Source organism: Bacillus sp. AFS077874, assembly GCF_002566505.1.
GTDB lineage: Bacteria > Bacillota > Bacilli > Bacillales > Bacillaceae_G > Gottfriedia.
Window position 1 is genome coordinate 62,822 of record NZ_NUYF01000004.1, and the last position, 57,671, is coordinate 120,492.

A 57,671-nucleotide genomic window follows, 5' to 3' on the forward strand; every position below is an offset into this window, starting at 1 on the left:
CGCACCAAATACTATACAGAATCTGCTGATATAGAAACGCACCAAATACAACATAAGTTCCCGCTGAATTAGATAAAATGTATTAATATTTTAAGTATAAAGTTATTATTATTTCTATTATTTTTGTATCAATGTACCATTAGAATAAAAGGTTCAAATTACTTATGCTAAACTCTGTTATTAATATAAAACGTTAATAAAATAATAAAGATTTATATAGTGTTAATATATAAAGATGTATCGTCTATTTTAACCATCTTACGTAAACTTTTAATTGTTTTAAGTAAAAAAACAGTTCATATTAATAGGGGTAGCTCGTTTATTCGATAATGGGTCATTTTGTTAGAAATGGTTTCAGCCAAATAGATTATTTGAGTTTAAATAAACTATTATTGTGAATTTTTTCACTTAAACTACCATGGAAATTAGTTTCTTCATAAATAGATAAATGACAATACTAAAGAAAACTCTGCTCAATCGTTAAAAAAAGAGTAGAGTTATCTAAAAAACCTAGTGATTACAGATGACTGGATAAAGTCAGTATCAGTATAGACACTTTCCATATATTTTCATTCGCTGTGGTGCAGCGCTTGCGCTGCATGGGTGGCTAAATGGCAGTTTAGTTGAATAAGAAAATGTTATAATTTTATTATTAAAAATTTAAGAAATGTAGGAATACAAATGAGAAATATAAATAGAATTAGTCGACTAATATTTGTGGGTACACTTACCATAACGCTTAGTGGCTGTGTTTCAAAAGAGGATGTTCAAAAACCAATTAATAATTATTTAAATACAAATTATGGTTTATCTGACAAATTTACAGTGATAGATACAGATGATAATTGGTTTGAAGGAGTAGACCATCAAACACATATTGAAATTAAAGCACCTTACCGTTCATATGCGTATTTACAAGTAGAACGCGATTCATTAAAAATTTTAGAAGATGAAAGTGATGACATCTTTTTAGAACTATTCAAAGGTGCATATATAGAGCAACATCCTGAAGTTATAAAGGAAATGAAACATCTGGTTAAACAATATGGCTTTACAAAAGTTCCTAATAAAGTAGTAATAGATTCAGGTTCAACAACATTTCCATATCCATACGAAAACATTGAACTAAATCTAGTCTATTCGGACGAAATGGTCGATGAGTTTAAAAAGACAAAAACAATAAACACAAATGAATTAATACCAACCTTTCAACCAACGGATCCAAGAAACACTAATTCAAGATATATGGGAGTAGTGAATTTTTTGTTTGAATATGATTTAAATAAAAATGGGCATAAAGTTTCTAAAGTGCCTAAAGCAAAAGAAATAGCGAAAGAATTTCAAAAAAGTGGAGTATTAACAGAAGGGATATATAACATCGAAATTTTAGTTGTAGATTATGGTGAAGAGTTTCCATCGAAAGATGAATTAGATACATATGCATTGTTTAAAGTAGACAAAAATAAAGACTACACAATAATTGCTACACCAAAATATGATGATTTGGATAAAGCAGACTATTACGGTGATTATTTGAAAAAAACACAAGGTAATTAGTATTCTTAAGTAACTAACGCACTGCGTTAGTTACTTAAGACCGAAAATCATCGGAATTTTGAAGAGATATTAGACGGGAGTTATCTTGAATGCTACGCCTGCTTTAATTATTGGATTACTAATGGTAGCCTATTCTCTTTTTATTGGTAAAGAAACAATGTGTTTTTGTAACAAGAAATAGAAATGATATTTGAAATATAAATATAAAATTTATATATATAGGGAGATATTTTTAAGTGGAACGATTAGACCGTATATTTCATGGAGATCACAGAAATCTGTTTTATTTCATTACTTGCGTGATTTTAATTAATATTGTTTCAATAATTTATAGGGTAGTAAGAGGAAAACCTATTTTAGTACAGAGTTGGAAACAATTCTTTATTACGATAGTAATTGCTGCGATTATAATATTTAAGACCATTTAGACAAATTAATTAATATATGGGATTTCCTTATACAACTAACTAATGCGTTAGTTACATAAAGAAAAAAGGAACTTCGTTTCATGCGAAGTTCCTTTTCTCTTATTCAATCGGTCGCTCAGCTGGATAATCGATTGAATTTGCAATTTCAACTAATACTTCAGGCGTTACAATATCGGCTACCCTTCGATCGATACTTAACTGATATTGCCAATTCTCTCTTTCGAAAACCAACAAATTAAACCCGTCGTAGCTACTTTTTCGATTCGTATGTTTCATCCTACCTAATTCGTACAAGGTCGCAGGTTTTCCGTTCTTTAATTGATAAGTACCCAGAACCGTTCTTCCATTGAAATTTATTTTGTGAACAATCGGTCGAATAACAATCATGTAATGATTTTTGGGTACTTTATCATTTTTTACCTCTACTTCAAAAAGATCATTCATTCCATCGCTCGTATGTTGAAATCTTCCGAAATAATGTGTAAAGCTAATAGGAGGAACCCTTAATGGTAACTTGAGTGGTTGTTTAAATTGATCTTCAAATTCAGCAGAAGCTGCTTCGATTGTTTTGAAACCACTTTCTGGATAAAACTCTTCTAGGGGTTTGGGTTTATCCGATGATGTAGCAAATTCTACTTTATTATTGAATGTAAAAATTAACGCAAAAATCATCACAAACCTAAGGGATTTGATTAAACTCATTGGTCTGCTCCTTCCAGTAAATTAGGAGTAGTATTTCCAACATGTTTCATAATAATTTTATACAGAACTAAAAAAGGCTTTTATGCAACTACGCATGCAATAGTTGAACAAAAAAATAAAGTTATTGGCGATGATGATGGACTCCTTTTTAAGTATTTGGTAGTTAGTTTGAAAAAAGATAATTAGATGGGATGGATAGGTAGCTGTTTCAGGAATTAACCATCTGGTCAGAAAATTAAAATGGACCCTGCAGAAGCTATAAGTGGAGAGAATAATGCACCAAGAAATGGCTGAGGCATCAACAATTGAACAGAAACAACTGTTGTTGTAATTTGGTTAGAACAAACGTAAAAAGGCAACATCCCAAAATTGGTGATGTTGCCTTTCTTTTTTAATGAGCAAAGCGATTATATTCTAGTAAAGTCCCTTGCAGCTATTAATACTTTTTACAGTTTACCTTTTAATTAAATTAGCAGGGATTTCTCCTTTTAACCCAGATACGAGATTAGATGCAGCTAACATCGCCATTTTAAAGCGAGTTTCGTAAGTGGCAGAGCCGATATGCGGTAAAGTAACAACATTCTTCATTGAAACTAGAGGATTATCCATATTAATTGGTTCTTTGACAAATACATCTAATCCTGCACCATAAATTTCACCTGTCTGGAGAGCATGAATTAAAGCCTCCTCATCCACCGTTTTCCCTCTTGAAGAATTGATAAAAATCGCTGACTTTTTCATGAACTTAAACTCTGTTTTACCCATCATCTTTTCAGTCTCAGGTGTAAGTGGGGTCATTAGACAGACAAAATCAGATTTCTTGAGCAGTTCTTCCATAGAACAGAAAGTGGATCCATATCTCTCTTCTGCATCTCTATTTCTCGAACGGTTGTGGTAAAGAATTTCCATATCAAACCCAAAGTGTGCCCTTTTGGCAACCGCAGAACCAATTTCTCCCATGCCAATAATTCCTAAAACTTTATGATGAACATCTACCCCAAACCACTGTTCTACTAGGCTCGATTTCCACTGCCCTTTTTTCACCCAACGATCTAATTCCGGTATCCTTCTAGCAGTAGACAGGATTAATCCCATAATGGTATCTGCGACTGTATCATTCAATACTTCAGGGGTATTGGTCGTCATGATTCCGCGTGCTGATAATGCTGCTAAATCAAGATTATCGTAGCCAACTGAGATATTACTTACAATTTTTAATTGGGGAGCCTTATCTAATAAATCCTTATTTACTTTCAACCCGGAACCTAATATCCCATTCGCATATTTTAACTCACGAAGGAAATCAAGTTGATTATTAGAATCCAATTTCTCAAAATAAACGATTTCGCAAGTTTCCTGGATAAAATTTAATACTTTTTGATCTACTTTTTTATAGATGATAACTTTCGGTTTCATGAGAATCCTCTTTCTGATTTAATTAATTCTAAATTCATTATAACCGCATTAAATAAAATATGCCGTTCAAAAGTTTTACCCTTCTTTTCCTTTTAGCTTAGTAAGTTACCCTGAGTTACCTAGCAGTCCAATGACTTCCCATTGTACTAGGGGCAAGTAATGCAACATCCAATATAACAATTAACATGACAGTCGCAACAACAGTTTGCAATACTGGTAATAAAATAATAAGCATTAAACCACTCATTAATCGGTTTATGCTATATGCTCTTCCTGCAGCGGCCCGAAGCGACATCGGGAAAAAAGTTATTATTGGTATCATTGCGTTCATTGCCTCCCCTTGCTGGGTTTTAGCTGAGGATATCTGCGGGGGAAAGGACATTAGTTCTGATGATTGATTTGGAAGGATTGAAAGATAATGCTGAGAAAAATAATCGAAAAAAACTATTGAAAAACGCTTTCAATCAGTCTATACTGTTTATAAATCGATTTACTAAATCGGTTTATTATTAGGCTAATCCTTTTCAAAATTTGTCTATTAAGCAAACCTATTTTTTTAACAGTTTACTAAACCGGTTTATTAATCGAGATACAGCACTATAATTACATCATAGAAAGGATCTTGGCAATGAAAAATGTGATCGTCCCATTGAATGCTTTTGATAGTGTGGAAGTTATAAAGAATGGACAAGAATCCTTTGTAAAGCTGATAGCGGAATCCGGAGCGTTTGGAATCGAGGTTCGCCGTGAATTGCTGCCGAAACCAGTCCAAGAAAGACAGCTTGAGCTTATTCGAGATGAAATTGAGGCATACAGACTTTTTACCGTCTATTCTGCTCCGATTGAATTATGGAATGAAAATCACCAGCTAAACAAAGAGGAATTGACCGAAGTTTTTCAGGAAGCAATCGCCCTTGGTGCTGACTGGATAAAGGTATCGCTTGGCCATTATCATCGGGAAGATTCCGAAATTGTCAAACTCAATAATTTTTTAAACCAACACCAAGGATTTCAATTACTGGTTGAAAATGATCAAACACTATATGGCGGAAACGTTGGCAGATTAAAAACCTTTTTTGAAAGCGCTAACGTTCTCAATGTTCCAGTCAAAATGACCTTTGATGCTGGGAACTGGTATTTCACTAGCCAAGATGCGGTGGAGGCTTTACACCAGCTTGCCCCTTATGTGATTTATCTTCATTTAAAAAATGTGGAAAAAAAAGGTGATGAGCTTATTACTGTGCCGCTCGAAAAGGAAGGGGAGCAGATTTGGAAAAATGTCATGCAGTATTTTCCTGGCGGCATGACGAAAGCGCTCGAGTTTCCAATTGAGCCTAAAGAGAAAACGAAAGATTACATTCATCTGCTCAACAAATTCATGTTAGAAAGTGAGGGTATATCCTGAACCAGTTTGATGTGATTACCTTTGGCGAAGCGATGGGGATGTTTATTGCCAATCAGACAGGCCCACTTCATACTATTGACCAATTTATGCTTGAGCTTGCGGGTGCAGAAACCAATGTGGCGATCGGACTGGCACGGCTTTGTCTTCGGGCTGACTGGGTCAGTAAAGTGGGCAATGATGCGTTTGGAAAATTCATTACCGAACGTCTTCATAATGAAAACGTTGACATCAGTCAAGTTCTGACCGACGACCATTATCCAACCGGTTTTCAATTAAAAGCGAAGGTGGCAGAAGGGGATCCTGAGATTCAATATTTCTTGAATGGGTCCGCGGCAAGCCAGCTGAAAATCGCAGACTTTCCTGAAGCCTATTTTCAGTCAGCTAAGCAAATGCATCTGACAGGAATTCCTTTTGCGATCTCCAAACAGGCAAGGTCATTTGCCAAACATGCTCTATCGTTTATGAAAAAGAACGGCAAAACCGTTTCCTTTGACCCAAACTTAAGACCGTCCCTATGGGTTTCAAAGGAGGAAATGGTCGGGGAAATCAACGCAGCAGCCTTTCAAGCCAACTATGTCCTTCCGGGAATTACTGAGGGTGAAATTTTAACAGGCTATACAGATCCGCGTGATATTGCTTCCTTTTATTTAGAAAAAGGCGTTGAGCTTGTTGTGATCAAGCTTGGTCCTGAGGGAGCGTTTTATAAAACCGCTCTAGAAGAAGGAACAGTCCCGGGTATTAAAGCGAAAAAGGTTGTGGATACGGTGGGAGCAGGTGACGGTTTTGCGGTTGGAGTGATTAGCGGTTTGCTCGAGAAGCTTGCACTGGAAGAGACGGTATTAAGAGGAAATGTCATTGGAGCATTGGCTGTTCAGACACCTGGGGACTCCGACGGTTATCCAACGAAACCCGAATTAATAGATTTTATAAAAAAACATGTAGAAACAGTCGTTTAATAAACAGATTTACTTGAATTAAAAGGAGAGTTAACCATGTTTTTCTCAAACATTCATGCAAATGAAAACATCGATAAAAAATATCCCAAACCGATTGCCAAGGCTATTCAATATTTAAAAAACAAACAAGATGAGTTTATCCATATGGAACCCGACATTTATCCAATTGAGGGGGAGGATATTTTTGTTCAGGTGTTCGACCGTAAGACAATGGTAAAGGAAGAGGCGAAGCCGGAAGTGCACCGCAAATATATCGAAGTGCACTATTCAGTGGAAGGAAAAGAACGGGTCGGATTTGCCGTCGATCTAGGGAATAACCCCGTAATAGAAACATTGTTAGAGACGAAAGATGCGATCTATTATGGAGAAGTTGAAAATGAACATGAAGTGATTTTTCAACCTGGCGATTATTTCGTTTTTTTTCCAGAAGACGTTCATCGGCCGATATGGGAATATGGTGGAAGTACAATGATACGGAGAGTTGTTATCAAGATTAAAGAATCTGTTATGTAACCGTTATCATTAAAAAGAGTGGACACATTTAAAGGAGGATAATTAAGATGAAAAGTGAACTTAGCAAGTTACACAATAGCCGGTGGAAACGTATTCTACCTCCATTGTTAATCGTTTGTATCATTGCTTATATGGATAGGGTTAATATCAGTTTTGCGATATCGGGCGGAATGGATAAAGCCTTGGGTATGACAGCCAGCATCGCTGGACTAGCATCAGGCATCTTCTTCTTTGGATATTTATTTTTACAGGTTCCAGCCGGACAAATTGCAGCGAAGCGGAGCGGAAAAAAGGTCATATCGATTATTGTTCCTATTTGGGCAGTCATTTCTATCTTAAGCGGTTTGTGTACCAATTCGACTCAACTGCTGATTCTTCGTTTCATCTTGGGAATCGTTGAAGGCGGAATGCTGCCGGTTGTTCTTACAATGGTTTCTAACTGGTTCCCGAACGAGGAACGAGGCCGTGCTAACGCATTGGTCTTGATGTTTGCTCCAATTGCGTCGATTATCACCGGACCAATTTCGGGTTACATTATTTCTTTCTCGAATTGGCGTTTCATGTTTATTTTGGAAGGAATCCTTTCTCTTATTGTTCTTATTCCATGGTTGATTTTAGTGAAGGATCGTCCGGAACAAGCACCTTGGATTAGTGATGAAGAGAAAAAATATATTTTGGATAGTTTAAAAGAGGAACAAAAAACACTGGCAGAGGAAAATAATATTAAACAGGCATCACTGAAAGATTTGCTCCCGAACACGGCTATGTGGAAATTAATCATCTTAAACTTCTGCTATCAATCAGGGGATTACGGCTTTTCGATGTGGCTGCCAACTACACTGAAGAAATTAACGAACAGCGGGATGGGCATGGTCGGCCTTCTTTCAAGCTTACCATGGATTGCCTGTATTGCCGGGATGCTGCTCTTCTCCAAACTTTCTGACCGAACTGGCCGCAGAAAAGAATTTGTGGCATTACCGCTTATTGGTTTTGCGTTATGCTTGTTACTGTCGACTACGATACATGCTAATGTGTGGATTTCTTACATTTTCTTAATCGGCGCTGGATTTTTTGCTAAAGCAGGAGGTGTGGTATTCTGGGCAATTCCATCCCGTATCTTTAGCAAAGAGGTGGCAGGCGGTGCCCGAGGTGCCATCAATGCTCTTGGAAATCTTGGTGGATTCTTCGGACCTTACATTGTTGGCTTCTTAATTCAGTATTTTAACTTTAATACAGGTATTTACACTTTAGTTGTCTTACTTTTTGTAGCCGCTTTCATCGCAGCTACATTACCAGCCATCGTTCAGGCAACTGTTAAAAAGGAACAAAGTAAGCTTAAGCAAACAGTATGAGACTTTTTATCAAAATACATTTATGAAAAGGATGATGGAAGATGACTCAATTGAACTGGGGGATTCTTGGACCTGGAATTATCGCAAAAGAATTTGCAAACGCTATTATAGATGTAAATGGCAAGATAGCAGCGGTAGGCGCCAGAAACCTTGAAAAAGCGCAAAGGTTTGCGAATGAATATAATATTGATCGTGTTTACGGCAGTTATGAAGACTTATTAAATGACGATGATCTTGATATTATTTATATTGCAACACCACATACTTTCCATTATGAATGGATCATGGAAAGCCTAAAACGAAACAAGCATGTTCTTTGTGAAAAGTCGATTACAGTAAATGGAGGGCAATTAAAGGAAATCGTTGACTTAGCCACTGAGAAGAATTTAATCGTTGCAGAAGCAATGACCATTTACCACATGCCAATCTATAAAAAGTTACGTAATATTTTAGACTCTGGACAATTAGGAAAGCTAAACATGATTCAAGTATCTCACGGTAGTTATAAAGAGCCCGACCCCTCAAATAGATTCTTTAATCCGGATTTAGCGGGTGGTGCCATGCTTGACATTGGTACGTATGCCCTATCGCTTTCAAGGTATTTTCTTTCTGGACAACCTAATGAAGTTTTAACGACAGTCAAAAAGTTTGAAACAGGTGTAGATGAGCAAGTAGGAATTTTACTTAAAAATGAAGCAAATGAGATGGCCGTTATATCCTTGACATTGAGGGCAATAATGCCAAAGAATGTGATTATTGCTGGAGAAAAAGGTTTTATTTTAGTAGAAGATTATCAAAGACCTACAAAAGCAACGATTACTTTTACAGAAGATGGTCATGTAGAAGTCATTGAAGAAGGTGAAGCAGAAAAAGCATTCCAATATGAAGTGGAAGCTATGAATAATTATGTTCTAAATAAAAATGAGAATCATACTTTGAAATTGTCTGTCGATGTCATGAATCTTATTGATGAGGTTCGCAAACAATCTGGTGTCTCTTACTCCTTTGAATGAACGGTAAAAAGAAGAATCGCCCAGGCCTCCTAATCTTCTAGCTGCTAGATAACGGAACTATGACTTTAAAAAAAACCCCAATTTTCCTATGCTAAGGAATGATTGGGGTTTTCATTTTTTGTTTAACTATACCTGTTAGCGAAATAAATCACAGTTCTAAAATTTTTGATAACAGTTTTTTTAGGTTCAACAATTGCATCAGCCTCGGGCGTAATCGGCAGTTCGTTTGAATTACTCTTCATTAGGGTGGACGCCTGTATAAAGGACAAATTGCTCCAATGCTTGGATAGCGAACACTGCTGCCTCTGTAATAACTTTCTTTCCCCTCATTCTTGCAAGACGGATCAATGGTGTTCCCCTCAAGCTCTACAACAGATGACCAAAAAGTAGGTTTTGTCCAAAGAACGAGTAAATATCTAGCTAAAGATTTACTAGTGCTGTGCGTATAGTTAAGTCTAAAAGTAGCTAGTACTTCCTTGAATCAGTTATGTAGAAAGATCGTTGGAATTCCTGAGAAAAATGAAAAAGTTCGTTTGTAACATCATTACACACAATAAACACCTTCCTTTCCACCTTATTACAGTAAGAATAGCGTTTTTTAAGTTATGGGGGTCATGATTTTCCTTAGCTTGATCGGCCATGTGCTGGGACCTAAATATGCTCTTCCTGCAGCAGCGGCCCAAACAGATATCGGAAAAATTTCTTCACTTAAAGTGATGATAAGCATTGGCAAAAATATTGCTGACAATTATTTAGATGAATCCGGCTAATATAATAAATGAAGGGGAATTTGCTCGATAAATTCAATTAATGGCACGGAAAGAAAAAGGGACACTTGTATCGACATTGTTTTCAGTGTGGAAGTCCTATCAAAATGTTATTGTTGGGTATCATTGCGTTCATTGCCTCCCCTTTGTGGATTTTAGCTGAGGATACCAGCAGGGAAAGGACATTAGTTCTGATTATTGATTTGGAAGAATCGAAAGACAATGCTGAGAAAAATAATCGAAAAAACTATTGAAAAACGCTTACAATCAGTTTATACTGTTTATAAACCGATTAACTAAACCGGTTTACTAAATCGGTTTATAAACAAAACTAATCTTTTTCAAAATTTGTCTATTAGGCAAATTTATTTTTTTAATAGTTTAATAAACCGATTTATTAATCGAAATACAGCACTACAATTACATCACAGAAAGGATCTTGGCAATGAAAAATGTGATTGTCCAATAAATGCTGGAAAACATTAATAAATCTTTTCCAGCAGAGATTGTAAATGCGCTAGAATTTCCAATTGCTCCAAAAGAAAAAACAAATAAATATATCCGTTCGATTTCGGACATAACCAGAGATAGGGAGGTTTTATAATGGAGAAACTAGATGTAATAACATTTGGTGAAGCAATGGCAATGTTTATTGCGGACAAACCTGGTTTTTTACATGAAATAGATCAATTTACGAGAGAATTGGCCGGTGCAGAAACCAATGTTGCTATCGGACTTACGAAACTTGGCCTTCGTTCTGGCTGGGCAAGTAAAGTAGGCAATGATGCATTTGGGAAATTTATTATCAATAGGCTTAAGTGTGAAAACGTTGACATAGAACATGTTTTAGTTGATGACCGTCATCCGACCGGATTTCAATTAAAATCAAAGGTAGTTGAAGGCGACCCTGAGGTCCAATATTTTCGAAAGGGTTCTGCCGCAAGCCATTTATCTGTCGATGATTTCAACGAAAAGTATTTTCAATTAGCAAATTTCCTTCATATGACGGGGATTCCATTAGCCATCTCGGAACAGGCAAGAGCTTTTGCGAACCATGCGTTATCATTTATGAAAAAGAATGGCCGCAAGGTTTCTTTTGACCCAAATTTGCGCCCATCTCTTTGGGCATCGCAGGAGGAAATGGTGGAACAAATCAATAAAACTGCGTTTCAAGCTGATTATGTCTTTCCAGGGATAGCCGAGGGTGAGCTGTTAACCGGTTATAAAAATCCAAGTGATATCGCTTCTTTTTACTTAGAAAAAGGTGTTGAGCTTGTGGTAATTAAGCTTGGAGAGGAAGGGGCTTTTTATAAAACATCATCAGAAAACGGAATCGTTCCAGGCTTTAAAGTAGAAAAAGTCGTGGATACGGTTGGAGCGGGCGATGGGTTTGCCGTTGGAGTCATCAGCGGATTGATTGAAAGTTTATCTATCTATGAGTCGGTATTAAGAGGAAATGCGATCGGTGCTTTAGCAGTTCAAACACCTGGGGACAACGATGGCTACCCGAGCAAACGAGAATTACTAGATTATATAAAAAATAACTTACAAGGAGTGGAGTAAAAATGAAACAAACGATTGCAAAGCAAAGATGGATACGCCTTATTCCAATTGCTTTCATCACTTATAGCCTCGCTTATCTTGATCGTGCCAATTATGGATTTGGTGCAGCATCTGGACTAGCGAAGGATCTTCACATCACACCTGGTATCTCTTCATTACTTGGTTCTTTGTTCTTCTTAGGATATTTCTTTTTCCAAGTGCCTGGTGCCACTTATGCAGAAAGAAAGAGTGCGAAAAAATTAATTTTTTGGTCACTGATTTTATGGGGTGGTTTAGCTTCTGCTACTGGATTGATTAGCAATATTAAATTGTTATTTGTGATTCGTTTTGCTTTGGGCGTCGTTGAAAGCGCTGTTATGCCATCGATGCTTGTGTTCTTAAGTCACTGGTTTACAAAAGCTGAGCGGTCTCGTGCTAATACCTTTTTAATTTTAGGAAATCCCGTAACAGTATTGTGGATGTCAATTGTATCAGGTTATCTTCTTAACTCCTTTGGCTGGAGATTAATGTTTGTTTTTGAAGGAATTCCAGCCATCATCTGGGCATTCATTTGGTGGAAAATCGTCGATGATAAACCGAAAAATGCAAAATGGTTAACTGAGCAGGAAAAATTTGAGTTTGAACAACAGTTGGAAAAAGAACAAAAAGGCTTAAAGGTGGTTAAGAATTATGGTGAAGCCTTTAAATCAAAACCTGTTATTTTACTAAGCATCCAATATTTTCTTTGGAGCATTGGGGTCTACGGGTTTGTAATGTGGCTTCCAACGATTATTAAGGCAGCACCTAATATGGATATTGTGGAAACAGGCTGGTTGTCGTCCGTGCCGTATGTTTTAGCAGTTGTTTTAATGCTGGTAGCTTCTTATTTCTCTGATAAAACATTAAAACGTAGCGCATTTGTTTGGCCATTCCTATTAATTGGCGCGGTTGCCTTTTATTTCTCGTATTCTATTGGAACAAATCATTTTTGGATTTCCTTTATCCTTTTAGTCATCGCAGGCGGTGCGATGTATGCTCCGTATGGTCCATTCTTTGCGATTATTCCGGAAATCCTCCCACGTAATGTTGCTGGCGGCGCAATGGCATTGATTAATAGTATGGGTGCATTAGGTTCGTTTGTTGGCTCTTATGTTGTAGGTTACTTGAATGGCGCGACTGGCGGATTTGGTGCTTCTTATATCTTTATGGCGGGATCGCTATTTCTTTCAGCAATCTTAACTGTTTTTGCGGTAAACGCTTCTAAAAAGCAAAGTAAGGACTCTGATATTAAAGTAATTGCATAAAATCATGAACAGCTTTAGAGGTCACTCTAAGCCTGTTGGCTATTAAAGGAGAGATTTTTATGAGTGTAGAGGAAATCAAAAGTAGAGCAGTGGTGGCTGTGATTCGAGGTGCGTCGCTCGATTCAATTGTTCCGATAGGTGAAGCATTGAAGGCAGGCGGAGTCACAGCGCTTGAAATTACGGTGGAAACTCCAAATGCGCTGGCCATTATTGAAAAAGCTTCCGATGTATTTGGGGATGAAATGTTGGTAGGGGCCGGAACCGTCCTTGATGCAGAGACTGCAAGAGCGGCGATTATGGCGGGATCGCGGTTTATTTTTTCACCGACGGTAAATATAGAGACGATTCGCATGACAAAGCGATATGGGGTCATCAGTGTTCCAGGCGCCTTTACGGCGACGGAAATTTTAAACGCTTTTGAGAATGGGGCTGATGTGATTAAAGTGTTCCCAGCGGGGAGTGTCGGTCCAGGTTATTTTAAATATATTGCCGGACCGCTGCCGCAGATTCCGCTCATGCCAACGGGTGGGATTAACTTAGTAAATGCAAAGGATTATATCTACGCTGGTGCCGTTGCAGTAGGTGTAGGCACCTCATTGGTAGATCCAAAGAAGACTTTAACAGATGCCTATTTATCAGAAGTCAAAGTAAATGCACGGAAACTGATGGAGGAGGTTCAGGCAGCCAGAATGCTAAGCGCATCTATCTCTTAACTGGAAAATTGGCAGATTTATCTTTATAATGAAGTCATTATGCATGTTGAAAGAGGAAGATAGTATGGAAAAAGTAACGATGGCAGATGTTGCAAGAGAAGCAGGCGTATCAAAAAGTACAGTTTCACAGTTTATAAATAAACGGTTTGAATATATGGGCGAAAAAACAAAGCTAAAGATTGAAGAGGCGATTGACAAGCTTGGCTATCATCCAAATTATATTGCTAAAAGTCTAAAGCAAAAGCGAACCTCCATGATTGGAATAATTGTGGCCAATATTATGCATGATTTTTCAAATGAGGTTAGCCGTTCTATCGAAGATTTTTGTAATGGACATGATTTACACGCCATCGTATGTAATGCAGATGATGATCCTGAGAAGGAAAAGCGATATATTGAAATGCTGCGGGCGAAGCAGGTGGATGGCCTGATTATTTTTCCTACCTGCCAAAATAATGAATTATATGAACGCATGATTAAGGAAGGCTACCCTGTTGTGTTTGTCGATCGAAAAGTAGAAAACCTGGATGTGTTTTCGGTGATTACGGACAATACCGAGTCTACTTATAAGGCGATCCACCATTTAATTGAGAAGGGACATCAAAATATCGCATTTGCAGTTCAGCAGCTTATGGTTAGTACGCGTAGAGATCGATTAAAAGGATATAAACAAGCCTTGTTGGAGGCTGGCTTAAACATTAACCCAGATTTTATTTTGGAAGCAGCAATCCCGGATATGAAAAGTAAATTAGAAAAACTTTTTTCATTAGAGGAAAAACCAACTGCTATTTTTGCTGCAAATGATCGTGTTTTTTTAGCAGTAATGGATTTTTTAAACGAAAAGGGACTCAAGCTAGGCAAAAATATAGATCTGATTGTTTTTGATAATATTCCTTTTGCTCATCTGTTGGAAACTCCTATTTCTTTCATTGTCCAGCCAGCCTCGGAAATGGGGAAAAAGGCCGCCGAATTGTTGTTTGATCAAATTAATAAGGTAGAGAAAAAGCCTAAAGAGTATGTGTTTCCTAGCAAGATGGTGTAGTCAGTGCCTAACACCATCTAAGCTTGGTTCAAACTAGTAGCTTTCTTAATTGAAATACAATGACGGCTGGAGTACAATCAAGATAAACCGATTTAGTAAATCGGTTTATCTAATATAAAATAAGGAGTTAAAACCATGAAAATACAATTAGCCTTGGATCGGCTGCAAATCGCCGATGCTATTAATTTGACGAGAATCGTCGAGGATTCAATCGATTGGGTGGAAGTTGGAACCTCTTTAATCAAGGAATTCGGGATGGCAAGTGTTAGAGAGTTGAAGCAAACTTTTCCACACAAAACCATTGTGGCTGACATGAAGACAATGGACAATGCCCGTTATGAATTTGAAATGGCTTTTGAAGCAGGAGCCGATATTGTGACCGTAATGGGTGTTTCTCCGTTAGTAACTATTAATGCCTGCATGGAAGTCGCAGCTCGCTACGAAAAGAAGGTCATGTTTGATTTATTGAATACAACAGAAGACCAAGTTAGGGAATTATTAAACTATCCTGACGCCATCTTTTGTGCTCATGTAAGCAAGGATGAGCAAGAGGAATCAGGTGCACGGAATAAGGGGATAATGAACAGTACTCTTTTTACTGGTACCTCGATTCAAATCGCTGCAGCGGGAGGGATTACGATTGATTCACTAGCCAAATTAAGAAAATCCCTAAATCCATCAGTAGTGATTGTCGGCTCAGCAATTACTAAAGCAACTAATCCGAAAGAGGCAGCAGCCAAATTGAAACAGGCAATTATGGAGGGAGAATAGAACATGTTAGTGATTCCAACTATTTTAAGTGAAGTAGAAACCGTCCTAAGTCAGGTGGAGGAGGAAGAGCTTCGCGAATTGGCTACCCAGTTGCAAAAAGCAAAGCGGATCTTTATCATTGGCGAGGGGCGCTCGGGGTTAATGGCCAAATCATTCGCGATGAGATTAATGCATTTGGGTGCAAATGTATATGTTGTAGGTGAAACCATTACTCCTTCGATAGCCGAAGGTGATATACTCGTAGCCGTTTCAGGTTCCGGTACCACGAAAAGTGTAGTCTGGACAGCTGAAAAAACACAATCATTGGGATGTTCGGTTATTGCCGTTACGACCAATCCGGAGTCTTCCCTTGCTGCTGGAGCCACCAAGATCCTGCATGTACCTGCAGCCACAAAGTATCGTCGCGAGAATGAACTGAAAACGATACAACCACTTGGCTCATTATTCGACCAATGTGTCCATATTCTTTTTGATACGATTTGTTTACTTTATAGTAATCTGAATGATGTGGACCACACTGCGGCATTTGGGCGACATAGTAACTTGGAATAGAACCATATAATCAAAAAAGTTAAAGAACTTGGAACCGCATATCTAAGATTTCCATGTTCTTTAATAGGAGTAATAAGAATCAACTCTACACAAATATGCCATTATTTTAAAATGTTTTGGCTGATGAAATCCTTTAAATAAAGTATTAAATGAAAAGAACTCATTAAGTATTTTATTGAAAGTCAAGCAAATGAGTAAAAATATTTATAATTATGAGTTTTTATTTAGTGACACACATTATAATACAAAAAAAGAAGGATAGAAAAGCAGTAGTAAAATCTGCTATTTCTATCCTATTTTTGTACTATAAATGACCTCTTTTACAACAACAATATTTTTAGGATCTTATAATACGAACGCATGCGTGTGCGGCCGAGCCTAGGTCGTATCATATAGCGGGTGGGATTCCCGTCGAGAAAGAACTAGCCATTCACTCGTAGCGAGTCTTGGAGGGTTAAAGGTAACTTTAATCTTTAAGCGTAGACAGTTAGGTTGCGGGCCGAAAGCCAAATGGTTGAAGGGATTGAGCTTCGAAATGTTAGTAAATCGAGAGGGCTGATGCCTTACGCATAGCAGAAAGTAACATTTTACCTTTCGTTAAGGCAAGAAGGGTAAAGCCTCTCAGGAGTCAGAGACCTTGGCACGTAACACATTGATATGATACGGCAACTCGGGAGACCCTACCAGTCTTTTCATTTAATAGAAGAGTATGGTGTACAAGCGATAACAAGTAAGGAAACCAAATGCCGATGTAGGGAGTCAGATAGCAGCGTAGTACCTATGAAGTTGGGTAATGCCGATAGAGGAAAGGCTGCTACCAAAGTATTACCCTTAATAGGGGCACATTTACTACATACAGAGGTAGAATAAATGGAAACAAAACTATTAAGGATAGCAGAATAGTAAAGTCTGATAGAAATTAGATGAGTTCTGTGAATGATAAGTTGGAGGAGCCGTGTGCGTTAATAGCGCAAGCACGGTTCTGGGAGGGTTGCGCCTTGCAAGTTCAAGGAATACATGCGACTTGAGATAGTCGTCTAGATAATGCTTAGCCAGCAGTCTTGTACCGAGTCTTGCGTAGTGCGCGGTAACGTTCACTGCGAAGCGTAGACAGGAAGATGGCAGGCCGGAATAAAGTGAAGAGGATAATTAATCCCGAAATTGAACGTGATGTGGAGTAGCCGACCTTTTCTCTCTACAGGGAAGGCAATAATGAAATAACCGTTAAAGGCAAGGTCATTCTCATTACTCCCGGGATTCGTACCTACGGCATGTCATCAATGGATTCCTTGGGAACAAGGGAGATCCAATAAACTTCTACAGTATGTAGATAAGAATTCAACAAGCCTATAAAGTAAGGAGAATTTGATGGTTTATTGGAAGTCTTACTAACTGATAGTACTCTGAGATAGGGAAAGCCTATTACATGGGGAAGCGGTTAGCAGAAGTTGAATCAATCTAAGGAAACATGAGCTTCATTCAATGGAAGATTTCGGTCCTTAAATCAAAGTAAGGAGAAACCAATCATGACAACAGGATTAGAAAGAATAGCAGTAAAAGCTCGACAGGATACAAAACTACAATTTACATCATTAGCACATCACATTACAAAAGAGCTGATATGGACTAGCTTAAACCATATGCCAAAGAACACTTCACCTGGTATCGATGGAATCACAAGAGATATGGCTATAATTGAGTTTGAAAAATGGGTTGAAGATATGATGAATTCAATTCATAGATTCGGTTATAAACCTCCAGCAGTAAGAAGAGTTTGGATACCAAAGCCGGGAAAAGTTGAAAAACGACCTATAGGAGTACCTTCGGTAGCAGATAGAGCGCTACAAAGAAGCACTGCAACGGTACTCTCAACAATTTATGAACAAGACTTTTTAAACTGTTCATTTGGGGGTAGGCCAAACAGAGGAGCGCATAATGCCTTAGCTACGCTCAATGAAACAATTTCAGGAAAGAAAGTTAGCTGGGTGCTAGAAGCTGACCTCAAGAACTTCTTTGGAACTTTAAACCATGATTGGGTGATTAAATTCGTACAACATCGAATTGGAGACCCTAGGATTATAAGTCTAATCAAAAGATGGTTAAAAGCTGGTGTAATGGAAGGTAAGGATACATATGTCAGTGAAACAGGGACACCGCAAGGTGGTTCGATAAGTGTACTGTTAAGCAATATTTACCTACACTACGTTTTGGATTTATGGTTTGAAAGAGCGATAAAACCAAGACTCAAAGGTGAGGCATATCTAATAAGGTATATTGACGATTTTGTAGTGTGTTTCCAATTTCGTTCAGATGCGTTAAGGTTTGGAGAAGTTCTTAAGAAAAGATTAACGAAATTCTCATTAGAACTTGAGCCTAATAAGACTAGATTAGTAGAGTTTGGACGATTTGCCAGTAAACATGCCAAACAAAAAGGAAGCAAATTGGAAACCATTTACTTCCTAGGTTTTACACATTATTGTACTAGAAACCGTAAAGGTAATTTTATGGTAGGTAGAAAAACTGAAAAGACTAGATTTAAGCGAAGCGTTAATAAAATACAGGAAACTCTCCGGATCATCAGGCATTGGTCAATAAAAGACCAAACTGAAAAGCTAAATCAAATTCTTAGAGGTCATTATAACTACTATGGAATAGCTGGTAATCTTTGGACAATAACTAAAATCTATAAAATAACAGAACGTTACTGGAGAAAAATGTTAAGTAGTAGAAGTCAAAAGAGTTATATAACTTGGGAGAAATTTAACCAGATTAAATCGATTTTTCCTTTAGAGCGACCTAAGCTTTCAATTCCATTTTCGGAATTGAAGATGTACGCAAAACTGTGAAGCAATTTCTGAAGAGCCCGGTGCGGGAAATCTGCACGCCGGGTTCTGTGGGGGTCTGGGTCGCTAATTGAGCGACCCTTCTACCCGGAGATGGAGTTCGCTTTACAGTAAGGTAAAAAGATTCCTTTCTACTCGACTAGTTACATAAAGTCTAGTTCAACAGTACTGATAAAAGCTGTTTATAACTAATTGAATCACTAATCAGCTTTTTTCATTTATACTAAAAGAATGTTGAGCAAAAAGGGGGGCATCTAGTGAAACTGTACACTTTTCAAAGGCCAGCTTGGTGGACTGCCTGTCGTCAAAATGGTTATTATGTAGCTGATACTTCGTTTATTTTCGATGAGTCGATGAAAACTCCGTATAACTGGATGCTCGAACAGTACAAGAAACGTATCCATCAAACGAGTGCATCTGCACTGATATGGGTATGGAAAGAAATTCCTGAAGGGTACCGTGACGGTGCCACAGACTGGGACATTGAAGAAGGTTATAAAGAAAATTATTTATTTGTCTTCGAGCATAGCGAAAAAGACGTGCTGTGGAGTTGTTATAATGCGTGGCATGTTCCACTGAACGATGGCAGATTAACATCAGCGGATGAAGAAACATACGAAGACACCCTCCCTAAACGATATGGTTGGGAACGAGTATTTGATTTTAATTGGTTAATAAAACATGAGTATAGTGATGGGGCAACAAAGCAAGGTGTCATTGACTACTTTACCGAGGACGAACTTTGTGCGGTCTATCGCTTTAACGAAACATTAAATACCTGGGATTTACTTCAAGGTAAATCCGTGAAACTCATTTGGGCTTAAAAGGTAAAAAACCTTATACAACTTAACCAGCTAATAGTTTAAGATCATGAGTTGCTTCGGTGACTCTTTTTTTGTTCCATTAAATTGCATTTTAGTTCAATGAGAAAGGTTAAAAAAATGGAGTATTTAAAAATGTTAAAATGTGTTTCTCTACGTCCGCTAAATTCATCAGATATCGTATAAAATCGAACCTTATTACAAATAATTAAATAATATTTCTATATTCTTAAGGGGTAAATTAATGAGTGATTTTATAAAAGAAATTCAAACCAAGTTTTCCAATCACGACGATTTTTTTATCGAAGAAGAGTTAGTAGATAATACAGTAATCTATCTTTTTGGATTTAATACACTAATAGATTTAACCAAGTCTAAATTATATGTTCAACAAATGGCAGCTTCGTCTATTTCAATAAAAGCACTTTTCATAAATCTTAGTGGGCAGATTAACGTTAATACAGAACTTATAATTAATGCCATATTAGAAGGTAATTTAGTAATCCTTTCACAAGATGGTGAACAGAATGCCATCGTTGACCCTATGGTCCAAAATCTGAGGAGTAGTATTGCAGAGCCCAAAAATGAAAGTCCTATTTATTCCTCTTTGGATGCCTTTGGAGAGGATATTAATACGAACGTTGGAATGATCAGAAAAAGGCTGAGCACTGAACGTCTGTGCCACTGTTCCTATCAAGTTGGAGTGTTGGAGAAGCGTAAACTGTCAATGCTCTATATTGAAGGAGGAGCCCCTAATGCTCTTATTGAAAAAGTCAACCAGCAGTTTAAAAAAATTAAATCAGATATTGAAACGATTGATGATCTTAACAAGGAATTTGGACAACGTAGATTGAGTCCTGTCAGTCATCTATTCGCTACGGAGCTTCCGATTCAAGCCATCCACTCCTTAAAAAAGAACAGAATTGTGATTTTTTTAGATAATTGTCCATTCGCGCTTGTTTTTCCTCATCTACTTTGGGATATGTTAATTAGTGTAAACGATCGCAATTTCCCTTATGTACTTTCTTCTTTGCTTAGAATTTTTAGAGTAATAGGTGCTATCGCCACGTTAATACTTCCTGCTTTATATGTTGCATTGGTGTCAGTTAATCCTGAAGTATTTAAAACGGATCTTGCACTGTTTGTCGCAAAAAGTAGGGAAGGCATTCCTTTATCGGCTTTTCTTGAGGCTATTGCGATGGTCGTTTTAGTGGATTTAATACTAGAAGCGATTGTGAGGCTCCCTAAGAGCGTTGGCCCAGCTATTACAATGGTAGGAGGAGTCATACTCGGACAGGCGATTGTTGAAGCAAAATTAGTAAGTAATTTGTTAGTTATTGTGATTACTGCTGTTGTAATTGCAAGCTCTGCAGTAATTGGAATGCAAAACTCTTTATACATCCGTTTACTAAAATACCCCATTTTAATATTAGCATCTATTTTTGGGATTTTAGGTGTATGTATTGGTTTCATTTTCACAGTAATATATTTGGCAAGTTTAACTTCCAACGATATTCCTTACATAACGTTTCATATTGAACAAAAAGGAGATACAAAGTGACAAATCGGATTCAAATTGGATTAGTTTTCATTATCATAAATTTTAGTTTTGGCTATTTGGTCTTTCCTAATCTTATTTATATGTTAGCGAAAACAGCTCATTGGGAAGTGGTTATTTGTCAGGGGTTTCTACAATTGATATTACTTTGGATTTACATAAAAGGTTTAAATTATTTTCCTGAAAGTGATGTCATTGATATATATTTGAAAATGGGGAAATGGGTTGCAATGCTTATTCTTACGCCTTTTGTAATCAGTCTGGTTGCGCTCGTTGCACTCAATATTCGGCTGCACACGGAAGTCATTATTTCTATTTTTTTGCCTCGGACCCCTTATTGGTCTATTATGATACTGTTTTTTTTCATTTCGATATATACAGCTATAAAAGGATTAGGTACAATTTTACGTTCCTCGATTATTATTTTCTTTATTGTTATTCCTTTAGTTTTATTTAACATTTTTACCTCTGTTGTAAATTTTGATATACATAATGTTACGCCAGGGTGGAATTCACCTCACAAGTTTTTGTTCAATATAAAATTTTTCTATCTTCTGGGATTTTCGTCTTTTTTATTTTTGGGGTTTATTTCTACAGACAAAAAATGGAGATTCCGTCAACTTTTTATTGCATGCGTTAGTGTGACGCTATTTTTTCTATCTGTAGTGTATGTACCGCTCTTTATATTTGGACAAGAAACGGTCGTTACGCTGACCAGTCCTTTTTATGAAGCAATGGATTCAGTAGACATAAGCTGGTTTTCGTTCAACAGACAGGCTGTATTCTTCGGTTTATCGTTAGTGTGTTTAGTGATATTGGCTAATGCTATTTTGCTTTGGATGGTCGGACAAATCCTGAGGAAATTGTTTAATTGCCGGATAGTGTATTCTTCTTATTGGATTATTGCTTTTTCAGTTATCGCATTTATTTTAGTTTTATTTGTTCCAAACAAATCTTTGATTGAAAAATACTTTCTGTGGAGTACATGTGCTCAAGCTTATTTTATAATTATTATTCCAATAACCATTTTTATCTATGGTTTCTTAACGAAACGAGGCGTTTTTGTCTATGAAAAATAATAAAAGATTTAAATTGTTTTTTGTATTCATGTCAGTAATTTTTCTCTGCGGCTGTTGGGATATTAAAGATATTAATAAGCGTTCCCTTCCTTTAGTCATGGGTATTTCTAAGGACGATGTTGAAGAGTATAAATTAGCATTGCAAATCCCTGTATTTGAAAATGAAAATCAAATATCGAAAGTCGTAACAGGAAAAGGCGAAACAGTCGCAAGTGCACTTGGACAAATTCGTACAAATTCTGAAGATGCCGTTGATTACTCACAAATTCGATTAATTGTTATTCAAAGTAATTTGGCACATAACCAACAGGAATTTAATGAGCTTATAAAGTTCTTAATGGTTTCTGAAGAAGTTCCATCAAGAGCGTTAGTGGCCATTTCAGATGAGAATGTTGAGGATATATTAGCAAACATAAACGAAAAATTAGGTGTTCAAGCTACCTCTATTTACGATTTTTTTAATAAAGGTACTGGCTGGGCACCGGAGATCTTTAGTATCCCTATTTGGGAATTGTATCGAAGCCAATTTTTAAATTCTAAAGATATCGCTATTCCGGTTGTTCGTTCTGGAAAAGATACTGTCTTAGTCTTTGAGGGTTCAGATATTTTGAAGAAAGGAAAAAAAATAGTTGAAAGAATCAGCCCGCAAGAGAGTCAATTAATTAACGTGTTTCAAAGTAAAAGTGAAAAAGGAAATATAGAGAGCTTGGGATTTGCTAGTATTATGGTAATTAACAGTTCCATCCAAAAAAAAGCATCGATGAGAAATAATGAACCGTCTGTGGCAAGCAACTTGAATTTAAGTATATATATTTTAGAAAGAGAAGAAGGTATTACAGATAAAAGAATTAAAAAAGAACTTGAAAAGCTTATTGAAGAGAGATTTTACCAAATACTTAAGAAAACCAAAGGAAAGCATACAGATATATTTGGATTTGGGCAACAATTTCAACATTTGGTTTCTTACCATGAATTAAAAGATTGGAGGAATGAATATTATCCCATATTAAAAGTGAATTTTAAGGTCCATGCTAATACGGAGTAATTGCTATGAATTTCGGATACTCTAAAAAATTTCGTTCTATTTATAAAAATACTTCCTTAGAATTTTATTTAGCGAAGTAACTTTCTAATAAAAATTTGAACATTTCAGCAGGGTTTGGTGGTGTTGAGCTAGGTTTTAAATTTAAATGGTAAAATAAGGTTCCCAGATTATAGTTGCCTCGATTTTTTCTCCTATAGCGGGAATTGTTTAGATAATATTATATTCTTCAATTTTTTTTCACAAGATCATCTATCTCAAGCTTTAATTTTGATAGATGCTCTTTATATTGGAGGCTCATCTTACCAGCATTTCAACATTTGATACTTTATCATTAATTTAACCTCTTAAAATGCACCATTTTATAGGTTGTCAGCGTAACTTGTGTACTATTTTCTGTAGAATTAGTCCATTAGTGGTGCATTATTTAGAAAGTCAGCGTAACTTGTATACTAATTTCTAAAGAATTGGTCCATTAGTGGTGCATTTAGAAAGAAAGTCAGCGTAACTTGTGTACCTAGTATAACATTGATATATCGACAGTTTTTTACTTTTCATGAGCTAATTTTTTAAAAAAACACAACGTTCTCTCAGTAGTGCTGTTGAAAAAACAGCGGAACCTGTGTATGAAAAATGCACCACGAACACGTTGGTATCAGCGAAACCTGTTTAGTATTTTTTTAGAGAGAATCCCTGAAACGATTGATAGGACAGGATTTCTTCCGTTTATATAAAAATTGTCTTTTATTAAAATTGGTTCATTTTCTGATATTTTGGTGCAAAATCTCAGCGGAACCTGTATAGAAAAAATCTTTTCAACTTTTTCTAAACCTCTTGTGGCTCTAAGCTTCAAGGGGTTTATTTTTTTTGGTGCATTTTGCTTAGAGAGCACCCTTTTTCAAAAAACGATTTCGATATACTTATTTCAACAAATTATCCTAGCATTCTTATCTATTTAAAGGAGGTGTACGAAATGGAAGTACATGAATTAGAAAACGAAATAAGAAGTGTCATTTCACCAGTTGAAATCATGCAATTCATGACCCATAACACCCTTTATCTATATAAGAAAAAGGGTTCTCGTGCACCATTTGATAGAGTTGTAGCTTACGAGAAAGCCCTGAAGAATGATCCGTACCGTAAAGGTTGTGTTTTCGTGTCACCTTCCAAAGAAGACCTTATTGAAGGGAAAGGATACGTTGTTACTTCTTATGAAGCGTTGCAAGACCGGTATCAACAACTATCACACTGGACACCGAACACGTACCGCGGTGGTACCTATTACGATTTCAAGAATCGAGTGATTAAGGGGCACACACGTGAAAATCTTAAGCAGATCAATGTCATTGGGTTTGATATCGACACAAAAAAAGTCGATTTGTATGCCCTTTATTTAGGATGTGAAGAATTAGGATTACCTCGTCCAAATCTCCTCCTGGAAACGCCAAGGGGATTTCAATCTTTTTTTGTCCTGGACACTCCTTTTTATATACATAAAAACAATAATTACAAGGCACTCCGAGTAGCAGAACGTTTATCAGAAAACATAAGGAAGGCGTTAAGTAAATTTGTTCCAATCGATACAGGGTGTGTACCGTTTGGATTTTATCGGTTACCAAGAGAGGATAATACGCTTGATTTTTATGCAGAGCCGGCAAATACTAATCAACTACTTTCATGGTCGCAACAGTTTGAAAAAGAAGAAAAAAGGACCTTCTTGCGTGTTGTTTACAATAAGTATACTTCAGCATTCGATCAAACGTCCTCAGACTGGTATCATGCTTTAATCCGTACAACAGATATTGAAAAAGGCCACCATGGTGCTAGTCGTAATAACGCTCTTTTGACGATGGCTATTGCGAATTATGCTAGTGAAAAATCGTTTGAAGAGGCGTATGATGAACTAGATCAATTTAACAGCAATTTAGCGCAGCCTTTATCAAAAAGTGAATTTGAGCGTACATTAAAAAGTGCATATTCTGGTAAGTATAAAGGAGCAAAACGTTCTTATGTTGAGGGGTTACTTGAATTATGGACAGATGGACAAGCTAAGTTTTCAGGAAGAGAAGGCTGGTATAAGTTTAAAAAACCCCGTGAGGAAAGAGTACGTTCTCATTATAACGAATGGGAAGTAGATATCCTTGCCTATTTAGAAGCTCAAACAAGTCCCGAAAAGCCATTTTTAGAGGGCTCTTTAAAGATGCTTGCAGAATCCTTTGGAATGGCAGTATCCTCCCTAAAGGAAGTTCTGAAGCACTCTAGTAAACTAAAAAAATATACAATTGGTCAAGGGCGTGGCGCGATCACGAAAGTGGCAAGCCAATCTATGCTCTTTAAAAGATTGTTGCTATTACGTAAAGAACACGTGAAAAATGCACAATTAACATTTGCTGAGCTTTTTCCTGAACTAAAACAGTTTAAACATTCACTGGCCATCTCGTCTGTAGAAGTTGATCTGCTTTGGGATGAACTGAATCTAATTTATCGTACCGGAGCATCTCCACCAACTCAAAATACCGGTTAGAATTAATAAGCCAGTCTGCCATTACATATCTATATTCTCCTTTGTTGGGTTTTGGCGAAGCGTAGTTAATTTGGTTTAAGTATTTAGGGGGTTCTTTGGTTAATTAAATATGAGAGATTCTTGATCTGGGTAAAATATTTATATATAGTTTCTTTTTGATAAGGTTCTACGTGGAGAGTATTTGCTGTTTTTATTTAAGCTGATGAAGCCTAGCTAATGAAAATAGTAGTGGTTCAGTAAATGAAATTTTTAGATATAAATGCGATTTTGGTGATAACTATGCATTTTCTTATGCATTCTTATTTTGATTGTTAGAAAAGAAATAGTGGAATACAATATCATGACTTTTATACTGGTATAAAGTGTTTGACAATATTAAAACGAAAAAAACAGAGAAATGTAAGTAATTTTTTTAAGATCTGTGGGAATTAATGTAGGGAGAATGGAAATTTATAGGAGGTTCTTCTTACTTAAAATTTCATTAAATAGGCATACTGAACGAATTTGCTTGATTGGAATTGCTAAACAGATGTACGTATTGTACACTGTTGAGAAGTTAGAATTTTCGCAATTTATATAGACTTTAATACGTAATCCATAAGAAAATCAATGGTTGTTTTCTTTATGGTAGTGTATTGAGGTCTTTTCCACTCATACAAAGGCAGGATTGGCTCCTGTTTATATTCGTAACCAGCAGAAGACCTCGCCTATACAACGTAAACATAGCCGAGGTCTTCTGCTACTCTATAAAGCAGGAGCCAATCCAAATATGAGTGGAAAAGTTTAAGAACTAAACTGAATAGAGGAGGAGGATCAAGTAAAAAAAAAGTGATGAAGTTCAAGGTCAAAATATTAGTTCGAGTGAAATGAAAAAGTTCAAGATCATGGGAAAGTTGATGTTCAAAGGTGAGAATGAAAAGTTCAAAAAAATTATGTAATAAAAATAAAATTCAACTAAATCGAATGTGTTAGTGAGATGTTAGGTGAAGAGATTTATGTATTAAAATGGATTCTTTTATGATAATTCATTCACGATTGATTAATGGTTTTGGTTTAAAAGAGTGTGAACTTTTTAATTAGCTATTTTAGTAGTTTATTAGGGGAATTGTTCTAGGTATTTATTAAACTCTTACTTATAGTTGTGATTGGATTTACGGTGTGATTTGTGTTTTTGCTTATAGTATTTGGTTAGCTAGTAAACGGGAGAGTAGTTCCTATATTTTAGGAAAAGGGGAATGTTTCCGATGTTGAAGTACACTTCATTAAAAGAAAAAGATATAGAGTATCTTACGTTTATTTTGAGAAACGGGATGGTTACAGCAAAGCAGATGATGTTGAAATTTCAAGAGCCAAATATTCACCGTGTTTATCGACGTTTACGAAAATTAGAGGGCAAGAATTATGTAAAGCATGAAATGATCGCTCATAAAGTTGGCGTTTATCTGGGGACAATTGATGCCCGAAATTTAACGAATGTCAGTGCAACAGTTCCAACAAAGGCCTCTATTTATACAATGCAGCATGATCTTCTTTTAACTGATTTGGTTCTCTATTATGAGTTTCAAGCTATGAAGCAGAGTATTGAATTTAAATATCGTACTGAAAGAGAAATCCGGTATTCGATGATTGGACAAGGGGATAACCAGAGTAAATTAAAAGCTTACAATGCAAATAGAGACAGAATACCAGATGCAGTTTTCTTTTTTAAGTCAGCTGACGGAAAAGTGACAACGACTTGGGTCGAACTGGAGCTAAATAAGAAAGAACGAAATCGATATGATGAAAAGTTTAAGCTTTTAGATGCGATGCTTTCAAGTGAACGTTCCGAGGACCAACCTTACGCGTATGATCAAGTAATTTATTTTGCAGATGACGTCAAAATACACAATGTCATCAATCAAGCGAAGCAAAAATTCATTAATGCAAATAAAATTTCCGTACGAAAAATTCCTTCGGCTATCTTAGAAGAGCGTTGGGAAGAGGTGATGCCAAGTGAATCCAATGGCGAAAAGCCAGGAGCAATCTCAACAAACTGAAACAGACCGATTGATTGGCGAAATGGTTTTCTATGGCATAATCGGAATGATAGGGTTACTATTCTTTTTACCTGTTATACTTGGAATGCTAATTTTTGCGATCATTCATCAATTCAAAAGGGCCTGGCTATCATATGTAGCGCTTTTGATAGGGTTTATACTTCTCCTATGGCAATTTCTATCAGGAAATATCCTAACGTATTTTGGTATCATTTCTGAAATGAATATTCCATATTTATCAACTGGACTTGAACGATTGTTTAATGAAGGCCATGTCATTCCTGCCAATGCTTCTTCTTATATTGTATTAGTCGCAATCGCGTTGTTATTTTCATTTGGTTACTTCATCTTTGCAACGTTTTTTTGGAAAAAGAAAGTGGAAACTAAATCTGGTGAAGTACTAAAGCAAAAGACAGCACAAAAGTATAAAGCGTTTCGCAAAAAAAGAGTAAAATTTTTGGACAAGCAGCAGCAAAAGTACCGGGAAAAACCTACAAAAGAAGTTTTTATAGGGTATACCGATTTTAAAGAACGTGTATCACTGAACTCCAACGAATTAAACTACCACATGCTTGCTACCGGAGGAACAGGTACGGGCAAAACAACGTTAATTGCTTCTTTAATGGAAGCAGCATTGCAGCAAGATAAACCAATTATCTTTGTTGATGGAAAAGGCGAACGAAAATCGATGCTTGAATTTAAATCCTTATGTGAAGCATATGGGAAAAACGTTTACCTATTTTCTGAAATGGACCACCTCACTTATAACCCCATCAAGAATGGAACTCCCACAGAAACAAGAGATAAATTAATGTCGCTTTTTTCCTTTTCTTCCGAAGGGGATGGAGCCTATTACACCGATATTGCTTCTCGTTATCTACAGTTGGTCGTTAAACTGATCGATGAAGCAGGTGAACCAAGAGAGATTAAAACGATTGCGAAATTAACCAATTTTAAGCAACTGAACGAATTCTTTAAAGAACATAGTACGCAAGAAGAAATCGAAGAAGAGTTCGAAGTTGAAGTGGATGAAGAGGTTGTAGGCGGAAAGATTGACCATCCGTCTCAAGATGATGATTTAATCGGTTTTATCACTCCTTCTGAACCAAAGGTCGAAATGGTCAAGAAGACAGTTATCGAGAAGCGTAGGCGTTCAATCACTAAACTTCAAGAAGGAATGAAGCGCATTAAAAATAGTTTGGACCAAGAATTTCCTGAAGAGATTGTGGAAAGTTGCTTAACTCGTCTGAAAATGCAATTAGGTGAGTTATTAGAATCTGATTTAGGTCATTTGTTTATTGAAAGTGAAAATGGAATAGACCTCCAAAAGATTACAGATAACAACGACGTTGTCATCTTCAGTATTTCTGGGAGTCGGTATGCTGATTATATTCGCAAAATTGGGAAAATGATTATCTTGGATGTGAATAGTTTGGTTGCTTACCGACAAATGAAAGGACGAAAATCAATCTTTGGTGTATACGACGAATTTTCAGCTTACGCGGATCGCAGAATTGTAGACATAGTCAATAAATCACGATCAGCAGGGTTTGAATGCATTATTTCGACTCAAACATTGTCTGATATTGATGCACTTGATCCGATTATGACCGAACAAATTATATCCAACTGTAACATACTCGCCACCGGGCGCGTCAATTCATCGAAAGATGCGGAGCGGATCGCAAAAGTGTTTGGAACGTATTCCGATCAAGAAATCACACAGCAAGTCCAAAAGAAATTTCCACATTTAAGATATGAAGCAGAAATGGGCACAGTTCGCAATGTCGAACGATTCAAAGCCAATCCAAGTGAAATTAAAAACTTGCAAATCGGAGAAATATTTATTAATCGAAAAATGGTAGAGGAAGAAGAGCAAGATACCTATTTCCGTCGAGTGTATGTACGAAACGCATTAGACTTAGGAGGGATTCAATGAATGTTCTCGACGCTTTTAAAAAGAATCTAGATCAGGGCAGAAAAAAGATTTTAAGAGATGAAAGACGTTTAAAATCCTCTCGATTGAATGGGAGGATGGCATTTACCATCCTATTTTGGTTAGCGCTAATAGGTGTTATTTTTTTCTCCTTTCAATCCTGGGCTCGGACTGGTTTTTTAAACAAGAAAGTAAATGGTTATCAGGATAAAGCCGCAGCGCAGATTGCCAGTTTACATGAAGTAGGTTTTGCGAATTCGCCAGCTGGTGATGCGTATGCCAGTCAATTTATTGAAGCATTTATCAATCTTCCCAATGATAAAAATGAGCGAGAAAAACGAGCAAAAACACTTCAAAGCTTCCTCGCTGAAGGGTTAACGGTTGGAAAGTTAGAGAATCTTTCTGAGTTTCAAGGAAAACGAGTTTTAAAGAGTGCGAGTCTTTATGATGTGAAGGATATAAAAAAAGATTCAGCTAGTTATGTGTATCGAATCAATTACGAGCTCTTCAACATCACATCAAAAAAAGACCTAGTAGAAGTGAAAAAGAAAAATGAAAAAGGAAAAGAGGAAGTAGTTAAAGAAGAAAAAGTGAAAACTGTAGAAAAATCATTAGGTAGAAAAGAGCAAATGATTATCGTTCGACTAGGTACAGACGGAGAGTCTTTCAACGTGATTGAACAACCATATTATCAAAAACTTCCTAGTCAAGCACGCCTGACTGCTATTCAAGACCACACGGATCAAGCGAAGAAGAATATGCAAATGGAAGATGAACTAAAACAATTCTCTACTCAATTTTTTACTTTTTATACGACGAATTCTATCCAGGAAATGTCATATTTAATGGAAAAACCTGAATCACTTAAAGATCTTTACGAATATAAAGGTTTGGAAGATTTAGTGGTTTATGATGGAGAGGTTAAGGGCCAATATATCGTGAAGACGATTGTGCTCTTTCAAGAAGCAAATACAGGGCTACAAACGAAACACCCATTTACTCTTGTTGTGAAGAAAGAAAAGAATAAATTTTATGTTCAACAATTAAAACACACTTTAGGAGGATGATGTCCATGCTACCAGATATTACAGGTCTAACTGATTACGTTTCAGGTCAAGTTGCGGCAGTTGTATTTATCATTATGATCGTTATGATTGTTCGAGCATTCATTTCGCAACGTTGGGGCCAGTTCTTCTCGAGTTTTATTTTCGCCGTTATCTGTTATGTAATTGTCGCGAATCCAGGTGAATTTGAAAGTTTGGCAACGGCTATTTGGCATAAAGTAAAAAGTGGTGGTCTGAATTGAGATCTCAAGCCTACAGTTACAGAAAATTCTTCAAATACCCTTTGAAAATTTGGAAAATTGGTAAAGGTGAGAAATCACTTGTTTTTTCAAAAGGCATAGAAATTAGACAAATAATGGTCTCCGGTTTGATTTTTGGGTTTTTCTTTCTTTTTAGAGGAGGTATTAATCAAATTTTACCGACTACGCTACAACTAGCTTTTTACGCTGTGTTACCGTGGATGATTGCTGGTGCGATTTGTCGGAGTAAATTAGATGGTAAACGCCTGGATCGTTTCTTTATTGGCTATTTTCGCTATTTATTTATGAAAAGATTCAGTTATAGCAATGGAAAGTCCGTTTACCAGCCCCAAATGAAAAAAGCGCAAGTATATGAGCGATTCCAATAAGGTGGTGAATTCATGTTACAGTTCCCAATTCAATCTTATAAAGAGAATGTTATCTATACTCATGAAATGGAAGCTTGGGCTTACTATCGTTTACACGAAAATACTGTAGGCGTGAATGAAGAGGAAGCTGAAAATCATCTTGTTAACCGTCTTCAAAGGCTTGCCTGGCAATTTTCAGCCTTTGAGGAAATAGATTATAAAATCATACCAATTCCAGTTGATATTGATAAACGGATGAATCGCCTACAATTACAATATGAAGGCAAATACGCGGAAATCGGAAAATTCTATGCCGAACGGGCCAAAGATATTTTACGTGAAGAAGCGAGACATGTAGTGGAGTACAAGTTCTTTGTTGGGGTTAAATTGAAACGTCGTGAGTTGGATGAGAATTTCATTCGTACGTTTTCTTCTTCTTTTAAAAGTATGAATCGTTATTTACAGAAACTTGCAGGTTTTGGAGGACAAGAAGTAGATGATGGTACCGTTAGCCTTTTTAAAGAATCCGAAGAAGAGGCTTTTACAACACTTCAAAATTATTTAGGGGCGTACCGAATAAAAGAAAATGAACTACGCTACCTGATTCGTCACCAATTTGTCAGAGGTCAGAAACAGCCAGGTGGAGAGGAGAGTATCTATAGCCTGACAGAAGGGATACTAGACCCAGGAAAAGCCGGATATGTGCATATTAAGCAATTAGATGAAGAATCTTGGTGTACATTTCTTCCCGTTTCCGAATTTCCCATTGATTTAACGTATAGAGAATGGGCGTATTTTTTTCAGTCATACGACTTTCCAGTCGAAGTTAATATGAGGATTATCTACAAGAAGAAGAAGGATGATGAAAATCAGACGAATACCATCAAAAAACGTTTTCGAGATCAAGACGCTCAGCTCATTGAAGCAAACGAGGACGATGACAGTTTAATTAATACAGGAAGAGAGCTGTTACATGAATTAGAGAACCAGATTAAAAACCAAGCAAAACCACTTCTTAGAACACATATCCATTTTGTTGTCCATGGCAAGACGAAGGAAGAAGTCCGAAAAAGAGCTAGAAGGCTGAAAATCGATTTTAAAGACCGACAAATTGAACTTGTACAGCCATTAGCCGATCAACTCCTATTATTCCATCAATCCATACCAGCGGCCAAAATTGTAGCAGAAGATTGGGAACAAATTTTGACGCCTGAATCATTTGCAGAATCTTTATTTTCTCTTACACGAAAAATTGGGAATACGGTAGGCTTTTATTTAGGGAAAAACATTTCACATCAGGGAGAGAGTCTTGAAAGCTCTCAATCTCTCGTGTTTTACCACCCATTTCTTGCTCATTTAGGGTTAAAAGGGTCTAAATACTCCTCACCTCATGTCACCATTTCAGGACCAACAGGGATGGGGAAATCTTTTCTATTAAAAGACGTCTTACTGAACTCAGTCTTTTTCGGAGCCAAAGTCCTCATGACGGATCCTAAAAATGAAGTTGAAAAGAAATTTAAACAAGCGCTAACACCTGAAATGGACGTTATAGCTCCATTTTTCAAAGAATTGATTGAAAGCTTTAACTATATCACTCTATCAAGTGAAAAGGAGGATGCAGGGAAACTAGATCCTCTTACCTTCCTTAAAGGAGAGGAAGCGCAGGATGCAGCCGTAGGCGTTCTCGAATATTTATCCGAACTTCAGTCCAATGAACGGAATGTGAAAACTGCCATCTATAAAGGTGTTCGATATATTATGCAAAAGGAGAGTAAGCCTGGGCTTTTAAAAGTTGTTCGCTACCTGCAAGCATCTGACGATCAGGATATTAAAAATGTAGGCGACTTACTTTACGAGATTGGCACAAATGGGATTGCAAAACTCATGTTTTCAGAAGGAAACGTAGAGGGAATTAGTCTTAGTGAACAAGTCAACATCTTACAGATTCAAAATTTAAATCTTCCAGACGAGGGGGAAAAGGCTGTCACGCGGGATGAACACATCGCTGTTGCACTCATGCAGCCATTAGCGAAATTCGCAACAAAATTTGCTCGGGATGATTCAGTCGTAAAATTAACGATTTTTGAAGAAGCATGGATGCTCATGAATACAGGTGCCGGTGATCGACTGATTAACGAATTGTTACGTACTGGCCGTTCTCTACGTTCAGCCGTTTACATCATCACACAGTCTACCTATGAATATAACAAACCACAAATCAAGGAAAATATCGGAACCAAATTTGCGTTTAAAGCAAAGACGACGGAGGAAGCTGCAAATATCATTGAATTTCTTGGGATGGAAGACAATAAGGCGAATCGAGATATGCTAAAAAACCTAACAGAAGGTCAGTGTATTGTAGAAGATATGTACGGGCGTACCGCCAAAATTCAAACGGATGTATTATTTGACGAATGGATTTATGCCTTCAACACAAAAGAAAACGATCGAGGCAGAGCAGAAACTGAGGAGGCGTTCATCTGATGAAAAAACTATTAATCTTATTTACTACTTTGATTGCACTCTTAGCAGGGTGCAGTCAGAGTGTATCTAAGGGTGATTCTCATGAAGATATTGCGAAAATAACCTATGAATGGGAAAAAGCAACCCTGAATGCTGATTATAAGCGTGAGCAAGAACTTTTATATAAAAAAGGGACTTACGATATCCATAAAGACACTCCTCCTAGAGAAAATAGTCTAAAGTACAAGGATATGAAAATTGAAGTTTATTACGATGAAAAAAGTGAATTGTACTACAGTCTATTTAGCTACATAAATCCTGAATCGGGAAATAAAGTAGAGGACAGTTATGTTGTTCGTGAAAAAAATGAAGAATTGAAAATTGATATAGTAGGAAGTAAAAGTATAGACACAGAGAAAGTAAGAGATAGTTTTAATCAGGTAGCTTGTGTTCACTGCGAATAAGGAGGAATTAGATGAAACTCCTAAGACATGGACTAGGGATATGTATATCGTTGTTTTTTTTCTTAATGCCTACCGGTTCATTTGCGGAAGAACTATCATCGATTGTCCAGAAAAAAGAAGAAACCGTTGGGCGCGTGGTATTGGAAAGCAAGGAATATCCTCTTGAACACTATAAAATGGAGGCAGACATTGGGGATAGTCTTAAGGACGCCGGTGATAATGCCTTACATGCCATTAATCAAGGAATGTGGGGATTTAATAAAACAATTGCTAGTTTTACCCTTTTTTCAATTGATCAGCTTATGTCTTTTGATTTAATTAGTACCATTGTCAGCGAAGTAGGCATAATGAGTGAACGAATCTATGAAATTATGTCAGGGACTTTCTTATCGCTGTTTATTATTTTGGTAGGCGGAACTGCAGCATGGCGTTATTTTGTGAATCAACAAGTTGGTTATGCAGTAAAGGCCATCGTCGGTGCGTTGGCGATCATGGTCCTCACCTTTTGGTTTTACTCGGATGCAACAGGATATATCAAATGGCTGAATGATAGGGGTGGAGAACTTGAAGGAATTGCTAGCTCGGCAAATGTTCTTGTCAGCTCTGATGAGTTTGATAGCAATGCTGCTTACAATCCGAAAGAAGGAATGGCAGTTTTAGAAAATCAATTGTTTAATCTAATGGTTAAACGTCCATATTTACTTTTGAATTATGGTTCAACTAATGAAGCTGAAGTTGTAAGTGAAGATGCTACCCGAGTAGATAAATTATTAGAGATTAAGCCTTATACAGAGGAAGGAAAAGAAAAGAGAAGTGATGTAATTACTGATGAAGTAAAGAATGGTAATAAACAAATGTCACCAGACTTCAGCGGAGAACGAATGGGATATTTAATCATCACAATCCTTTCGACCATTGCACTTTCAATTCCCCTTTTGTTATTAGGAATTTTTAAGTTTTTGCTCCAAGTATGGTTTTTAGCATTAGTGATTTTCACGGCAATTCCACTTGTTCTTTCGTTAATCCCTTCTTACAGTGAGAGTGCATTCAATCACGGTAAAAAATTGGTAGGTGTACTGCTGATGAAGGCTGGTTTAGTACTTTTAATTGCTGTTATAACTGGAATTGCTACCTTGCTTTACGAATCGGTCAAAGTCACTAATGGAGTAGAAGGATACGCGTTTGTCGTTTTTCTGATTTGTATTACAATTTGGGGATTATTTAAATATAGATCAGAACTATTTGAAGTCGCTTCTGCTGGAATGATTCAAGGGCAACAAGTCGTCGAAAGAGTCACTTCCAACTCATTTAACAAAATGGGTGACGTTGGTGAAAGTGGATTTAAAGGGGTAAAAAGAATGGTAGGTAATGCATATAGAAACCATCAAAAGAAAAAGCGTCATGAAGAGCTTTTGGCAGCAGGTAAAGGGCGGAAAAATTATTCAAGCAGTACTGTATCAAATAGTGGAAGATCAGAACATCGAAAAGCAGTGGTGAGAATTGACTCCCAAAAACAGCGGCCACACAAAAATCAAGAACAATTAGAAACTAGTAAAAGTACAAAAAGTGGAACTACAAAGTCACCTTCTAGAACAGCAGTAAATCAATCAACTAGAACCAATCAAAAACAACCATCTCCTCATCGAAAACCATCAGGAAGATTGGAAAGCCGAAAAGAGGTGGCAGCTTCAAGAGAACCGGACAAATATTTAACTAAGTGGGAAGCAGATCAACAAATAAAAAATAGAAATTCTAAACCTTCGACTGAATCAGTCAAGCGATCAAAAAGTAGAAAACCAAAACAACGAAAATAATATTAAAGCTAAATATTCTGACGCAAATACAATAGGACTCTTGAACAATAAGCCGTGTAATTGCTTCAGAATTGCTTTTAGAAAGGAGAGCATATGCAAGGTGTTCTGAAGAAAGGTGCAAAAGTTGCTGGAACGATGGCTGTTCTGAAAAATCCTTTTACCTGGATACTTGCAAGCGTCCTTCTTCTACTCACCTCTATCTTTGGAATCGCATTATATCTATCAATTAGCTTAGGCGGAGAGAATCAATTTGAATCAGGTGCTCCAGGAAAAGGAGTCGGAGGAACAGCACAAATATCAGCAGAAGTATTGCGTTATAAACCTCTTATACGGAAATATGCTAATGAATATGGGATGAGTGAGTATGTGGCACTAATCATGGCTCTTATCCAACAAGAGTCTGGAGGAAGACAGTTAGATGTGATGCAATCTTCTGAGTCAATCGGACTTCCTCCTGGAGCCATTACAGACCCTGACTATTCGATACAAGTCGGAATGAAATATTTTTCGGAAGTGATGAAACAAGCAGGAGGCGATATTCACTTAGCTTTACAAGCCTATAACTTCGGAAATGGATTTATCCAGTACGCACTAGATCGTGGAGGCTATTCTAAAGAAGTTGCCTCTCAATTTAGTCTAATGATGGCTGAAAAGTTGGGGTGGTCCAAGTATGGTGATGTCAATTACGTGGAACATGTGGTGCGTTATTATAATTCTGAAAATAGCGATGTCATGGTTGAGGGCGATGGTACCCAACGTTTTGATGTGGAAGAAGTCCATTCGATTATGAAACAGTTTCTTGGTCTTCCTTATGTGTGGGGCGGTAGAACACCAGCATCAGGCGGGTTTGATTGTTCTGGGTTATTAGAATATGCTTTCGCTCAAGTCGGAATCAACCTATATGGGACAGCCGAATCACAATACAACAAAACCATTCCCGTTCTGGAAAATCAAATAAGGCCAGGAGATTTGGTTTTCTTTTCTACATATAAACAAGGACCTTCCCATGTCGGAATGTATATAGGAGATGGAAAGTTCATTAACTCAAATGGTAGCAACGGCACTTCTTATTCTTCCGTTGAAGAATGGAAGAAAAACTATCCTTTCTTGGGCTTTAGGCGGATTCCATAATGGAGGTGAACGATTTATGGGACCAAATCAAAAGAAAAACGTCATCTTGCTAATGATTGGTTTTGTCGCTGCGGCTATCGTATTGGTGTATGTGTTCAACTTACGTATACAGTTGCAAGAAGTCAGGGCTAACCAAAAACATTATGAAGAGAAGATTTCGTCTTTAACCTCTATCCAAAATACGGATGCGTTAGTAGTAAACCAGGCATTTTTAATAAACTTTTTCACTTACCAAACGACTGCTGAACGATATCAAAACATTAAACCCTATATGACCGATCAGGGATATAAAGCAACACACCCTTCCAGTATGGAACTACCCAAGCCGGAACAATCGGTGAAATCCTCATTAGTAGGATTAAAGCCCTTTGAATACCAATCATCAAAGACAGAAGCTGAATTCATTAATGAATTTAAGTTAAGTACAGACTTTAATGATGTCACGAGTACCGATACGGTCATTGTTAAAACAGCCTTGATGTATATAAAAGACCAAGGCTGGAAGATAGATGATGTTGAGTTTGTTGGGCAGTTAACAGGACGGAAGTAACATCAAAAAGAGTTCTAGTGTAGGTAGTTTGTTTTATTTACGATCTGACAGTAGTAAATTACTTCACAATAACTTTTCTATATGTTAGAATTTTCGGAAATATAGGTGCGATTAATTTGCAACTATCTTTATCGTTTTAATTTGTAAGCCAAAGGGTAAGAAAATCTTAATAACTATGAAAGGGAGGAATGAAGAATGGATGTTAAATTCACATCACAGGAAGTTATTACTCAGATTCAGAAGTTAGAGAACGAAGGTAATTCACTACGTAAAAAAGAGGTAAAACAACAGTATCCTGATTTAATGCGGAGTGCTTTGCATTACTATCCAAGTTGGCAACATGCTGTAGAAGAAAGTAAAATAAGTTAAATATCTAATTTTAGTGAAACAAACGAATGAATGGATTCTTCCAAATCAAAACCACTAGTCTAAATAGTGGTTTTGATTTTTTATTTTTCACAAAAAATATATGTTTGGTAGTATACTTTTAGTTATTACGGTTGTCTGATTATTTTAAAAAAATATCCAACACAGAGAGTGTAGTTTTATCGGTGTAATACTATTTAAAGATTGTGAGGGGTTATATTTGGAGAAAAAGTATCAAATATTTATTAGTTCTACTTACAAAGACTTAATAGATGCCAGGACCAAGGTCACTGAGACTATTTTATCAATGTACCATTTCCCGATTGGTATGGAGATGTTTAGTGCAGGAGATGATGATCAGTGGACGGTCATAAAGAAAACAATTGATAATAGTGATTATTATGTATTAATAATAGGCCATCGATATGGTTCATTAACTGAAGAAGGCATTTCATATACAGAAAAAGAATATGATTATGCACGTGAAAAGGGTATACCCGTATTAGCTTTTATTAGAGATAGAGAGGCATCTACTAAACCATCTGAAAGGGAAAAAAATCCAGATTTACAAGATAGGCTAGATGCATTTGTAGACAAAGCAATGAGAAGCAAAATGTGTAATTTTTGGAATACAGAGGAAGAACTTACAGCGAAAGTAACTGTAGCCCTAATGAAGGAATTTATTAATAATCCAAGGATGGGCTGGGTTCGTGCTGATCTATTAAATTTGGATTCAAAAATAATTAAAGAAACCAGACTAGAATACCATATTAACAATTACTTAGATGATAAAGAAAGACAGGGATTAAACAAGAAAACACTTTATTTATATAAATTAGAACTTGATTTATTTCTGGAATTTTCTAACGGAAAATCACTACTAGAAGTTGATTCTCAACATATAAAAAATTATCTTAAATATAGAGAGGATAATTTTAAGATTAATGCTAAAAGTACTTTGGAAACAATTCGAATAAATATAAAGATATTTTTTGACTGGCTTGTTGAAGAGAAAATTATCGAAAGTAATCCAGTAAGAAAAGTAAAATCGTATATAGTTGAAGAAGTAGTTATAGAAGCACTTAATATGGAAGAAATAAAAGAGATTCTTGATGCTTGTGAAACACCTAGAGACCGTGCCCTCATTGAAATTTTACTGTCGACGGGATGTAAGTTAGGGGAGATAGAAAATATTAGAATTAATAATATTGATTGGGTAAATAATACAATTTTAATTGCGACTCCCAACAGAAATAGAGTTGTCTTGCTAACAGAAGAAGCAAAGAAATATTTAAAGATATATTTGGAAAATAGAGAGGATAAAACAGATTTTCTTTTTGTGACGGAAAGGAAGCCCTACAGAAAATTAAGTAGTAGAGGTATTCAAAGGGAAATTTCGAATATTGGGAGTAAGACAAAAGTAGGGAAAAAAATATCTCCACGCATTTTTCGACATACTTTTGCTAAAACAATGCTTGAAAAAGGTACTCCAATGCATATTGTACAGTCTTTATTGGGACATAAAGATTATAGAAGTACTTCAGAAACTTACGTAAAAATTACAAACGATAATATTAAAAGTATTCTAAATCTAGAAACTTAAATTAATAAAAAAACGGTCTTATGTGTTGCCATACATACTCTGAAGATGTGAATGCTTTTTACTACTAGTATTAATATAAAAAATATAATAGATGTAGGCGTGTGAATGAAAAGAAGTCTACCTGCTACTAGCAATACTTAAATAGAGGGAGAGTTTACTTTAAAGGGCAACTATGGAATCAATTAAAAGAGAATTATAATGAAAATTAAAAAGAATAACGGTATTATTATTAGTGTAATATGCTCATCGTTATTAGGTTTTGCTGTTGTCGGGGAAGCAGCACCTGTTAGAACTCTTGTTAAAAATTTTTATCAAAGTAGTTTTGGGAACGATTCTTCAAAAGGTACATTTGTAAATAGTACTCGTTATTCTAGTGTGTACGATAATGGAAAAGTAGGTTTTGTACCTGTTTCTTGGCTAAAAGTGCTGGATTAACAATACAAGATTTGAATTCGAGCAAGAATAAAATAACAATTAGTAACACTTATATTGCTAAATACAATTCGACAAAAAATGAAAAAAATAATTTAAGTAAACAAGTTACTTCGCTTACTAGCCAATTGAATACATACAAGTCTGACAATGCTGGCCTTAAAAATCAATTAACTCAATCACAGACAACGGTTTCAAACTTAACATATAATAACCGTGATTTTACTAGTTCGATACAATCACTTTCTACACAAGAGTCAATTGCAAAATTCCTATAATAATTTATTGGTAGATAGAGATGATAAATCTGATTAAATTACATCATTAAGTAATCAAGTTGATAAACTTACTTCAAAAGATCAACAGCTAGTAAGCCAAAATGACTCACTGCTCCACGATGTATCAGAACTACAAAATAGATTAAAAGGAATTGTCTCTAATGGTTTACAATCAAAAATTGATGAGTATCTAAAAATGGATAGTGTTGTATTATCAACTTGGCATCTTTCAAATAATGATGCTATAACTTTACCTACTAGTAGTTATGGTAGTTTAGCTAAGTTTGGCAATTCTATTGTTCTATATAGCAATCGTGATAACGTTAACTTAACAATTCTCGACTTAAGTGGTAAAGAGCAAAATCTTACTGTTAGTAGTGGTAAAAATATTATCTCAAATCTAGATCAAATAGGATTAATTGTATATACACCTACAAGTAACAACTATGGTACTAACGGTATTATTATTAGTTATAATTAACATGTGAATGCAACCAAGTTAATGGTTGCATTTTTACTTATGCTAATACAACATCAACGATTGCTGGGATTGAAAGTGCGTAGATGCAGTCAAAGCTATCAATAAAGAAAACTTCCTTAGTTATATGGTCCATTTTCCTTATCCTCCCTACTTCCGTTTCAATCCGTCCGTTAATCCAGTACACGAATGTTACTTCACTCATGCTCTCAGTAGCTTCTACAAGTATATAATTAATCCGTTCTTGTTCTTCCTCATCGAGTATAGGTTGAGGTATTTTCTTTTGATTTTCTATTATTTTTCTGACACCAGCATATTGTTGAGGAATTGAAGCGAATGGCTGCCATTTAACTATACCTCTACCCAATTTATTTTGTTTTTTCATCATGCATGGTGACCACCTATCTTCTTATTACTTGTTCTCATCGTGCTGTGTTCTAAGTAGGAACATGCCCTTAAAAGACTATTTTTACCATACTTACGTCTTATTTCATCCATAGTTTTTGTTAAGTTTGTTTCTTTTTCTTTTTTTATGGGATTGGAGAAAAAAGTAATTTGTTCAAAATCTTTTTTAACGGAATTTTTTAGTGCAATGGAAATAGACCTAACTGGTTCATTATTGTAATTTTCTTCAAGTATTTTAAGACAACTTTATACCAATCTTTTGTTAACTCTGTTGGTTGAATGATTGTGACTGACTTACTAAATCCACCAACACCTGATGAATAGCCAATACCAAAATGAATTGTTCGACATAATTTATTTTGGTTTCTTAAACGAAAACATACTTCCTCCAATTGCTCTAGTATAAGGTTTTTGATTTCATGAGATTGATAATCTCTAAGCAAAATTTGAGATCGCTCAAGACTAGTATCTCTTGGTTTAAAGTTTTGCATTTCTCCGATTTTAGAAAAATCTATCCCATTCGCATGAAGATGCAGTTCGGTACCCATTACATTTCCAAATTGCTTAATAAGTACTTCCTTAGGGTAGCGTGCGAGTTCGCCAATTGTAGATATACCTAATCGGTTTAGTTTCATTTTAGTTTTAGATGCAATTCCCCAAAATTTATCTAAAGGTTTGATGCTCCATACTTTTGTTGGGATATCTTCATATTTCCAGTATGCAATTCCATCAGGAGACTTCTTAGCACCATTATCAAGAGCCAGTTTTGACATCAAAATATTCTGACCTATACCAATAGTCGATGTGACTCCTGTTAAATTATAGATATCTTCCTGTATTACTTTAGCTAATTCAATAGGTTCTTTCTTATGAATTTTTTTATACGATTTTACATTCATACACAGCTCATCTATCGAATACTGTAAAAAATCCATTGGTACTACATACTTAGAAAGCATTAACTCAGAAATCTGATTAGATACTTTTATATCTTCCTGATAGTTCAGCCCTCCTGTATACTATTTGTATTTTTATGAATAATCAAAAAATATTTTTATATAACAAAACGCTAATGTTAATTAATGCATTAGTGGTTTTTTGTATGAAATAAAATTTCATATTAATATCATAAAAGGATTGGATAAAGCAAAAAAAATTTGGGGAAATAATTCATTCAAACTTTATATAACAAAACCGCTAATGTTAATTATTGCATTAGTGATTTTTAATGTGAAATAAAATTTCATATTAATATCGTAAAAGGCGTTTGAATAAAGCAGTTAAAATCTAGGAAATCAATGATTCAAATTAAAAATAGGTTAAAAAGAAATAAAAAAATCATAATCAAAATTTATTAACCATAATTTTCTAGCTGATTTTACTGTAAGTATATAGGAAAATTCAAAAGGGACAAAAATGAAACCGTTACCAAAAATGAATAGGACTCTTGAAAAGGGGAGGATTGTAAAATAGAGTACTAACATTACTGACCATTTCGGTTATATTTTGTCATTTTATTACTAGAGGAGGAATTAATATGAAATTGAAACGTTTAATCATTTTGTTAGGAGCTCTTATGTCATTATTTTTTATTCTAAATAACGTTATGGCAGCACAAGCAGATAGCTCGCCCAAAAAAGAAAAATGGAAGATAGAGAAACAAGATTTAACAAAAGGGGATAAACCACAACCCCATAAAAATTTAAAGCCCTCTGTCCAAGTACATAAAGGAAACACTCCTTTCGAGCAAGTTGAAACCGATAAAAATATACAGAAGGAAAGGCCTAAAAAAGCCGATTCGTTAAAATAGGAGGAAGAATAAACAATGGGGAAAAAGTCATCTTGGTATCAGTCTTCTTTACAACGTAGGATCAATAAACTTGTAGTTTCAGTATTTGCTGCTTCTTCTGTATTATATGCAATACCTCCAAGTAATCATTCAATGATTGGAACAAAACGAACGTTTGCTGCTACGACTGGAGTTGCAGATAAACCAAATTTAGGACAAGAATCTTATTGGAACTTTTATTCGACAGATTTAAGTTCAGGTTGGTCTTCACAAGTTAATACTGCGACTGGAAACCTAGTCATTAATAAGTCGTTGGTAACTATAGATGGTCGTGCACTACCGTTAAGTGAAGGATTAACTTATAATGCTACGACCCAACAAAACGTAGGTGTAGGTCTTGGATGGACATTAGAAAATGGATTTTTCTTACAAGAAAACGCAGATGGCAGTGTTACTTGGAAAGATGGAGATGCTACGAACCATATATTTACAAAAAATGGAGATGGTACCTATAGCTCTCCTTCAGGTAAACATTTAACATTAACTAAATTGCAAGCGGGTATATTTACTATTCAAGATAAAGACCAATCAGTTTCTCGTTTTGAAAACGGACGTTTAGTCAGTATTACAGATGCGAAACAAAATACAGAAAGTTATACGTACGATACGGATGGAAATTTATCAAAAGTAACCGATCCGTCTGGTAGAAATCTTTTGTATGCTTATGATACAAATAAGCGTTTAGATAATATAACGGACCCTAGTAACCATAAGTTTCAGTTTTCATATGATACTAGCGGTAAACTGATTGGAGTCACTGATTCTCAAAATAATAAAGTTCAATTTGAGTATGATACGTCAAATCGTTTGAAAACATTTATTGATGCAAAAGGTCAAAAAACAACATTTAACTACGATACTCAAAGTAGAATTGTTAAGTTAATTGATGCACGTTCAAATACCACTACTACTTATGAAACGAACTTTGCATACAATGATACTACACATACAACAACGATTACCGATCCTGCAGGGAAAATCAATACTTTTGTACACAACACATTAAATAATTTAACCCAATATAAAGACGGAGCTAATAATATCTTTAACTATGACTGGAACCAAAACGAAATGGTGACAAGTACTGATAGCAAAGGCTCAACAAGTTTCCAATACGATAGTAAGGGAAATACAACACAAGTTACAGGAACAATCAGTACTGGTAATACTGCAACGACTACAATGAAGTATGACAGTAAAAATAATCCAACAGAGGTAACGAATGCAAATCAAAATACACAAGTAGCTCGATATGATGAGAATTCGAATCAAATTTCGAATGTCAATATACAACGCCAAGAAGCGGATGGAAAAACGTTTGATGCGAATGGTAAGGTCACTTCTAGTACTGATTTAGGAGCACCAACGTACAATCTGATTGAAAACGGAAATTTAGAACGCCTTGACACTTCTGGGAATTTGATAGGATGGAATAAAGGGGGGAATACTGCCTCTATTTCAGTTGACTCCACAGTTTCTTCTTACGGTTCGAAAAGTGTGAGAATCTCGAATGCCGCATCAACTACTGCTTATTTATATAGTAACGGTGCACAAGTAACGGCTGGAACAAAATTAACGTTGTCTGCATTCGGAAGAATTCAAAATGTTTCTGGAACTGGTGGAGCCAATGTTGGCATTGAGTTCTATGATTCGAATTGGAATTATCTCGGCTCTTCCTACTCGAATAATGTTAGGGGAAATGGAAACAAAGAATATACAGTAACTGCGACAGCTCCAACGAATAGTGCGTATGCATTGGCGGTTGTTGAATTGGATCAGGCAAGTGGAACCGTATGGTTTGATAGTATTCAGTTAGAAAAACCGATAAAAACAGATGAAGGTCATATTTTAACTGACTTTAACATGATCGAAAATTCTAGTTTTGAATGGGGAGGCTCTTTATGGTTAACAAGTACATCCAACCCTGCAACGATTACAACTGAAGCAGCTTGGGCAGATTCATATAGTGCAAAATTAAATCTTCCTTCAGTAGGCGATTCATGGATTGGAAGTACTGATATCCCAGTAAAACCAGGTGAACCGTTGACTTTATCTGGATTTGTTAAAACAAATAATTTAACTGGGTCTGGAGCTAGAATAGAAGTTAACTACTTTGATAGCACAGGAGCTTATCTAGATTATGCAACAACTAACTTCCAAAAGGGTACGCAAGACTTCACTCGTTATGCAGTTAGTACGACTCCACCAGCTAATGCAGCTATCGCAAGAGTCTATGGTACAGTTTGGTCTTCAACAGGAACAGCTTATTTTGATAATATGAGATTAACGACTAGCGGTACTACTTTATATGGTTACGATAGTAGTGGAAATTATTTGACTTCAACACAAGATGCTGACGGGAATTTAACTCAGTTTTCGTATGATGGCGTTGGTAATCAAACAAGCATGACGGATCCAATGGGATATAAGACTAATTTTACATACGATGGTAATAACAATCTTACTTCGGTGACAGATCCAAAACTTAAGATCACTCGTTATGAATATGATCCATCCAACTTACATGTAACGATCCGTGATGCCCGTAGTTCGTCATCAACAGATAACACCTATAAGACTACATTTGGATACAACGAGTTAAATCAAATTACAAGTATGACTGATCCATTAGGAAAAGTTACTTCTCATACTTACGATAATGTAGGGAATGAAGACAGTACGATCTATCCAAATGGAAATAAGGTTCAGTATACTTATGACAATGCGAATCGTTTAAATAAAAAGAGTTATATAGGCTCCACTGAATACTGGAACTATAGTTATGATGTTGCCAATAATTTGACACAAGTAACAGATAACCAGAGTCGTAGCTATAACTTTAGCTATGATGGGATAAACCGTTTAACATCATACACTAATCTGTTTGGCTATTCCACTAATTATCAGTTAGATAAAGTAGGGAATATACTAAGTAGTACGGACTCAAAAAATAAAACAATTTCGTATAGTTATGGATCGGATAACCGTCTTCTTTCCTTAACTGATCCAAGTGGAAAAGTCACGAAATATAATTATAACGAGTCAGGTCTACCATTTGAAATTATTCGAGGTAATGGTTTAAAAAGTGAGCAAACGTATGACAAACTTGGTCGTATCACTGAAATCGCAGACCCAGGAAATCCGAATGGTAGTGTCTACGACTATGATTACGACAAAAATGGGAATATTACAAATATTTATGGGTATAATGGAGCACAAGCATTCAGCTATGATGAGTTAAACCGTTTAACAAGTTGGACTGATGAAGCTGGCACTGTTACTAGCTATCAGTACGATGCTGTAGGTAATCTAACCAAAAAAGGAAGTCAGACATTTACTTACAATGCAGCGAACCAAATCACGAATACTGGTTTTACTTACGATGTCAATGGTAATCTAACTAAAGATAGTAAATTTAACTATTTCTATAATTATGAAAATCAACTTATAAAAGTTACAAAAGTTTCTGATGGTTCGACGATTGCAACATATACGTATGACTACCGAGGTTTACGAACTAGTAAAACGACCCCATCTGGCGGTACAATCTATTATCATTGGGATGACCAAGGCCGTTTAGTTAGAGAAAGTGACACAAATGGTAACACATTATCTCTTTACATCTACAATGGAAATGATTTAGTTGCAGTTGAAAAAGGCGGATTGATGTACTATGTTCATACCAATCACCGTGGAGACATCCTAGGAGTAACGGATGTAAATGGGAATCAGGTGGCAACTTACAACTATGGCCCTTGGGGTGAGCTTTTAAGTAAGACGGGTACAGTTGATATCCCGTTTCGTTATGCAGGGTATTATTATGATCAGGAAACTGGGCTATACTATTTGAAAGCTCGTTATTACAGTCCAGATTTAGGACGTTTTTTGACTAAGGATCAAATAGAGTATGGTGAACTTAAGAATCCTACTACATTAAATTTATATGCTTATGCGAATAATAATCCTGTAATGAATGTCGACCCAAATGGGACGCATTCGATATCTCGTTCATTAGTGGCATTCGCAATTGATACATTAGTGGGATTAACTCCTCTAGGTGCTGCATACGTACCTTTAAAGTTTCTATATGGTGCAGCAGCTAAAGCGCTAGTAAAAAAGTTGGCACCAAAAATAGCAGGAGCAGCTAGTTGGCTATTAACCAAAGCAATAGGTGGAGCATTCAGCTTTAGTACAAACTCTCTACTTAATTTTATCTACGATAACCTTAGTTCTTTTCTTTCTATAGGAGGGGGGTTAGCGTTATTTGCAGATTGGAAAGATGGAAAAATAGATGGAAGAATACATTATTAATCTATTTTTAAATTTTTCTACATTATAGTTGTTTTTAAAATAATAGATAGTTAGTGGGGTGCTTGTAGTTGAACGGTGAAAAAAAACTTACCATCTTTTTTGTGGATGACTTTCTAAGAGAAAATTATAGCTGTAAAGTAACCTGTGCATCGAAACCTTTACCTATAAAAGAAATTAACAAAAATCTAACAATAGATATTCCTGAGTTACCTGAGTCAAATCGAATTGAGATTTTGTTTACTAGCACTATTCTTTCAGATAAGAAATTCTGGTGGTTTATTTTACCTATATGGATTATGGGTGCTATTGGTTCGATTACCAATAGTGACATTAGAAACATTGGTTTTCCGTATAATTTTTTACTTGTGTTAGAACTTGATGAATCTTTTGATGTTGAGGTGGTAGCACACCTAAATTTTATATCTCCATTTAGTGTTAAAGGCTCAGGATATAAAGAGATACAAAATGGAATTTTACAGGTAAAAGGATATAAATCTAAATGGTTTATAGGGGGGCACTTACCTATTTTGATCTTATCTTTTTTCATTGCATTTATTTTGTATTTTTCTCTTGTTGCGAAAGCATCTATTGTTGCTCAATTAATTTTTATTATAGTTGGAGTAAGTTTGCTTTTTTATTATGGTACGTATTTGTACAAAATACTGACCCAAAAGGTATTGAATAGTTAAGATATTTCTTTAATAGTAAGACAAAAGAACTCTGCTTTGGCATAAAAGTCATTACAGAGTTCTTTTTAAATCTAGACATAGTAGAGTAAAGGATATGAATATTTAGCACAGATTTACATTAGTCACTGTGAGGCAGTTTTGTACACTGGTTACGGGTAAGGATTCAATCGGAGTCATTTTATTTAATGACCACTAATAAGTAAAACAGTTTCCTGTATATCTGTTTAACAGAAGGAGCATCAACTATTATTCTTAGGTTGATGCTATTTTTATGAAGAGTATCTTCTTAATTATATAGTGCTATTTTTTAATTACTTTTCATCATCCTTTAAAAGCTATGAAAGAAGTTGTCTTTTTTACACCAACTTCTTTCATAGCTTTAAGGGCTGTCATTTTCCCTGACTTCCATCGATTATAAATTTCAATAAACTCCAAGGACGCTGCTGGCAATAAAACTACAAAACCGTCATCGTCAAAACAGCCTTGATTTATGTAAAAGACCAAGGCTGAAAGATCGATATGTTGAGTTTGTTGGTCAGTTCACTGGACGGAAGTAGCGTTAAAAAAATTTCTAGTGTAGGTAGTTTGTTTTATTTAAGATTTGAAAGTAGTAAATTACTTCACAATAACAAGTCTATATGTTAGTATTTTCAAAAATATAGGTGCGATTAATTTGCAACTATCTTTATCGTTTTAATTTGTAAGCCAAAGGGTAAGATAATCTTGTTAACTATGAAAGGGAGGAATGAAGAATGGATGTTAAATTCACATCACAGGAAGTTATTACTCAGATTCAGAAGTTAGAGAACGAAGGTAATTCACTACGTAAAAAAGAGGTAAAACAACAGTATCCAGATTTAATGCGAAGTGCTTTGTATTACTACCCAAGTTGGCAACATGCTGTAGAAGAAAGTAAAGTAGGTTAGAATATCACTAGATGCTAAAGGAAACATGGTTTACATATGTTCCTTTGATAGAATCCTCTACTTAAAAAGGTTTATTTGTCATTAGAATGGTCAAATCAAATGAAACAAGGCTATCGATACAACGAAAAAGCCCAATTTCTCTATTTTTATACGAGGAATCGGGCTTTTTTCTATTGGTGTTTCCTTAACGGTGTTAATACTCAGTTTGTTGGTTAGACCAGCCTAAACAGATCAGATGAAATAAGTATTCTAGTAAAAGTGTAATTATTTGATGTAATTTATGTAACTTCTACATTATATTTTGTAATATTCATATAACAAATAGAAGGTTCAGCTCAGTACCGAATTGTACTGGGCTTTTTGCGTTAAAAGAGGCCCAGGAAACATCTTTTTTTCTGATAATTCGAGGATTTTAGTTAAAGTACTGTAATAAGTATCCCATGAATGTAAATGATTTATCATCTCCCTGTTCTTTTTTTCTGAAAAATCTATGCTACGATTAGGGAAAATTAGAAACGAAGGAACATGGAGGGGACTTGTAACATGTTTATATTTAAAAGTCAACCTTATAAGCTCTGGTACAAAACAAACTCGCTAGAGACATAGAGTGTCAGTTTCCTCTAATGCTTATACAGCAAAAGGAGTTAGCACGCCTTTAGGAATTGATTAACTCAATTTTACAAACTGGAGTAACTAATAATAGAAAATACCAACAAACAACTATAGAAAGGACTGTTGAGAATGTTTCGAGACAATCTGATAATTATGTGGTTTGGATTAATGGTAATTCTACCACTTATTCTGCAAGTTGTTACCGTTGTTCAGAAATAACTGCTTCCTGTCACAACATATAGAAATCTACTTCTAAATGAATTATACAAAATTAATAGATTATCATCATTTATATCAATATAAACAACAACATCATTGACATATATTTTATGTTATTTATTAATAATGTTGTATCTATTAAAGTATAATTGGAAAAGGATAATAACTTTAAAGCGAATCAGCATTACTAGAAAACGTCAAATATGATAAGCACAAGAAACGATAGAGCTTATCCGGGATACATTATTCTAAAGGAAAATGTTCTCCAGAAAGTATTAAACGATCAGTAGCAGCATTTAATAAAAGAGCCAAATATGATAAGATAAGGTTTAACTACATATACTTATTAGTTTGGAGGGACTAACAAGATGGTCAAGACAAAAAAGAATGCAGAATTAGGTGATCATATCTTTTTTAAGGATGGAGTCAAAGGGATCGTTGTGAAGGTTAATGAAAATACAGTAATTGTGAATATAATTGAAAATAAAACAGCTTTGGAATATGAAGGAAATAGAACGGTAGTCGCACATAAAAATTATAAAGTTATTGGTGCTTAAGTGAAAGGTATGTCATAAATACCGATTTACTATGAAACTTTTTTTTGAAAACACTCTAGTCAAACTTAGAATTGTAAGCGTTTTCTAAATTGATAACTAGCGGGGGAGATGGCACTGTCATTTTACGTAGCATTGAATTGCACAGTTTAAACTATATCTCCCTATTTCATTATGGAATCTCATTCACTTCATGGGCAACTCGAATTCCCGATTCAATCGCTCCTTGCATCCAACCGTGAGTAAGTGTTGTGTGTTCACCAGCAAAGTGGACCCTACCCTCCGGTATAGCAATGTATGGATATAACTCTGTTTCTTGCCCCGGTTCAAAAGCTGTGAAAGCACCACAAGAATAAGGGTTTTGACTCCAGTTTACGGAAGCTCCTGTTACGAATTCATTGTAAACTTGTGGTCCGTAAATTTCGGCTAAGTCTTTTAATACATATTGAATGCGATCATCCTCAGAAAGGCTACCCCAAGTTAACGATTCGTCTGCCCATGTATAACTTGCTAATATGACTGCACCGCCTTGTGTACCAATACCTAAGCTTGGATAATAAGTGAATCGAATCGGTAGGTCAGTTATCGATTTACCACCTTGTTGACCTTCTTTTTCCCAAAATCTACTTTTAAATTCAACCCCAATTTTTGTTGCAGACAGATAATTGATTTCACGAATCGCTTTTCGTTTCATATAGGAAAAAGAATCGTATGGTTCGACTTTCACAAATCTTAAGGCTGAAAAAGGCACGGTAATGATAGTAAGATCTCCTGTAGTAGTATAGTGCTCTAAATTTTGTTGATGAGTAGTATGGATCGTTACACTGGTTGAGTTCTGGACAAGCTTTGTCATTTTATGATGGAAATAAGTATTTTCCTTTAATTGGGGCAAAAATGCATACGGTAATCGGTCCATACCACCTGTTATCTCATAGAATCGGGTAGTTGAACTAAAGAATACCATTTCTCTTAGTACCTCAATAAAAGACATCCCCATATATGCTTCTAAGTCAAGAAGCACTCCAATCATGTCAATTGCACCATCTGAAAAGTGAGAGCTTAACATAAAGCCTAGTGAATGTTTTTTATATTGTTTTTCTAAAAGATCCCAATTCTTTTTGGGATTTTGTTTAATAAAATCAATAAAAGGTTGTACCAATGAAAGTAATAGATCCTCGGCTGTTTTCTTTCTTTCATCTGGAGCAACAGGATAATTTAAAATGCTTGGATTTTGTTCAAACTGGTTAAGACGTGTTTTAATACCGTTTGCGAAAATGATATCGTTAGGAGTACGATTAATAAATTCATTAATGGTTAACTGGAATTTTTTAATATATTCTAAGGTTAAAGAATGTGTGTCATGAATACGCATTGGTCCTGTGTTAAAGGATAACCCATTACTAAAAGGGGAGCGCAACGTATAAACTCGCCCTCCTAATCTATTATTTGCTTCAAGAATTGTGATACCATGCCCCGCATCTTTTAACAATGAAGCTGCAACTAGACCTGATAATCCGGCGCCAACTATTATAATATTTTTGGAAGCTACTGATTTTTTTAGACCATTTCTAATTAAATTTATCATTTGTTCAGTTGATAATTGATTATCCATATTCCTAGGCATCTCATCGCTCCTCTACAAAAGGACTCAATGAATTATATTCACTTATAAAGTTACCTATGTGTCCTTGAGCGGGAAGGTATTGATTAAGAGGTTATAATAGAAAAAAATTGGATTTGTAAAATTTTTCATAAATGATTAAGTAGCATAATGGAAAATTTAAAGGAGTATAGCTAATGAAGAAAATATTGCTTCGATGGAATATTACTCTGTCGGGCTTGTATATGATATGTCATATTTTATTGATTTTAACAATACTCGAATCCTAAAAAGTATCACTAATCTAATAGAATTATTCTTTTGGTCAAGCATTCTTCTATATTTGTATTTGAGAGAAAAAGAGAAAAAAATTAACTAGCTTTTTTGTTAATCCTAAAAAATAATATTATTACTTAACTGATTCTACATATAAAACACATTGAATCTAATACATCTATCCATATGTTAGTTTTATAGCTTCTGTTTTAAAAAGGAGACTTGTTTTTATGAAACTACTCAAATACTGGCTTAGGATTCCAAATGGATTAAACAGGGCACACTTACAAGTATAGTTTTTTATTACATGATTACTTGTTTTATATATGGAATTAAATGGGTAAGTAGTTTAATTAAGAAACCTTCATCTTTCTTTACTCATATAAATTTAATTCAAAAATATTCTTGTTCAAGTAATGAATGCTTTAGTTGAAGAGCAAGTAGGCTACTTTAGTAGTCTATTTTTTTTTGTTTAAAGGTTAATCATTAGCCAAATTAATAATAAGTAAATATTCTGAATTTTATTGACAAAAATTACCTCTTTAAATAAACTGATTATAAATTATATATAAAACATTGTTTTGTATATAAAACAATTGGGAAGGGTGAAAATATGTCAAATAATTTATCTTCTGTACAAAGATGGCTTGGGGTTTGTGCTATTTTAGTTGTTGTAATTATTTCATATGTCGATAGAATAAATGTTTCTATCCTCATTACGAACCATGATTTTATTAGTGTTTTTGGCATTGCGAATGATCGAGTGGCACAAGGTCAATTAATGACTTTATTTTTAATTGGGTATGGTATTGCAGCATTTTTTCTAACTCCTGTTTATGAATCATTTTTAAGTGTACGGAATGGACTATTAATTAGCATTCTTTTATGGGCGCTTTTTACGCTAATTTCTCCATTTGCTAGTACTTTATTTTTGTTTCTTTTTTTCCGGGCAGTTCTAGGTATAAGTGAAGGGCCTTTATTTTCCCTTAAAACAATGTATATTAATGACACATTTAAGAAAAACGAACGTGGGAAACCGAATGCAGTAAGTTCGATGGGTGTTTCTATCGGACTATCAATCGGTTTTCCATTTATAACATTCTTAATATACCAATTCAGTTGGGAATCATCTTTTTACGTATTATCCTTTTTGAATATATTAATTGGATTACCACTCATTTTATTTTTTATTCGCAAGACTGGTAAAAATAATAGAAATATAGTGGCTACGAAAAGTGAAGGAAGTAAGAAGCACAACCAACTATTTTCTACTATGTCTACTGCTTTTAAGACACCAGGTCTTATTTGGATTCTAATTATCGAAATCGTAACTTTAAGTTATTTATGGGGTAGTAGTGCGTGGTTACCTTCATATCTTTTGCAAGAGAAACACTTTTCTTTAAAACAAATGGGATTTGTCGCTTCTCTCCCTTTTATTGTAAGCATTGGTACTGGATTTCTCGGAGGGTACATAATTGATCGCTTACCTACGAGAAAATTAACCCTTTTATTCGTAGTTGGTGGTGTGGGAACAGCTCTTTCTATGACAATAGCTATCATATCACCAAATACTATTATTACAGCGATTGGATTAATTTTGGCAAATGGATTTTGGGGAATCCAAGGCCCAGCAATTCCAACAATGGTTCAAAATTTGTCTGATACTAAAAGTGTAGGAAGTACATATGGGATTATTAATGGCATTGGGAACCTTGTTTCGGCATTTATGCCGGCAATTATGGGAGCAATTATCGGGAATCTAGGAGGAAATAACTTTGTAGGTGGATTTTACCTATTAGTTGGAACACAAATAATTACAGCTGTTTGTGGGCTATTCTTTTTAGTTTATAAAAAAGATTTGCTCATCATAAAGGATAAAATCATTACGAATTCATAATCATTTGTAAGTAACTGACAATTTAACTAGGAATCATCGTTTGGATCACATCTTCAAAATTTTCACCGTATGGCTCAACGTTAAGAATGGACTTCAGGCGGGCAGCACGACGGACTGATCAGTAAGGAAAAGTGCACCTTCCTGTCATTCCGTATGTGTCGCTTCGGCATTAAATGGACCGATAACCACGGTCTGTACGGTTGCTACCTACATTCCGTAGGTTCCTGTTCCATTTACGGCAAGGCCGCCACACCGAACGAGCCCAGAAACCGTAAAATCAAAGATTGAAAGTATAAAAGATAAAAGGAGAGCAGCCATTACGGCTGCTTTTTGTTTGTGATTTTTCCCATTTGCCTTCCGAATCGTAAAACAACGCAAGCCGACTAACTTTCCTTACCGGTAGGACACCCGAACCTTTCCGTCAGGAAACTAAGTTGGCTAGTCAATCGATCAAGGGGCAAAAAACTTTTTCGATTAACAGCGCTATCGCAACATCAAAAAACTTTTTGTGCTGTTTCCCTTGACCGATTGCCTATGCGTGTTTTTCGTTCTCCTTGCAAAAGGGGAAAAATCCTCCCCTTTTGGGGAACATGGTCGTTTCGTTAGGCAAAAGAAAAAATGAAGAAAAAACAAAAAAACAAGGGAAAAGGAGTTTTGAAAATGGAATTAACATCAATCTTTGAAGTGGTACGAATTAAGCAGGAAATTAGGGAAGTATCATAGACGTTTGCCTTTGGACGGATTACTTCGCCAAAAGATGCACAAAAAATAGCTGCTTCCTTTATCGCAGACGAGACAGAGAAGTATTTCTTGTCCTCATGTTGAATACAAAAAACGAAGTTGTTGGACTTCAATACTGGAATACGAGTTGGAGATCGTATACTGGAGCGGTAATTTCTGGATTAGAGAAGCTGGTGTATAAGAAGCAATTAATAGTGCAACAGAATTATTAACAGGTTCTTACAACCTTAAAATGGAGTATGCAGGTAATTGGTATAGAAGCTAGTAAAGCACCTAAAAAAGTACTAAATTTGAAAATTTTCTACAATTTCTTCACTTGATCTTCATCCCCTTTAGTTCATTTTATTATGTAGCTTACCCTTACTAATTATTAATAGAAAATTGTACAGTTTAAAAACAACGTCTTGGAAATTAGAAATTGATTTATTTTGTGTTAGGCATTTTCCATTAAGGAGATATGCCTTTTTTTGTTTGTTATGGTAAATAGAGGAAAAATAGTAAATTAATGCATATAAAAGTTAAATGCATTTTTTCGACACGAATTAGGTTGTAAGTTATTAAGAATACAGAAAGTTAAGAAGATTATTAAGTATTTATTGATAGAGATTAAAAATTATTTAAGAATATTATGTTGTTTTTTTTAGAGGTATAAGAATATCTTATCGAGTGATTAATATTTCTAACTTTATTAGAAAATTCTGATTAAGTATACTGAATATAGCAAATGGGGAAGGAGATAGAATTTAGTCGAAATCTGATAGATTATGGGTTCAGTTAATTTCAGCTAGTGAAATGAAGCCTGATCGAATTCTATCAACATAAATATATTATTTGCAGGGAGACTGGATAAATGGGGAAGAAGATGAAGAAAAAGCAAACTAAATTACTAGTAAGCGCGCTAACTGCTAGTATCGTATTTTCACAAGCACAAATGGTTAACGTATTTGCACAAAGCCCAACAAAATTAGATGAAGCTTTAGCAAATCTTAACACTAACACTAACGTAGAAAGCAAATTGAATCTAACTGCAGAACAACGTCAAGCTCTTAAGAATATTGACAAGTTCAATGCACAAGGACTTCATTTATCGGACGACATAGACTTAGATAGTTCAAAGACTGTATCAGTTATCGTAGAGTTCAAGAACAAACCAAAAAAGGTTGCTGAACTTGAAGCAGCTGTAAATGGACAAGATCTATCTTCTACAGAAGCACAAAGCAATGTAGATGATGATCATGAAACGTTTAAAACTGATTTAGCAAACACTTTTAAAACAAAATCAGATGGAACATACAAAGTAAAACGTGAATTCAAAACGGCATTCAACGGAGTATCATTACAAGTTCCTGCAAATAAATTACAAGCATTAATTCAATCAGGAGCAGTTAAAGCAATCTACAGCAACCAAACGGTTCAGTTAGATGAGCCTAAAACATCTGATTCAGAAACTCTTTCAACAGAAGCTCACGGACAAGGAATGGCAGCAGAACGTTCTTACCTTAAAATTGATCAACTACATAAAGAAGGTTTCACGGGTAAAGGGGTTAAAGTCGGTATCCTTGATACTGGTATTGACTATAATCACCCAGATTTAAAAGCTGCTTATAAAGGCGGTTATGACCTTGTTGATAATGATAATGACCCAATGGAAACAACTTATGATGATTGGGTAAAAGCTGGCAAACCAGTAATCAACGGTGGTGCTGAACCTTACTACACAGAGCATGGTACGCACGTAGCTGGAACCATTGCAGGACAAGGAACAGCTAATAGCGACTACGCCACTACTGGCGTTGCACCAGATGCAAGTATCTATTCTTATCGTGTACTAGGACCAGGTGGCGCAGGATCAATGGATGCAATCATTGGTGGTATTGATCGAGCGATTACAGATGGAATGGATGTAATCAACTTATCTCTAGGTGCTGCTTACAACGATCCGTTAAGTCCTCAAAGTATCGCACTTAACTATGCAGTACTAAGTGGTGTAACATCGATCGTTGCTGCAGGTAACTCTGGAGATGCAATGTACACTCTTGGAAATCCAGGAAATGCAGCTCTAGCATTAACAGTAGGTGCAAGTGATGTGCCAACAACAATCCCAACAATGAAAGGTAACGACGATACTGCGAGCTATGGAATGCAGTTATTAGCAAAAGGATTTGATGATGATTTAAATAGCTTGAAATCTAAATCATTCCCAATTGTAAACGTGAATTTAGGCCAATCTTGGGATTACTGGGGGGCAAATACCAGAGTAGACGGAAAGGTTGTATTAATTCAACGTGGTACAAGTACAATTAACGATAAAATTTTACAAGCAAAAACTCGCGGCGCTGCTGCAGTAATCATTTACAACAATGCTGATGGTGTAATGCCTTTCTATTTAGCGGAAGGCGTAGATTTTATTCCTTCATTTAATCTATCGATGGCAGATGGTCTTGCATTAAAACAACAAATCTTAAGTGGC

The 57,671-nt window shown here is 35.7% G+C and carries 48 protein-coding genes (1 of these 48 cut by a window edge); 42 read left to right on the forward strand and 6 right to left on the reverse strand.

Going from position 1 to position 57,671, the window contains the following annotated elements; all coding sequences use genetic code 11:
• Positions 1-681: 681 nt before the first annotated feature.
• A complete protein-coding gene (locus COJ46_RS01480) occupies positions 682-1,557 on the forward strand; it encodes a hypothetical protein (RefSeq protein ID WP_097974492.1) in 876 nt (291 codons plus the stop codon).
• 527 nt (positions 1,558-2,084) lie between these two features.
• On the opposite strand, the gene COJ46_RS01490 is transcribed toward COJ46_RS01480, so the two are convergent.
• The 3 genes from COJ46_RS01490 to COJ46_RS01500 all read right to left on the reverse strand — a co-directional run bounded on the left by COJ46_RS01490 (position 2,085) and on the right by COJ46_RS01500 (position 4,434).
• The gene (locus tag COJ46_RS01490) at positions 2,085-2,687 is read right to left on the reverse strand and encodes a hypothetical protein (protein WP_097974489.1); all 603 of its coding nucleotides are present in this window, start codon (positions 2,685-2,687) and stop codon (positions 2,085-2,087) included.
• A gap of 453 nt (positions 2,688-3,140) precedes the next feature.
• The gene (locus COJ46_RS01495; protein WP_097974487.1) at positions 3,141-4,103 is read right to left on the reverse strand and encodes a 2-hydroxyacid dehydrogenase; all 963 of its coding nucleotides are present in this window, start codon (positions 4,101-4,103) and stop codon (positions 3,141-3,143) included.
• Between the two features lie 115 nt (positions 4,104-4,218).
• Entirely contained in the window at positions 4,219-4,434 is a 216-nt protein-coding gene (locus tag COJ46_RS01500; protein WP_097974485.1) for a hypothetical protein, read from the reverse strand.
• Positions 4,435-4,731: 297 nt separating this feature from the next.
• On the opposite strand from COJ46_RS01500, the gene COJ46_RS01505 reads away from it, so the two are divergent.
• The 33 genes from COJ46_RS01505 (at position 4,732) to COJ46_RS01665 (ending at position 41,125) form a co-directional block, all read left to right on the forward strand.
• A complete protein-coding gene (locus COJ46_RS01505) occupies positions 4,732-5,508 on the forward strand; it encodes a sugar phosphate isomerase/epimerase family protein (protein ID WP_097974483.1) in 777 nt (258 codons plus the stop codon).
• Positions 5,502-6,464: a sugar kinase gene (locus COJ46_RS01510; protein WP_483294968.1), complete on the forward strand. Its 963-nt coding sequence runs from the start codon at positions 5,502-5,504 to the stop codon at positions 6,462-6,464. The genes COJ46_RS01505 and COJ46_RS01510 overlap by 7 nt, the downstream gene beginning before the upstream one ends.
• Before the next feature lie 36 nt (positions 6,465-6,500).
• Positions 6,501-6,977: a NanQ anomerase/TabA/YiaL family protein gene (locus tag COJ46_RS01515; RefSeq protein ID WP_097974480.1), complete on the forward strand. Its 477-nt coding sequence runs from the start codon at positions 6,501-6,503 to the stop codon at positions 6,975-6,977.
• A gap of 47 nt (positions 6,978-7,024) precedes the next feature.
• Positions 7,025-8,329 (forward strand): MFS transporter, encoded by a 1,305-nt coding sequence (locus tag COJ46_RS01520; RefSeq protein WP_097974478.1) that lies wholly within the window; start codon positions 7,025-7,027, stop codon positions 8,327-8,329.
• Positions 8,330-8,370: 41 nt separating this feature from the next.
• The gene (locus COJ46_RS01525) at positions 8,371-9,342 is read left to right on the forward strand and encodes a Gfo/Idh/MocA family protein (RefSeq protein WP_097974477.1); all 972 of its coding nucleotides are present in this window, start codon (positions 8,371-8,373) and stop codon (positions 9,340-9,342) included.
• Positions 9,343-9,956: 614 nt separating this feature from the next.
• Complete coding sequence (locus tag COJ46_RS24275) at positions 9,957-10,112, forward strand: hypothetical protein (protein WP_176522466.1); 156 nt, start codon at positions 9,957-9,959, stop codon at positions 10,110-10,112.
• Positions 10,113-10,712: 600 nt separating this feature from the next.
• A complete protein-coding gene (locus tag COJ46_RS01535) occupies positions 10,713-11,672 on the forward strand; it encodes a sugar kinase (RefSeq protein ID WP_097974475.1) in 960 nt (319 codons plus the stop codon).
• A 2-nt stretch (positions 11,673-11,674) separates the two neighbouring features.
• Positions 11,675-12,955 carry an MFS transporter gene (locus tag COJ46_RS01540; protein ID WP_097974473.1) on the forward strand — a complete coding sequence of 427 codons (1,281 nt, stop codon included), beginning with the start codon at positions 11,675-11,677 and terminating at the stop codon, positions 12,953-12,955.
• 59 nt (positions 12,956-13,014) lie between these two features.
• Positions 13,015-13,668, forward strand: coding sequence for a bifunctional 4-hydroxy-2-oxoglutarate aldolase/2-dehydro-3-deoxy-phosphogluconate aldolase (locus COJ46_RS01545; protein WP_097974472.1), 654 nt, complete (start codon positions 13,015-13,017; stop codon positions 13,666-13,668).
• Positions 13,669-13,732: 64 nt separating this feature from the next.
• Positions 13,733-14,710: a LacI family DNA-binding transcriptional regulator gene (locus COJ46_RS01550; RefSeq protein ID WP_097974470.1), complete on the forward strand. Its 978-nt coding sequence runs from the start codon at positions 13,733-13,735 to the stop codon at positions 14,708-14,710.
• Positions 14,711-14,845: 135 nt separating this feature from the next.
• The gene (hxlA, locus tag COJ46_RS01555; RefSeq protein WP_097974469.1) at positions 14,846-15,481 is read left to right on the forward strand and encodes a 3-hexulose-6-phosphate synthase; all 636 of its coding nucleotides are present in this window, start codon (positions 14,846-14,848) and stop codon (positions 15,479-15,481) included.
• Between the two features lie 3 nt (positions 15,482-15,484).
• On the forward strand, positions 15,485-16,033 hold the full coding sequence (gene hxlB, locus COJ46_RS01560; RefSeq protein ID WP_097974467.1) for a 6-phospho-3-hexuloisomerase: 549 nt from the start codon (positions 15,485-15,487) through the stop codon (positions 16,031-16,033).
• Between the two features lie 1,526 nt (positions 16,034-17,559).
• Entirely contained in the window at positions 17,560-18,879 is a 1,320-nt protein-coding gene (ltrA, locus tag COJ46_RS01570; RefSeq protein ID WP_097974464.1) for a group II intron reverse transcriptase/maturase, read from the forward strand.
• Between the two features lie 254 nt (positions 18,880-19,133).
• Entirely contained in the window at positions 19,134-19,700 is a 567-nt protein-coding gene (locus COJ46_RS01575; protein ID WP_097974462.1) for a DUF3841 domain-containing protein, read from the forward strand.
• Positions 19,701-19,941: 241 nt separating this feature from the next.
• Positions 19,942-21,258: a spore germination protein gene (locus COJ46_RS01580; RefSeq protein WP_097974460.1), complete on the forward strand. Its 1,317-nt coding sequence runs from the start codon at positions 19,942-19,944 to the stop codon at positions 21,256-21,258.
• The gene (locus COJ46_RS01585; protein ID WP_097974458.1) at positions 21,255-22,334 is read left to right on the forward strand and encodes a GerAB/ArcD/ProY family transporter; all 1,080 of its coding nucleotides are present in this window, start codon (positions 21,255-21,257) and stop codon (positions 22,332-22,334) included. Before COJ46_RS01580 ends, COJ46_RS01585 begins: the two co-directional genes overlap by 4 nt.
• Positions 22,324-23,379 (forward strand): Ger(x)C family spore germination protein, encoded by a 1,056-nt coding sequence (locus tag COJ46_RS01590; protein WP_097974457.1) that lies wholly within the window; start codon positions 22,324-22,326, stop codon positions 23,377-23,379. Before COJ46_RS01585 ends, COJ46_RS01590 begins: the two co-directional genes overlap by 11 nt.
• Before the next feature lie 874 nt (positions 23,380-24,253).
• Complete coding sequence (locus COJ46_RS01595; protein WP_141540887.1) at positions 24,254-25,900, forward strand: primase C-terminal domain-containing protein; 1,647 nt, start codon at positions 24,254-24,256, stop codon at positions 25,898-25,900.
• A 1,244-nt stretch (positions 25,901-27,144) separates the two neighbouring features.
• Positions 27,145-27,936: a hypothetical protein gene (locus tag COJ46_RS01600; RefSeq protein WP_097974453.1), complete on the forward strand. Its 792-nt coding sequence runs from the start codon at positions 27,145-27,147 to the stop codon at positions 27,934-27,936.
• A complete protein-coding gene (locus COJ46_RS01605; protein ID WP_141437764.1) occupies positions 27,902-29,875 on the forward strand; it encodes a type IV secretion system DNA-binding domain-containing protein in 1,974 nt (657 codons plus the stop codon). Before COJ46_RS01600 ends, COJ46_RS01605 begins: the two co-directional genes overlap by 35 nt.
• On the forward strand, positions 29,872-30,939 hold the full coding sequence (locus COJ46_RS01610) for a conjugal transfer protein (RefSeq protein WP_098565623.1): 1,068 nt from the start codon (positions 29,872-29,874) through the stop codon (positions 30,937-30,939). The genes COJ46_RS01605 and COJ46_RS01610 overlap by 4 nt, the downstream gene beginning before the upstream one ends.
• 5 nt (positions 30,940-30,944) lie before the next feature.
• Positions 30,945-31,178, forward strand: a complete 234-nt coding sequence (locus tag COJ46_RS01615) for a TcpD family membrane protein (protein ID WP_097974448.1) — start codon at positions 30,945-30,947, stop codon at positions 31,176-31,178.
• Positions 31,175-31,564 (forward strand): TcpE family conjugal transfer membrane protein, encoded by a 390-nt coding sequence (locus COJ46_RS01620; protein WP_097974446.1) that lies wholly within the window; start codon positions 31,175-31,177, stop codon positions 31,562-31,564. The genes COJ46_RS01615 and COJ46_RS01620 overlap by 4 nt, the downstream gene beginning before the upstream one ends.
• 12 nt (positions 31,565-31,576) lie before the next feature.
• The gene (locus tag COJ46_RS01625; RefSeq protein WP_097974444.1) at positions 31,577-34,027 is read left to right on the forward strand and encodes an ATP-binding protein; all 2,451 of its coding nucleotides are present in this window, start codon (positions 31,577-31,579) and stop codon (positions 34,025-34,027) included.
• Positions 34,027-34,470, forward strand: a complete 444-nt coding sequence (locus COJ46_RS01630) for a hypothetical protein (RefSeq protein ID WP_097974443.1) — start codon at positions 34,027-34,029, stop codon at positions 34,468-34,470. Before COJ46_RS01625 ends, COJ46_RS01630 begins: the two co-directional genes overlap by 1 nt.
• A gap of 11 nt (positions 34,471-34,481) precedes the next feature.
• Positions 34,482-36,284 carry a CD3337/EF1877 family mobilome membrane protein gene (locus COJ46_RS01635; protein ID WP_097974441.1) on the forward strand — a complete coding sequence of 601 codons (1,803 nt, stop codon included), beginning with the start codon at positions 34,482-34,484 and terminating at the stop codon, positions 36,282-36,284.
• A gap of 93 nt (positions 36,285-36,377) precedes the next feature.
• A complete protein-coding gene (locus tag COJ46_RS01640) occupies positions 36,378-37,415 on the forward strand; it encodes a bifunctional lytic transglycosylase/C40 family peptidase (protein ID WP_097974439.1) in 1,038 nt (345 codons plus the stop codon).
• 16 nt (positions 37,416-37,431) lie between these two features.
• Positions 37,432-37,965 carry a hypothetical protein gene (locus tag COJ46_RS01645; RefSeq protein ID WP_097974437.1) on the forward strand — a complete coding sequence of 178 codons (534 nt, stop codon included), beginning with the start codon at positions 37,432-37,434 and terminating at the stop codon, positions 37,963-37,965.
• Between the two features lie 195 nt (positions 37,966-38,160).
• Positions 38,161-38,334, forward strand: coding sequence for a hypothetical protein (locus COJ46_RS24280; RefSeq protein WP_176522465.1), 174 nt, complete (start codon positions 38,161-38,163; stop codon positions 38,332-38,334).
• 217 nt (positions 38,335-38,551) lie between these two features.
• Positions 38,552-39,934 carry a tyrosine-type recombinase/integrase gene (locus COJ46_RS01650; RefSeq protein ID WP_098565624.1) on the forward strand — a complete coding sequence of 461 codons (1,383 nt, stop codon included), beginning with the start codon at positions 38,552-38,554 and terminating at the stop codon, positions 39,932-39,934.
• Positions 39,935-40,132: 198 nt separating this feature from the next.
• Positions 40,133-40,369, forward strand: coding sequence for a hypothetical protein (locus COJ46_RS01655; RefSeq protein ID WP_097974434.1), 237 nt, complete (start codon positions 40,133-40,135; stop codon positions 40,367-40,369).
• Positions 40,348-40,644 (forward strand): hypothetical protein, encoded by a 297-nt coding sequence (locus COJ46_RS01660; protein ID WP_097974432.1) that lies wholly within the window; start codon positions 40,348-40,350, stop codon positions 40,642-40,644. Before COJ46_RS01655 ends, COJ46_RS01660 begins: the two co-directional genes overlap by 22 nt.
• A 196-nt stretch (positions 40,645-40,840) precedes the next feature.
• Positions 40,841-41,125: a hypothetical protein gene (locus COJ46_RS01665; protein ID WP_097974431.1), complete on the forward strand. Its 285-nt coding sequence runs from the start codon at positions 40,841-40,843 to the stop codon at positions 41,123-41,125.
• Positions 41,126-41,162: 37 nt separating this feature from the next.
• Here COJ46_RS01665 and COJ46_RS01670 read toward each other — a convergent pair whose 3' ends face one another.
• Positions 41,163-41,510: a YolD-like family protein gene (locus COJ46_RS01670; protein WP_097974429.1), complete on the reverse strand. Its 348-nt coding sequence runs from the start codon at positions 41,508-41,510 to the stop codon at positions 41,163-41,165.
• A 196-nt stretch (positions 41,511-41,706) separates the two neighbouring features.
• On the reverse strand, positions 41,707-42,486 hold the full coding sequence (locus COJ46_RS01675) for a Y-family DNA polymerase (RefSeq protein ID WP_097974427.1): 780 nt from the start codon (positions 42,484-42,486) through the stop codon (positions 41,707-41,709).
• Positions 42,487-43,064: 578 nt separating this feature from the next.
• Between COJ46_RS01675 and COJ46_RS01680 the strand changes: the two genes are divergently transcribed.
• The 5 genes from COJ46_RS01680 to COJ46_RS01695 all read left to right on the forward strand — a co-directional run bounded on the left by COJ46_RS01680 (position 43,065) and on the right by COJ46_RS01695 (position 50,690).
• Positions 43,065-43,337 (forward strand): hypothetical protein, encoded by a 273-nt coding sequence (locus tag COJ46_RS01680; protein ID WP_097974425.1) that lies wholly within the window; start codon positions 43,065-43,067, stop codon positions 43,335-43,337.
• Between the two features lie 15 nt (positions 43,338-43,352).
• Complete coding sequence (locus COJ46_RS01685; RefSeq protein ID WP_097974423.1) at positions 43,353-47,687, forward strand: RHS repeat-associated core domain-containing protein; 4,335 nt, start codon at positions 43,353-43,355, stop codon at positions 47,685-47,687.
• A gap of 68 nt (positions 47,688-47,755) precedes the next feature.
• Positions 47,756-48,376 (forward strand): hypothetical protein, encoded by a 621-nt coding sequence (locus COJ46_RS01690; RefSeq protein WP_097974422.1) that lies wholly within the window; start codon positions 47,756-47,758, stop codon positions 48,374-48,376.
• A gap of 752 nt (positions 48,377-49,128) precedes the next feature.
• Complete coding sequence (locus COJ46_RS24285; RefSeq protein WP_176522464.1) at positions 49,129-49,302, forward strand: hypothetical protein; 174 nt, start codon at positions 49,129-49,131, stop codon at positions 49,300-49,302.
• A gap of 1,199 nt (positions 49,303-50,501) precedes the next feature.
• Complete coding sequence (locus tag COJ46_RS01695) at positions 50,502-50,690, forward strand: DUF2187 family protein (protein ID WP_097974420.1); 189 nt, start codon at positions 50,502-50,504, stop codon at positions 50,688-50,690.
• Positions 50,691-50,859: 169 nt separating this feature from the next.
• Here COJ46_RS01695 and COJ46_RS01700 read toward each other — a convergent pair whose 3' ends face one another.
• Positions 50,860-52,311 carry a flavin monoamine oxidase family protein gene (locus COJ46_RS01700; RefSeq protein ID WP_097974418.1) on the reverse strand — a complete coding sequence of 484 codons (1,452 nt, stop codon included), beginning with the start codon at positions 52,309-52,311 and terminating at the stop codon, positions 50,860-50,862.
• 865 nt (positions 52,312-53,176) lie between these two features.
• On the opposite strand from COJ46_RS01700, the gene COJ46_RS01705 reads away from it, so the two are divergent.
• The 3 genes from COJ46_RS01705 to COJ46_RS01710 form a co-directional block, all read left to right on the forward strand.
• On the forward strand, positions 53,177-54,460 hold the full coding sequence (locus COJ46_RS01705; RefSeq protein WP_097974416.1) for an MFS transporter: 1,284 nt from the start codon (positions 53,177-53,179) through the stop codon (positions 54,458-54,460).
• An 818-nt stretch (positions 54,461-55,278) separates the two neighbouring features.
• Positions 55,279-55,413 (forward strand): hypothetical protein, encoded by a 135-nt coding sequence (locus COJ46_RS24840; RefSeq protein WP_286133464.1) that lies wholly within the window; start codon positions 55,279-55,281, stop codon positions 55,411-55,413.
• Between the two features lie 638 nt (positions 55,414-56,051).
• A protein-coding gene (locus tag COJ46_RS01710; RefSeq protein WP_097974415.1) for a S8 family serine peptidase crosses the window boundary here: on the forward strand, positions 56,052-57,671 show its 5' end (the start). It continues 2,556 nt past the right edge of the window; the window shows 1,620 of its 4,176 coding nt (coding positions 1-1,620); its start codon is at positions 56,052-56,054; its stop codon lies beyond the right edge, outside the window.

What these genes read in the sequence shown, in the direction of transcription:
- COJ46_RS01540 (WP_097974473.1), top strand. Translation starts at nt 11,675, where the DNA reads ATGAAACAAACGATTGCAAAGCAAAGATGGATACGCCTTATTCCAATT.
- COJ46_RS01490 (WP_097974489.1), bottom strand. Translation starts at nt 2,687, where the DNA reads ATGAGTTTAATCAAATCCCTTAGGTTTGTGATGATTTTTGCGTTAATT.
- COJ46_RS01670 (WP_097974429.1), bottom strand. Translation starts at nt 41,510, where the DNA reads ATGATGAAAAAACAAAATAAATTGGGTAGAGGTATAGTTAAATGGCAG.
- COJ46_RS24285 (WP_176522464.1), top strand. Translation starts at nt 49,129, where the DNA reads ATGGATGTTAAATTCACATCACAGGAAGTTATTACTCAGATTCAGAAG.
- COJ46_RS01655 (WP_097974434.1), top strand. Translation starts at nt 40,133, where the DNA reads ATGAAAATTAAAAAGAATAACGGTATTATTATTAGTGTAATATGCTCA.
- COJ46_RS01500 (WP_097974485.1), bottom strand. Translation starts at nt 4,434, where the DNA reads ATGAACGCAATGATACCAATAATAACTTTTTTCCCGATGTCGCTTCGG.
- COJ46_RS01610 (WP_098565623.1), top strand. Translation starts at nt 29,872, where the DNA reads ATGAATGTTCTCGACGCTTTTAAAAAGAATCTAGATCAGGGCAGAAAA.
- COJ46_RS01505 (WP_097974483.1), top strand. Translation starts at nt 4,732, where the DNA reads ATGAAAAATGTGATCGTCCCATTGAATGCTTTTGATAGTGTGGAAGTT.
- COJ46_RS01645 (WP_097974437.1), top strand. Translation starts at nt 37,432, where the DNA reads ATGGGACCAAATCAAAAGAAAAACGTCATCTTGCTAATGATTGGTTTT.
- COJ46_RS01480 (WP_097974492.1), top strand. Translation starts at nt 682, where the DNA reads ATGAGAAATATAAATAGAATTAGTCGACTAATATTTGTGGGTACACTT.
- COJ46_RS01525 (WP_097974477.1), top strand. Translation starts at nt 8,371, where the DNA reads ATGACTCAATTGAACTGGGGGATTCTTGGACCTGGAATTATCGCAAAA.
- hxlB (WP_097974467.1), top strand. Translation starts at nt 15,485, where the DNA reads ATGTTAGTGATTCCAACTATTTTAAGTGAAGTAGAAACCGTCCTAAGT.
- COJ46_RS01515 (WP_097974480.1), top strand. Translation starts at nt 6,501, where the DNA reads ATGTTTTTCTCAAACATTCATGCAAATGAAAACATCGATAAAAAATAT.
- COJ46_RS01630 (WP_097974443.1), top strand. Translation starts at nt 34,027, where the DNA reads ATGAAAAAACTATTAATCTTATTTACTACTTTGATTGCACTCTTAGCA.
- COJ46_RS01695 (WP_097974420.1), top strand. Translation starts at nt 50,502, where the DNA reads ATGGTCAAGACAAAAAAGAATGCAGAATTAGGTGATCATATCTTTTTT.
- COJ46_RS01550 (WP_097974470.1), top strand. Translation starts at nt 13,733, where the DNA reads ATGGAAAAAGTAACGATGGCAGATGTTGCAAGAGAAGCAGGCGTATCA.
- COJ46_RS01665 (WP_097974431.1), top strand. Translation starts at nt 40,841, where the DNA reads ATGGATAGTGTTGTATTATCAACTTGGCATCTTTCAAATAATGATGCT.
- COJ46_RS01680 (WP_097974425.1), top strand. Translation starts at nt 43,065, where the DNA reads ATGAAATTGAAACGTTTAATCATTTTGTTAGGAGCTCTTATGTCATTA.
- COJ46_RS24840 (WP_286133464.1), top strand. Translation starts at nt 55,279, where the DNA reads ATGTTGAATACAAAAAACGAAGTTGTTGGACTTCAATACTGGAATACG.
- COJ46_RS01685 (WP_097974423.1), top strand. Translation starts at nt 43,353, where the DNA reads ATGGGGAAAAAGTCATCTTGGTATCAGTCTTCTTTACAACGTAGGATC.
- hxlA (WP_097974469.1), top strand. Translation starts at nt 14,846, where the DNA reads ATGAAAATACAATTAGCCTTGGATCGGCTGCAAATCGCCGATGCTATT.
- COJ46_RS01600 (WP_097974453.1), top strand. Translation starts at nt 27,145, where the DNA reads ATGTTGAAGTACACTTCATTAAAAGAAAAAGATATAGAGTATCTTACG.
- COJ46_RS01700 (WP_097974418.1), bottom strand. Translation starts at nt 52,311, where the DNA reads ATGCCTAGGAATATGGATAATCAATTATCAACTGAACAAATGATAAAT.
- COJ46_RS01705 (WP_097974416.1), top strand. Translation starts at nt 53,177, where the DNA reads ATGTCAAATAATTTATCTTCTGTACAAAGATGGCTTGGGGTTTGTGCT.
- COJ46_RS24275 (WP_176522466.1), top strand. Translation starts at nt 9,957, where the DNA reads ATGATTTTCCTTAGCTTGATCGGCCATGTGCTGGGACCTAAATATGCT.
- ltrA (WP_097974464.1), top strand. Translation starts at nt 17,560, where the DNA reads ATGACAACAGGATTAGAAAGAATAGCAGTAAAAGCTCGACAGGATACA.
- COJ46_RS01580 (WP_097974460.1), top strand. Translation starts at nt 19,942, where the DNA reads ATGAGTGATTTTATAAAAGAAATTCAAACCAAGTTTTCCAATCACGAC.
- COJ46_RS01615 (WP_097974448.1), top strand. Translation starts at nt 30,945, where the DNA reads ATGCTACCAGATATTACAGGTCTAACTGATTACGTTTCAGGTCAAGTT.
- COJ46_RS01495 (WP_097974487.1), bottom strand. Translation starts at nt 4,103, where the DNA reads ATGAAACCGAAAGTTATCATCTATAAAAAAGTAGATCAAAAAGTATTA.
- COJ46_RS01640 (WP_097974439.1), top strand. Translation starts at nt 36,378, where the DNA reads ATGCAAGGTGTTCTGAAGAAAGGTGCAAAAGTTGCTGGAACGATGGCT.
- COJ46_RS01675 (WP_097974427.1), bottom strand. Translation starts at nt 42,486, where the DNA reads ATGCTTTCTAAGTATGTAGTACCAATGGATTTTTTACAGTATTCGATA.
- COJ46_RS01590 (WP_097974457.1), top strand. Translation starts at nt 22,324, where the DNA reads ATGAAAAATAATAAAAGATTTAAATTGTTTTTTGTATTCATGTCAGTA.
- COJ46_RS24280 (WP_176522465.1), top strand. Translation starts at nt 38,161, where the DNA reads ATGGATGTTAAATTCACATCACAGGAAGTTATTACTCAGATTCAGAAG.
- COJ46_RS01625 (WP_097974444.1), top strand. Translation starts at nt 31,577, where the DNA reads ATGTTACAGTTCCCAATTCAATCTTATAAAGAGAATGTTATCTATACT.
- COJ46_RS01545 (WP_097974472.1), top strand. Translation starts at nt 13,015, where the DNA reads ATGAGTGTAGAGGAAATCAAAAGTAGAGCAGTGGTGGCTGTGATTCGA.
- COJ46_RS01520 (WP_097974478.1), top strand. Translation starts at nt 7,025, where the DNA reads ATGAAAAGTGAACTTAGCAAGTTACACAATAGCCGGTGGAAACGTATT.
- COJ46_RS01605 (WP_141437764.1), top strand. Translation starts at nt 27,902, where the DNA reads ATGGCGAAAAGCCAGGAGCAATCTCAACAAACTGAAACAGACCGATTG.
- COJ46_RS01535 (WP_097974475.1), top strand. Translation starts at nt 10,713, where the DNA reads ATGGAGAAACTAGATGTAATAACATTTGGTGAAGCAATGGCAATGTTT.
- COJ46_RS01635 (WP_097974441.1), top strand. Translation starts at nt 34,482, where the DNA reads ATGAAACTCCTAAGACATGGACTAGGGATATGTATATCGTTGTTTTTT.